Origin of the sequence: Lysinibacillus sp. NPDC096382, assembly GCF_044762845.1 — a bacterium.
GTDB lineage: Bacteria > Bacillota > Bacilli > Bacillales_A > Planococcaceae > Lysinibacillus.
The window spans coordinates 1-57671 of the sequence record NZ_JBIWFC010000004.1 but is presented as its reverse complement, the minus strand read 5'-3'; the positions used below and the strand labels follow the sequence as shown (position 1 = coordinate 57671).

Here is a 57671-nt window from a genome sequence, read left to right as displayed (position 1 = left end):
CTTACGGCAAAGGCTGAAAATAATTCTTGGCAAACTGTGCTTACTCTAGGTGGAAGTGAGAATAAGACATTTTATTTAAATGAATCTACTTATGTTATAAGAAACGACTTCTACAATGCATTAATTGTCAATGAAAGGGAGCATTGTTTGTTGGAGGTGGTTGTATGAAGGAAAAGTTAATGAGACAAGTTCCTGTGACTGCAAAATCGTACACTAAAGCATACCTACGATTATTAACACAAGCTGTTTCAATAGTAGGAAGTTCCTCAAAAAAGTTTGATGCGTTCTTCTTTGGACCGAATGGAGAAGAAGGAGAACTTAGAAAGTGGTATTACGGAACGACAGCATTCTCGATTGCAGTAGTTTTGTTTATATATGGGATGAAAAATTTATAAAAATTTGTTTTCGTCAAAATGTACGGATTAGGAAATCTTTCTATATTAGATAAGTAGAAAGGATAATTATTAATTTGTCACAAAATCGACATAAAAAGGCTTTCTGAAAGTGCGCCAAACGGAAATTTTATGGATATAAGTCAGTAGGAATAAATTTTTTGCCGGAAGTGTTAACAAATTTAGTTTTTGCAGACCAGGATAAAGTAGGAAAAGTTTTTTCTTAAATTTGCTGCAAAATGGACAATTCAAGTCCGCTTTATATAGTAGGCGAAAGTTTTTCTCGTAGCTTGTCGCAAATCACGTTGAAAAATCGGTATTTAAAAGTAAGAGGTGAGTTGTCCCAAAATAGGACGTTTTAGTGTGCAGTATATAGTGTAACGAGAATTTTATAAAAAGTGATATCGAAATGGAGTTTTACATGGGAATAAGAAGTAGGAAGAAATTATTATCGGAAATATGTCCGAAACTGAAATTTCATTCGGGTATATAAAGTAGGAGGCAATTCCGTCGGTCAATCGGCGTTCATATATAACAAAAACAACTAATTATAAAAAGGGAGAGATTTTATTATGACAAACACAACAAACACAATCGAGGTAACTAAAACAGTTGAGCAAAAAGCTTTAGAGGTATTAACGGCAATTAAAGGACTATCCGTATATAAATCAACAGGGTTTGAAAATCAAATTTATGATGAAAAAAGTAATGGGTTATTCGCAGCTAATCTATTAAACTGCTAAAGGAGACGATAATGTGACGGAACAAAAACAAACAATCGAGGCCCAAACTGCTTTACCTTACAAGTACGACGCAGGTTGGACAGGTATTCCCAACGCTATATTTGAAATTTACGCATTTCATCCGAGGTATACACACGCATGTACAAACGTGTATCTATTCCTACTGCATCGCCATAACTCGAAGTATGGTTACGCATTTCCGACGCAGGATCAGATTGCAGATGCATTGTGTACAAGCCGGAGTACTGTTAGCACCGCTATTGGTACGCTAAAGCATCTTGGATTAATTGATGTGGAGCGTCACCCTGACCACGACAACGTTGTGTACTTCTTCAAACGCCCAATCGATAATCGACTATCGTTTGAAATGAGATTTCCCGAAGCGAAAGCGAAGCGATTAAAACACGAAGCATCACGCGAGCAAGATAAACAAAAAAGGCATGATCGACAGTCCCAATTTAGAGAGAAACAGGCAGCCGCAAAAGCGGGTTTATTGTAGCTATGAAACTCAGATGTGTAAATTTTATAAATCTGATGTGTAAAAATTGTACCGTATTAATACTTACTTACCAAGACTTACGTATAAAGACTTAAAACATTTAGCGCTCATTAATGCTTAAAAGAGTGCATTAATAAACGCTATCTATCACTCTCATATATTAGTGATGGTATTTAATAGAGCATGAACAAAAAATACAACGTGTGGTTAAATTTTTACACCACGAAAATGGAGGACAGCCAATGACGAAAGCAGTCGCAGCCAAAATGAAAGCCAGTAAAACAACGTTCGCACTAATTGAATATGCAAAAGCTGACGGAATCACTATAACGTATGAAAACGTCTATCCAGGCTCTATATATACGCATAAAATCACCAAGGCGTACCATTACGTCAAGACTAGCGAAGATATGCCGAAATCTAAAAATCCGTCAATACTTGAGCGGTTTGCAAATGTAGATGACGTACCACTAAAAACAGCGAAGGTTACAACGTTGGAAGGGATGGCCAGGGAGTTCGGCAAATTATCGGAGCACCTAGAGCGTAAGAGTATTCAAGCAAATCCGCCTGTTTTCGATAGGGCTTACGTTGAGAGGTCCGAATTTACAATTACGGATTTATACAACGATTTAATGTCGAAGATTGAATGGTCGCTACTTCGATATACGGCGCTGGTTTACACGTTTGGATTCGACGCGCTGTCGTATTATTCTACCGTACTAGATTACTCGTATTACGTCCACGAGCGTAAGAAGTTTCGTAGATGTAAGTACATGTTTTGTCTGAACATGTTCGCTATAGAAGTTAACTTCCGCGATGCGAAATCAAAGCGAGTAGATAGCCGATTCTGTTGTGATACATGCCGTAAGGCTTCGCATGAATCGAAAAAGCGATTCGATAAAACAGGCTCGTATTTACCGATTGAGTATTATTTGCCTTTATATAGTGAGTCGATAGATGATCGGTTTAGACTTCGTGAGGAAACGCAGCCATCCTATAAGGTTGAAACGGAGATAATGAAGAAGAAGCCTATGTTCAAAGCAAAACTGAAAAATGAAAGTTATGAGCATGGAGAAATGGTCAAATATAAAACGTTGGCCGAAGCTAAACAAGCCCAAATAGTTGCTGAAAAAGTTGATAAAATAGCCGTTTATCGTCAGATTATCCGTCGGACGAACCCCTATATTAGTGAAGGGCAATAGCCCGCATTTATTTTTAAGGTAGTAGCGTCAATATTGAACAATAGAATACAAAGGAGGACAAACGATGAGACCGCACACTATTAAGTCGTTACGTAAGTTTCACGGATTAACGCAAGCTGAGTTTGCATCTCGAATTGGTTACACACGATCAACGATTAGTGAAGTAGAGAATATGCGGAAATATCCGTCTGCTGCATTATTAACTGCTGTCACTCGACAGTTTGAAATTACAGATGAGTTTATTGCTTTTTTGCGTAATTTCGAAAAATTAAATGGAATTATCCATGATTACACGGTAACACATTAAAAGTCAAAAGTAAAGCATTTTGAAAATCAGCCAATAAACAGCAAAGGGGATGACTGATATTACCGCAGAGCTTTGGAGACAGACGGAATCCACGTTCGCACTCTACGTCGATACCTCGCACGATCGTGAAATTCGCAACATTAAAAGGTCGCGTGATTGGAGCATCATAGCAACATATCAAAAGAATGGACGAGTTGTCGGCTTGCAATGGCGAGTTCCCGAATCGGACTATCGAGCAGCGAAGCGCATTGAAAAACGCATTAACAAAAGTGTACATGAAATCGTAGAAACACCGTCGTTAGACACGGGCTAGTGTTCGGATGAACAAACACCTTACCTAGTGTTCTATCGTCGCTTAAATCAAGCGAAACGACGGATTTATGTTCATATATGTAGTCTTTTTAAGGGGGTGATAGTAGTGCCGAATAAGTGGGGTGATTTGCGTGATTATACACGCTTTAAAAGTGAATCTGAAAAGTTAAAACAAAAAATAAATACACCTAAAAAGCCGAGAAAACCTGCGTCTGCAAAATAATTAAATCGCAGTACTGCAGCAATTAAATTTAGGAGGAAAAGGAAAATGACAAATGAAACGACAGTTCAGCCAGAACAAGAGGTAATCGAGAAACAAGCAATCGAACAACCGACAGAGCAAACGGAAATTGACGAGTTACGAGCGCAGGTAGCCGAGTATGAAGCACTGAAAGCGCAATTAGCAGAGCAAGAGGCGACTCAAAAAGCTGAAATATTCGCGCAGAAGGTCGAACAATCGGGCGTTAAAGACTTCGATAAATTACAGCCGTTCTTGGATGCTTCAAAGCTCGAAGGCGATGCACTCGACGAACTACTCGGCATCTTGCAGGGCATGAAGCCAAAGACGACACCAATAGGAAGAGCGACAGTCAGCGGTAGTGGAGATAAAACATCTCAACAGATCGTACTCGATCAAGCGGAGGCAAAAGCCAAACGCACGGGCTCAGTCGAAGATATTGCCGCATTTAGCGGATTAAAACAAAAAATTAAACAATTTGGAGGACGACGATAATGACAAACGCAATCAACACAACAAATTTAGTAGGTAAGAAAGAATCTGTAGTAGACGAGGTACTTTTACTCAATCCAAATCAAACGCCTTTAATTAATTTACTTGGTTTCAGCAATCCAGTAACAAATACAATCCATCAATGGTATGAAGATAAAATGTTTGATACAAAAACGAAGGTAACAGCCGCGGCAACTGCGGCAGCAACGGAATTAACAGTAGCAAGCGTGGAGCCGTTCGTAATTCATTCAGTTGCACAGATTGACGAGGAGTTAGTCCTTGTTACTGCGATTGATAAGGCTGCTAAAAAGCTGACAGTTGAGCGTGGTTATGCAGATACTACTGCGGTAGCAATCGTAAAAGATACTGAAATCGAGTTCCAATACGATATGACTCCGGAGGGAGCAGACGCACCGAAATCACGATACAAGGCGCGTACTCCACAAAATAACGTAACACAAATCTTTATGGAATCTGTAGAAGTAACAGGCTCAGCGCAAGAGGTTGAGCAGTACGGAGTAGACGACCTTTATAACTATGAAAAAGCGAAGAAACAGTTAGAGGTAGCATTACAGCTTGAAAAATCACTAATCAACGGGATCAAGCTAGACAACGGCATTGTGCGACATATGGCTGGTTTACGTCAGTTAATCAAAACGAATGTTATGGACGCAGCCGGCGCATCAGTGACAGTTAAAATGCTAGGAGACTTGGTACAAGCCGTATTTGAAAAAGGCGGTCTGGCTAGTGGTGGTCAGTATGCGTTTATTGTATCGGCTAATCAAAAACGTGCAATCAGCGACCTTCAAAGCGATAAAATCCGTATTGTTCAAGCTGAAACTAGTCGAGGTCAAGTAGTGGATCATATCGTCACGGAGTTTGGCCGTTTCCCTGTAATTATGAACGATAACGTAAAATCGACGGAACTATTCTTCATTGATATTAACCGTACGAAAATTAAGCCGTTAGGTAGTCGTGGATTCCACCACCAGGAAGCTGCAATCACTGGCGACCATCGTCGCGGTTTTATTGTTGGCGAATACACGCTCGAGTTCAAACAAGAATCAGCGCACGGACGTATCAAGAATTTAACTTAATAAAAACATTTGAGGCTTACGATTAATTTCGTTCGCCTCTTTTTTTGTATAAAAACGCAAAGGAGACAAGAGAGATGAACGGAAAGGCAGTTGTGTTTAAAGCCGGAGCAGCAGTAAATCGTATTGATAAAAGTAATTTTAAAGTTAATGACGATTACATCATTTATGCGAATAGCATTAAGCCTCAGTTATTACGAGTTGTATGGACTGACCTCCAATGGTCATTAGCTGCAGCTAAGATTCTAGAGGCACTTACTTTAGCTATAAAAAAAGTAGAGGGACAAGATACCCTCGATGAATTTAAACGTGCATGTAAAGAGTTTGATTCTGTTATTAGCGGTATGAACGGTGGTGGCTCTTGATTGGCGATGAATCTGACAGCCATATTCAAGGTTCGTGACCAAGGTACGGCAAAATTACGGCAATTAACGCAGGTAATGGATAAGATGAATCGCAGTAGTCGTACTGTCAGCGAAGGAATATCGAAAACACAATCATCCGTTAGTCAGCTAGGTAATACTGCGTCCTCAACATCGTCCAAAATGGATGGCTTAAAAAGTAAGCTAGCGGGGCTAGGCGCAGCAGTTGGGGTGGGTTCGCTTGCTAAATCAGTCGTTGGTATTGGCGCTGAATTCGAAGCATCGATGTCAAAAGTTGCGGCCGTTTCTGGTGCGACAGGTAGCGACCTATCATTGTTAGAATTGAAAGCTCGCGAAATGGGAGCGAATACAAATAAAAGCGCGTCAGAGGCTGCCGATGCGTTGGGCTATATGGCTCTTGCCGGATGGGATACTCAGCAAATGCTAGGCGGAATAGAGCCTATCTTGAAGTTATCGACGGCTGGTAATATGGATTTGGCCAGAACTTCGGACCTAGTTACAGATTCAATGGCGGCTATGGGTATTAAGGTACAAGACTTACCTGGATACCTCGACATGGTAGCGCAAGCCTCTCGTAGATCGAATACTGAAATCGAATCACTAATGGATGCGTTCCTAGTATCCGGTGGTCAGTTTGCTTCACTGAATGTTCCGTTAGCGGAATCTACTTCATTACTCGGTATCTTAGCTAACCGCGGTTATAAAGGCGCGGAAGCAGGTACGGCAATGAACGCAATTCTCACTAACCTGACTACAAAAGGTGGAGAATCCGGAAAGGCTATGAAGCAGCTCGGTATATCTATGTGGGACGCGCAAGGTAATTTCGTCGGTCTAGAGGCTGGATTAATGAAGGTTAAAGATAAACTTGCGGGATTAACGCAAGAGCAGCGTAACCAAGCGATATCTATGATAGCCGGGAAGGAACATTTAAAAACTTTCCAAGCTTTATTGTCGGGCCTCGGTGCAGAATACGGTTCGTTAAAAGACGACATCAGTAATTCTAGCGGAGTTCTCGAGAACTTATACAAAATAATGACTGATAACCTCAAGGGGGATTGGGACACATTAAAGTCCGGGCTGTCTGAAGCCGCGATAGCTATATTTCAACAACTTGTTCCGGCTTTACGTGCTGGATTGAAAGGTTTGTCCGGATTGGCGAGTTATATACCTAGCATTACCGATGCGTTTTTTAGTTTCGCAAAATCGCTATCATTCTTAAAGCCGTTATTAGTTCCGCTAGGTACATTCTTAGGCGTATTATTAACGCTAGTTGCCGGATCAGCAGCCTTATCCGCACTAGGCGCAGCTTTCTCGCTGTTAGTAAGCCCTGTCGGATTAGTCGCTGCAGCAATTACAGCGGTCGTTTTAGCCTTCGCAACAGCTTATAAAAAATCTGAAACATTCCGAAATGCCATAAACGGAATTGGCAGCGCCTTTAAAGCCGTATCGGAAATACTTAAAAACGGTCTTAAAGGATACGGAACAGCAAGAAATCTACTTGAAGAAGCCGGATTTAGTGAGTCTCAAATACAGTCAGTTATAAGCTTCTCATATAAGCTAAAGGACGCATTCGATAAAGTAAAGAGCGTATTCAGTGGGATAGGAACGTTGATGACAGGTGGAAGCTCACTAAATCTACTAACTGCGCTAGGTTTCTCTCCGGAGATGGCTACGAAAGTAGATGGCCAAATTAAAGGAATCAAGGCGAAAGTATCTGAATTTATAACTAACGTTAAATCTAAATTCGGTGAAGTAGTAGCATATGTTACTGAAAAAATAACACAATTATCTCCGACATTCGACCGTTTAAAAGAAATCTTCTCTACAGTATGGTCAACCTTAGTCAGTGTTCTAACAAACGCATGGACAATCATTGAGCCGTTCTTGAGCGGTTTTTGGAACATGCTACAGGTCCTTGGCGATATTGCTATGGTCGTATTTAATAACGTCATTATGCCGGCTATTTCGTTCTTAGTGCAATTGTTCTCGACTTTATGGTCTATAGCGCAGCCTATACTAACTGGGTTGGGTCTGTTATTTGAATTAATGTCAACTATAGTTAAGCGCTTATGGGATAAGGTCCTAGTGCCATTCATCGACTTCATCACAACCGCTGCAAAAAATGCGTTCGACAACTTCGCGGGTGCGTTAGAGATTGTACAAGGTTGGTTCGAAACGTTGAGCGGATGGGTGAGTACGGCATACGGGCATGTAAAAGACTTCATCGGCTTTATCGGTAAAGCTAAATTACCGGACTGGGTAACTAACGGTATTAGCGCAGGGGTAAACTTTGTTGGGAATATTTTCGGTGGTGGCAAGGGTGGTAATCCGAAATCGCACTATAGCGGCTTAGATTCTGTACCCTACGATGGGTATACAGCCCGATTGCATAAATCAGAAAAAGTTCTTACTGCGCGAGAGGCTAAGGAATATGACGAAGGACGCTCAGGCGGTGGAATTAATATCGCGAAGTTAGCTGACCAAGTTATTATACGTGAGGATGCTGATATCGACGAGATTGCTTACAAATTAGCAAAGGCGATAGAGAGAGAGGCGACACAAGTTGGCTATAAATACTATTGAGTTTTGGTTGAAAGATCGACATAACGTCTAAACAAACGGCAGGCATCGGCTTTTACAGCGTGCTTGCCTTTTCTAATAAAACGAAAGAAGGCGAGTAGATGACAACGATTGATATTGAGCGGATTAAAGAAGATTCGAAGCGATTACGTGAAGCTAAAGAACGTGAAGATAAGGAGCGTGGCTATTGTGTAATACCAAAAGACAGATATGCACCAGTAGTTAGCGATCAATGGGTGCTAGAGGTGTATCACCGCCATTGGGACGAAATCAAAAAATTTATGGCGGAATATGCGTCGGTACTTTTAGTCGCTAAAGGAATCAGAGCATTAGGAGAAGATGCGAAGCTTACCGAGTGGCTAGACATTCTTTCTGTTGCTAAGTTTTGTAGAGATAAACATCTACGCCTACATTTTAGCATTATTGCTCAAGTGTTTATACCGACAGTCATTAGCGGGCAACGTCATTCGGGAACGAACTACGCAACTCTAGCGCAATTAATAGCTAATGTATTTAGTAGATACCCTCCTAGTATTCAGTACGATAGCAACGATGACTACGACGGAGATTTTGAAGGATACTATGCGACAAAACGCGAGGAGGTATTGGAATGGAAACAGACGTATTGCATCGAGAATTAGACGCTCTCCTAGCTGATTGTGAGCAGAGAGAGCCGTTTCCGCCAGTTAGCGACAAGTGGGCTTATGAGTGCTATAACAAGCATATTCCAGAGATTAAAGCATTCTTGGTAGACTACGCAACTTTACTTTTAACGGCTAAAGAGGTCATAGCAATTGATGAGTCCAAGGAGATACAGCGATGGATTGACGAACTAACGATTGCGGGTGAGTGCTACGAGGACACCTTGCGCTACACATGTTTTTATTTAACCGAGTTCTTACTTAAGCCATGTATTGACGGCAATTCAACGCAAACATATGCAGAACTGGCGGACAGTATTGCCTATGAACTTTCTCAATACAAATATATGCCTGCCGATTTATTCCTCGATGAATACGACGGAAACTACACTGAATACTACGAACGAAAACGAATGGAGATGGCAGAATGGCAAGAAAATTAGACGAAATTCTTAAGGAATTAACGATGGATCAAGCGAAGGCTGCGGAGTTGTTGTATGAAAACGACTTACTACCGCCTGGCAAACGTAAATCATTCACAGACATTGCGAAAGAAGTGGGGGTGTCTGACCGCTCATTACGTAAATGGCGCCAGCTACCAGCGATGCTCGAGTATAAATCAGCAGTCACAGCTACGTATTTAACTGATAATCGTACTCGTATTATGCAAGCGCTAGTACGCGAATGTGAGGCGGGCAATGCTTCGATGATGAAGCTGTATATGCAAACGGAAGGTATGCTTATCGACCGTGCGGAACTAGACGTTAAAACGCATGCGGTAGATGAAGCTGCGGTTGCTGCACAGTTAGCCCGTATCAAACAAGGACTGAATCGTTGACGTATCAACGTTTTAGAGCGGTAAAGTATTAAATTGGCGGTGGTTGGCTTCGGCTGCCTGCCGTCTTTTTTTGCGTTAAAGTAGCGTTGATGCTTCCGACTGATTCCGAAATACGGCGAAAACATCGGGCAGAAGGCGCTGGCGGACGCGCTACCTTGAAAACAAATCGTTATCTGACAATTTACATATGCGTTACCTTTATCAAAACTTAACAGTATTGACAACGTTTTACCGATGCGATAAGATAGCCTTATAAACGTTATCAAAACTTGTTATCAAAAGTTAGGGGCGATATAATGGCTAAATACGGATATGCTCGGGTATCAACGGTAGCACAAGATTTAGAATCGCAAATTCAGTCGCTAGAGTCAGAAAGCTGTACGAAAATCTATAAAGAGAAGTTTACGGGGACTAAGACGGATAGACCGGTATTTAATGAAGTTATGGCGTTGTTAACGGAAGGTGATACGTTAGTAGTAACGAAGCTAGACCGGCTAGCCCGTAACACTAAAGAGGGTATCGATGTAGTCGAGGCGTTATTCGAGCGCGGTGTACGTGTGCATGTACTTAACGTAGGACTATTAGAGAATACAACAATGGGACGTTTCTTTCTAACTACTTTATTGGCTGTCGCTGAAATGGAACGGAATTTAATCATTGAACGAACACAAGAAGGAAAAGCAATCGCAAAGCAGCGTGATGATTTCCGCGAAGGTAGACCGAAGAAGTTTGATAAGAAGCATTTAGATAACGCGATGCAGCTATTGGAATCGAATAGTTATAAAGAAGTCGAAGCAAAGACTGGAATCTCAGTCGCAACTTTAGCGAGAGAGAAAAGAAAACGAAAAGAACAAACGATCAAAAACGATTAATTTCGTTAATGATCGTTCTTTTTTTTTGCGTTAAAGGCGTGACCCCAAAGCCCTCGATTCTGACAGCCGTCATCTGGTGTCCGAGAATTACATGCATCATTTTCAAAACAAGCCGACTTTTACGCTGTCAGACGCATCGACATTCGCAAAGTAGGGTAGTTGTACGTGTGGAATAGTCTGAATGACGTTTATTATTAGTGAATATATGTATTTTATTGAAATATAAGGAACTCTGTTATCCGGAATTAACTTGCGTCAGTTTAGCGTCACTGTTATTTCTCCGTACTATAACAATATCGCAAAGTGCTACCGAATAATATCGGACGACTTTACTTATTTTTGACGTCTCTATTTCAGTTCATTTAGTGGATTTTTAGACCGCTCAATTTTCGTTAGAATGACGAAGAAGAAAGTGAGATGATTAATAATGTGGGAGAAAGATTCGTTTACTATCGGAGAAATTATGGAAGAGTTGAATCTAACGGATGGTCAAATTCGCATAATTCTTAGTAAAATGCAGGATCGTGTAGAATTTAGCGAGAAGTTACGGAATGGGGAACGTAGATTAAATAATCTAGAGGTATCCGTAATTGAATTTGTACATGCACGTACTAATAAAGAGCGAGTGCAAGATGACGCATGTGATTTAGCGGTATCTATATTTTATCGAGATAATAAACCTAAAATAATAAAGGAATATCTAACGTCGGAAATTGAGCGATTGGAAAAAACCGAATAAGTTTAGCTTGCTATTGCGGGGAAATATCGGTAAAATATTCCGTAATATAAGTAGTTACGAAGGCGGTCGGTTATACGTAATCAATGACCGTTCTAACTGCGCAAATTGAACGGTGATTATTAACGAAATGATATTGCGTCGGGGGTTCGAATCCCTCCTGGGACGTCTATTACAAATTAAAGGTTGATTTTCAACCGAAATGAAAAGCGCTTGAAACCTTATGAATACTGGGTTTTGAGCGTTTTTTGTTTTTTAGATATTTTGAGAATCGCATTAAATAACATATAAAATTTAAATTAGGTAAACAAAATGTAAACATGGTGAACAAATAAAATTAAGATGAATAAAAGTTAATTGCAATTTCTTCATGCTGTTCTTCCATTTCTTTCAATACATGTGAATAATGAACAAGCGTTGTCTGAATATCTGAATGTCCTAAGCGTTTGGAAACAGAATGAATGTTAGCACCTTTATAGATTAAGACACTTGCATGGGTATGACGTAAACCATGGAATGAAATTTGCTCGATTTCTAATGCGTCTAATGTTTTTCGCAATAATTTATTAGCACCTTCATTTGTAACTGTCTTAATTGATGACTGTCTATAAAAAACTAAATTATTTTCATTTTCAGGAAGAGCTAATATCAGCTTTTTAAATTCATTCATAACTTTCTTATCTATGGAAATTTTTCTTTCTGATTGTTCATTTTTTAATGGTCCGAAACCAGTTCCTCTTTTATAGTCCCATGCTCTGTAAACCTTAATTTGGTTCTTTTTAAAATCGAAACAATCTATAGTTACTCCAGCTAATTCACCAAACCGAAGACCTGATACTAGTCCTAACAATGATAGGTACTCGTGAAAGGCGACAACCGTTTAAATAATTCATTATATAATTTAACACTATCATTATAATTCAAATGCTTATCTTCACTCTTTTTAGCGTTTAATTCCACTTTACGAGTGAAGTCTATCGTTATATATCCTTCCTCAATAGCATCTCTTACACAAGATCTAATGTGTGTATTGAGCTTCCTAACAGTCTCCCTTGATTTACCTTTACCATATTCATTTAAAAATATTTGGTAATCTGCTCGAGTTATCTTTTGAATAGGTTTATCTTTGAAATATTCCAAATCCATTTACAAAGTATATCGAGATGTTTATGACGGTTGATGGATGCGAAGTAAGTATAATCATGTCTTACGATTTCGAATGGATTCAACAGTATTTAAATAAGGGCTGGATTGAGAGAGGAGTTTGGGATTTAGATGAACGCAAAAATGCTTGAGAAGCATAACAATTAATGTAATTGAGGCTATTGGGAAGAAGCTTTAATGAACAATTTAAGGAAAAAAACAATAAAGGGTCACCAAGCTGGGAAGGCGACCCTTAAATCGGAAATATTAATACCCTGTATTCATCATGAATGTAGCGCCAACAATAATTAAAAGAATAAATAGAACAACAATTAAGGCAAATGCAGATCCATTACCATATCCGCCACCAGAGTTGCCGCAGTTATTAATGCCACCAACATTTCCACCATAGTATCCCATAAGAAACACCTCCTTTCTACAATATATAATATGTTAGCGGTAGAGAAGGAGTATGGTTGAAAAACCATTCAGCTATGGGCATTAAAAAATATATATTTTTGAGAGATAAGACCATAAAAAAAGGGCCACTTGGGATGGAGTGACCCTTAGTAAAATAGATCGGGAGGTGTAAGGCTAAATTAGCTTTACCTTACTATTATTATGATGTGATAGCTATGTTTGTATAGTGAAATGCCTGTGAAATAGATTAAAATTAGAAGTTTAGCTTTAATTAAATAAACAAACAAGGTAGGTGTTGATAAAATGAGAATGAGAAATTTAGAAATATCTAGAAATGGTATGTTGAAGGAATCATGGGTGGTATCGTTAACTGTAATTTAAACAGTCGAGTAGGTTTCACGGCATCATTAGAAAAATTTATTATTTAATGCTAGTCGGCTCAGTGTATTTACTGTCGCTAGTTATTCGAGGTATCACAGTACGCAGGTGATGGGGCAGCCATTGCATTCTGTGTACTCGAATTTATTTCTATCTCGGAAAACGGTACAAAGATGGGCTTGCCAATGTAAATTTTATTAAAGAACTTTTAGCAATTGTAAAGGATAAAACAGGGGAAGGTGAAACGAAATGAGTACAAGCGTAACTACTACATGTCGGAATCTTGCCGAACTATTACCAGCTGCACAAAAGGCTTGTAGATTACTATTCCAAGCGTGTTATAAAGCTTACATTAAGAACATCTTCATTACTGAAACATACCGCTCACAAGAACCCCAAAACTACCTATATGCACAAGGACGAACACGACTAGGGCAAATTGTTACATGGACTTTAAACAGTAACACAAGTCGCGTTTAGCGTGGGATAGCGCTGTTGGACCTCCACAATCATTGTATGATGTAACAACTTTAAATCGGATTGGTGTTATCGCTCGTAAGTTAGGAATTACATGGGGCGGTGATTGGGTAGGTAGTATTGACCGACCTCACTTTGAAGATGCCTAAAGGCTATAAATTAGAAGGACAAGTAATCGTACGAAGCAACAGCAAATTGCAAGTTCAATTAATTGTGGAAGACAAAAAGGAGGAAATCAAAATGACAAATTGGAATCAAGGTTCACCAACTATGCAAACAGAAGCTGAAAACGATATCGCAAAGGCTGCAAAGGCTGGTATTATCCAAGTAAAGGATTTGCAAAGTGGAGCAATGACGACGGATCGTTTGATTGGATTGTATATTACGATTCAACAAAGACGTAGTAAATAAGCAATGAGGACCAGCAAAGCTAATTTAGCCGAGCTAGTCTTATTACTTATTGCATAATACTAAAGTGACAATTTAGTGAAAATTATTATATAAGAATCAAACGAAATAAAATATAAATTTCAAGTGTTTTGATGATAAGTTCACTAAAAATGTTACTTTTTTATTAGAAAAAATATTTATAACGCCAAAAAATAGCGGAGAGAACGCCAAATATTGGCGTGTAAATTTAATTGAAATACTATTTCCAGGAATGATAGGATAATAGTTACTCGAGGGTACTAATATGCTATAGCAAAAAATATTTACATAGATTAGGATGAAAAACATGAAAAAATTAAAAAAATTAGTTCTTAGTTCTGCATTAGCGTTATCTACATTAGGGGTAGTTTCAGTTTCGGAAACAGAACAAGCATCTGCAGTAAATAGTTATTGGTCGGATAAATGTAAGAATGACGACTTGTGCATGAATTTGAATTATATGAGTATGAGAGTAGGTACAGAAAATGGCTGGGCTCATACTAAGGTAGAGATAATATCAGGTGCAGCTTCAGGTTTAGCTACTGTAACTTCTGATGGTAAAAAAGTTAAAGCATTGAAACCTGGGGAAGTTGTTGCTAAAATGTACGATAGAACTGGTGTTGAAACTGGCAAATATACTATGTATGTACTGACACTTAAATAAGTTATATAAAATTTTTTAATTAAAAAACCAGGCGCTCATTAAAATGTGAGTACCTGGTCTTTTTATGTTTAGTATTCTCTTACTTCGAATGAAGCAATCTTATCATGTACGATATACTCAGTTACTTTTTTATAAGGAGAAATTGTTTTTGAAAATTTGAATGTTGAAGTACCTTGTGTACTATCAAACCAATTCAAATAATCATTTAATACTTTATTAGTAACGTCATACTCTTTTGTTATGCCGTTTACTAATGTAATGCTTAAAATCGCATTTGAAGATTCAGTGCTTAGTTTTTTAACAATTACTGTACTAGTGGCCGCAATATCGGTGTTTTCAATTTTTGCAGTAATAATTGCTTCACCTTCGTGAATAGCGGTTACATTACCATTTTGATCTACAGTTGCAATTGAATCATCACTAGATGACCAAATTACTTTTGCTGTATCTGGAGTGACTGTGGCAGTTAGCTTTTCTGAGCCACCTTCAAATAATTCTAGATTATTTTTGTCTAATGAAATAGATTCTCCACTAGGAATCTCGTTTTCTGATAATAAAGTTCCGTCAACATCAATGGCGTCTAGTACTAAATAAGTCGTATTCGAGTTTTCTTTTTTCTCAATTTTAACATGATGTAATTTGTTTTCTAAATTCAATTTTTCGTATGTAACTATATGATTGTCTCCTAATGGGTTATTACTATAGTCTGAGTAATTTTCTTTTTCTCCGTCTATAGTAATATAATTTATAGAATCTCTATTATTTGTCATTGTATTAATGATTCTTAAATCTGTGCCGACAAAATAAAACTCTATAGATGAATTAACCACATTTGAATGAGATTCTGTATTATTGTATCTAGGACTTGTAGAGGTAACATGTCTCCATGATCCCTCATATTTAATGGCAGGGTTCGTGTTATCGTACCTTTTCCATCCTTCTTCTGGTTGTGGTAAATGTTCTCCGATAGAAGCTGCATTAACTTCAATTGAATTATTCGTAAACAAAGACAAACTAAACATAGAAATAGCTAAAATTAAAATTGAAAAATATTTCTTCATGATTTATCCTCCTAATCAAAAAATTTCTTTTAATAACCTACAATAACAACTTTAACCATGCCTAAACTTATTTACCATAATAAAAATCGTTTATTTTTAATAATAAAAAGCCACTCATTTGAGTGACTAATATTTTTATTGCTTATGAAAATATATTAAAAACTCCAACCATAAGATTTCACTTCAATTGTAGAAATATTTTTTATAACCTGGTGGTACATCAGGATAACTTAATTCGAAACCAGCTTCACTACCAGGTGCGATTCCTACATCAACACTACCTTTTAACGCTCCTAATAAATTTCCGTTTGCATCAAATAGTGCCGCAGCTAAACGTACATCATCTTGTTGTTCTTTAGTAATATTCTTGACAACACCAGTTACCTTGTATCCGAAATCTCCTGCGATACCTTTTGTACCACTAACTTCTAAAACGTTAGAATCCTGTTCGGTTTTATCGAAACTGAAATTAAATGTTGTTTCTGCATATGCATCAGCAGTTGTACCATCTAATGTTGTTGATTCAGAAATAATGGCAGTTTCACCAGGCAATATGATACTAGGAACAAGAGTCAAGATACTCAAATTAGTGAAGATCAAGTGTTAGATGAAGGTATTTACATTGGGGGTACTTTCTATTCCAAAGAGGAATTTGAATTACTATTGGATTAAGCTGTGTATGTTGAAAAAAGAGTCCAATATCTACATTCGCAATAACTAGCGCTATTGCAGGTACATGAATTTATAATACATAGAAGCTTATTTTGCTGAAAGAGCTTATAATGAACATAAAAAAATGGAACTAAAACAGATGGTCACACAGTAGATAGTAATAAAAATAAATTACCTATGACTGGAACTTCTCTTACTAGTCGTGACAGAACTGCAAATGGGGTTATAATAGAGGCCTGCGTATTAAAAAGGAGGTAAATATATGACAGAAAATGAATACTTAGAATTCATAAGCCACCTCGCAATGAATGATGAATTAAATTTTAGTTATAAAGATGATGATTATTGGATAAGTCATAATCCTGGTAAATCCTATCTAACAAGATCTACAGATCAATATTCTCAAGAATTTAATGGATATGAAGAACTCCTTGAAAAAGGAACAATAGAAGGCATGAAAATCTCAGAAATATATTCAGAAATAAAATGGTGAAATAGACTGTTTTATTGTTCAAAACAGAAAAGCTTTTAACGAATGTCTATTAGGAGCTTTTTGGGAAAGTAGTTAATAAATAGATAACAAAAGACCACTCTGTGATGGATGGTCTTAAAACCAAGGTAAACAAAAGGTAAACATTATAGTTATTAACCATTAATATATAAGCGTTGTAGTATGTCCTCCTAGAACGTCTATAGATCCAGATAGAATAAGTTTGAACCAACTGAAAAGCGTTTCAGATCCTTTGTTATCAAGGATTTGAAGTGCTTTTCCTTTTTTGAGAATAAGTTAGAAAAGGCTGGAGAATGAAAAGTAAGAAAAGTTTTTATGGAGAAAGAAAATATCGCTGCATACTAAAAAAAAGTTATAAAATTATCGTTTAATAGGCGGAGCATAAATCAATGTTTATGCTCTCTTTTTTTGTTTTTGTCTATAAACTCGTCGATTATACTGCTAGTACGACGCTATCAGACGCTTCTCAAAAGCTACAAAAAGAAGAGGTTTTTTAAATCAATTTTAAAAGATTAATAGAATCTTAATATAATTTATGAAAACTCCATATCCAAATTTTTTTAGGGAGTAAAGCATTTTCATTACAAGCAGATAATCTGTATTTATCGTTAATTTTATTAGTAAATATAATATCGTTTTCATAAATCTCAAAAGAAATTGATGTTAAAGGGAAAGAAAGCCCTTCCCCCACAGCTTTAATATAACTTTATTTCAATGTCCATAAGTTGAAAAATAAAGTGTTTCTATCATTTTCACAACTCCGAATAATTCCATTTTACCTCCTACGTTTTATTCCTTATTGTTTTTGTTCAGACATCGACGGATGGCAATCCCAGGGCGACGGATCGAATTAGCGGCGACGGAAAGGCAGGGCTCACCGACGGAAGTAAGTCTTAGAGCAATAATTTTAAAATAATTTACTATAAGACAAGTGTGACAGAGACTAGAAAAATCTTAACATTTATGCTTTGGATTTTTTTAGACTAATATAACTGATTTTTTGCCGTTTCAACGATTATTCAAAATAATACATTTGCATCTTGATTTCAAAGTAAAGAGGTTTAGAATATTTATCCTATTTTTAACACGTATTCGAGATCAATATAGTTCTAAAGGTAACAACTATAAACATAGGTATTTTAACATAAAATTCAGAAAAAATTATTTCCAATAAGATACAAATATGGTAGAGTTAAAAAAGGTTGGATTAATGTTATTATTTGTGATATTACCTTTTGTTTACCAAAAAAGTGTTTTATAGGAGGTCGAAATGTGTGCTAATAAAGAAAAACATGTTGTAGTTGGTACTGGACCCCTTGGGCTTGCAGTAATGAGAGAGCTTCTAATTAGGGAGAAAGAGGTCATAATGGTTAACCAAAAGAGTTTCATCGAACTTCCTAAGGACGTAATTTTAATCCATGCGAATGTTTCAAACTTTGAAGAGTCAGCTAATGCATTTAAGGGAGCAACAGTTGTATATCATTGTGCCAAACCTGATTATACTAAGTGGCCAGAGCAATTTCCGAATTTAAACAAAGGGATTATTTATGGAACAAGTCAAGCAGGGGCTAAGTTGATTTATGCAGATAACCTTTTTATGTATGGTTCTTCTAAACAGCCGTACAATGAATCGTCATTAAATCTTGCGAGTGATCGGAAGGGGTTAGTTAGAGCTCAAATGGCTGAAGAAGTATTAGAAGCTCATTATAGTGGTACGATACGGGCCGCTATTGGAAGAGGACCTGATTTTTATGGTCCAAATGTTTTACATTCAATCCTAGGTGAAAGGGTATTTAAGTCTGCGTTACGAGGAAAAGCAGCTAAAGTAATTGGGTGTATAGATGTTCCCCATACACATATTTATATAAATGATTTCGCTAGAGGACTTGTAACTTTAGCAGAGAATGAAGAATCACTTGGAGAAATATGGCACATCCCGAGTGATACGACAGTCACTACTAAAGAGCTAATTCAACTAGTTTATAAAGAAATACAGAAAACATTGAAAGTACAATGTGCTCCGAAACAAATATTCCGATTAATGGCCTTGTTTAATCCTTATATGCGTGAAATGAAAGAGATTTATTATGTTTATAATCAACCATATATCGTTGATCATAGTAAGTATGAGCGTACATTTGGTCTAGAGGTTACACCGCATGCAAAAGCTATAAAAGAAACGTTGGATTGGTATCGAAATAACCTCTATTAAGAAAGTAATTTACGGAAGACTTATCTAATTCTGTGAAGGTTTGATTTACATTCTTTATACGTAGTTAAGGAAGTACAAAGAAACAATACATTGCTACTTTAAACGCAAGATAAAAAAACTTCTTTTCAAAAACATAAAACTACTATAAGCGAGGGAATATGATGACATTAAAAGATAATTTAACAGAACCAATTGCGGTAATAGGTATTGGATGCCGTTTCCCAGGAGGTGTAAACTCACCAGAATCTTTCTGGGAGTTATTAAGTAATGAAGTGGACGCTATAACTGAAATTCCAAGTGATAGATGGAGCATATCAAACTTCTATAGTTCTAATAAAGTAAATCAAGGAAAATCAAATTCTATGTGGGGTGGATTTTTAGACAATGTAGATCAATTTGATGCCTCTTTCTTTGGCATATCTCCTAGGGAAGCAGCTTTATTAGATCCACAACAACGTTTGCTTCTAGAAGTTTGTTGGGAGGCTATGGAAAATTCAGGTCAAATGCAGGAACGTTTAGCAGGTACAAATGTGGGTGTTTTCATGGGTGCTTTCACTTTAGATTATAAATTATTGCAATTTTCGGAATCTAACAGACATTTAGTAGATGCACACTCAGCTACAGGCGCGATGATGACGTTATTGGCAAACCGAATTTCTTACACATATGATTTCCGTGGGCCAAGTATTACGGTTGATACAGCATGTTCTTCATCCCTTGTTGCGTTACATTTAGCTTGTCAAAGTATAAGGAATGGGGAAAGTACAATGGCACTCGCGGGCGGTGTCAATGTAATGATTAAGCCAGAATATTTTATTGCTGAATCTAAAGCAGGGATGTTATCAGCTGATGGGAGATCTAAAGCATTTGATTCTTCTGCTAATGGTTATGTACGTGGCGAAGGAGCAGGAGTTGTATTATTAAAACCACTTTCTCAAGCAATTAAGGATAATGACCCTATCCATGCAATTATTAGAGGTAGTGGGGTTAATCAAGATGGTAATTCCCAAGGTATTACTGTGCCAAGAGCAGAAGCACAAAAACAATTATTATGTGACGTTTATGAAAAGAGTGGTATTAAACCTAATCAGGTACAGTACGTAGAAGCTCATGGAACAGGAACGCCGGTTGGAGATCCTATAGAAGCTAATTCATTAGGAAGTATTTTGGGGGCTGATAGAATTCCTGAGGACAAATGTTATATCGGATCAGTTAAGACTAACATTGGGCATACGGAAGCTGCAGCTGGTGTAGCGGGATTAATTAAAACAATTCTTTGTTTGAAGAACCGTCAAATACCGGCTCATCTCCACCTTAAGAATGCCAACCCTGATATCGATTTTGAAAAGCTTAATATTAAAGTTCCAACAAAATTAACTGCTTGGCCAGAAACTGACGTAGCAATTGCTAGTGTTAATTCATTTGGATTCGGTGGAACAAATGCCCATGTGGTATTACAAGAATATGTACCTAATGAGACTATTCAGGACATAGACAAAACAGAGGATCTCCAAACAATAGTTTTATCTGCACGGAATACTCAGGCATTAAAAGACTATGCTAAAGATTTCAAAAGAGCTATTTCTAATAATAAATACTCATTACGTGATATTGGGTATAACGCTATTACAAGACGTAGCCATCATAGTCATCGATTAGCTATAACTACAAATTCTGTGGATGAATTAATTGAGAAATTAGATGTATTCCTGGAAGATGGGAAAGAAGCCGGTATTGTCTCAGGAGTCGCTGATAATAAAAAATCACCTTTAAGTTTAGTATTCACTGGAATGGGGCCTCAATGGTGGGCAATGGGTAGAGAACTTCTTCAAAAAGATGATGTGTTCCGTAAAGCTGTAGAGCAATGCGACGAAATATTTAAACGTCTTTCAGGATGGTCAATAATTGAAGCTATGCTAGCTGATGAACTATCATCCAAAATGGAGGAAACTGAAGTTGCGCAGCCAGCTAATTTTATGCTACAAGTTGGTTTGGTTGAATTATGGAAATCTTGGGGAATAACACCTGATGCTATTGTAGGACATAGTGCTGGAGAAGTTGCAGCAGCTTATTGTGCTGGTGTTTACAGTTTAGAAGATGCAGTGAAGGTAATATACCATCGAAGTAATTTACAACAACGTACTACTGGATTAGGTCAGATGGTAGCGGTAGGATTATCTTTTGAAGAAGCTAGAATTGAAATTCTAGATCTTGATCATATATCTATAGCTGCTATTAATAGTCCTAATGCTGTAACGCTTGCTGGGGCTCCTGAATCCCTTGATATACTTATTGAATCACTCGAAAAGAAAAAAATATTTTATAAATACCTAAATGTTAAAGTTCCATATCATAGTCATTATATGGATCCTTTAAAAGAAGATATTTTAAATGCTCTTAAAGATATTAAAGTTCATAAACCACACACGCCAATCTATTCTACTGTAACTGGCAAGTTAATGAGTAATGACGACTTTAACGCCTACTATTGGTGGAAAAACGTAAGAGATTCAGTACTTTTTGCAGCAGCAGCGAATAATATGATTGAAGATGGTTTCTATAATTTTATAGAAGTAGGCCCACATCCTGTTTTAGCTAATTCTATTTCAGAATGCTTGTCACTTCATAACGTTCAAGGGCTAATAATCCCTTCTTTACGTCGCAAAGCCGTAGATAAGGAGGTATTATTCGGATCTCTTGGTGCCTTATATACAAAAGGGTATGCTATTAATTGGGATAACATACACAAAAAGGCGGATAATACGATCTGTTTCCCTACTTACCCTTGGCAGAGAGAACGTTATTGGCAAGAGTCTTTAATATCCGAACAAGAGCGACTGGGAACACATGTCCATTCATTACTAGGAAAAAAATTAAATACACCTGAGCCTACTTGGGAAAATGATTTAGATTTGAATCGCCTTCCTTATTTATGCGACCATCAAATTCAGGGTGCATATGTATATCCTGGGGCGGCATATGTTGAAATGATGTTAGCAGCATCAAAAGAATTATTTGGGGCTACTGGTTTCGTCTGTGGTGAAAGTGTTAAATTTAATAAAGCCTTGTTTTTAACATTAGGAGAGTCTGTAAAATTAAGACTGGTTTATTCAGTGGAAAACTCAACAGTTTCTATTTATAGTCAGCCTACGGGAGTAAGTCAGGACTGGACATTACATGCTGAAGGGCAGATAAGACCGAACGTTAGTCTTAAATCTCAAAACAAAGAACTTCAAGTCTTAAAACAACGTTGTACTTTACAACTTTCCCGGGAACAATGTTATTTGCAATTCCGTAAATTCGGTCTTGAGTATGGGGAAACTTTCCAGGGAATTGAGACACTATGGCAAGGTGAGCAAGAAGCATTGGCGAAGATAAGTTTACACGAAATAATTGAAGCTCAATTGGATAAGTATGAAATACATCCTTCTATCTTGGATTTATGTTTCCAAGTACTTGCTGCTGCATTGCCATTCCAAGAGGACGAAGAGAATACGACAGTTTATATGCCTGTAGGTGTAGCAAAGGGAGCTCTACATCAAAAAGTTCGCTTAAATACAGATTTGTGGATTCATGCTTCTATTTTGAACAAAACAGAAACATCATTAGAGGGAGATATACACCTTTTTGATTCTGAAGGAAATATCATTATGGAAATTTTAGGATGTAATGCAGTGTCATTAAAGGATACTACATCATCTAACAAATCTTTAGGAACACAAGATATATATGAATTGCAATGGCATACTCAAGTAAGAAAAGAAGCTAATGAATATTCTCCTGTAAAAAATGTTTCTGACAAAGGATATTGGATCATTTTCGAAGACGAACGAAAAATAGGACATTCTGTTGCGGAAAAGCTAATTAAGGTAGGAGAGCACTGTTATTCTGTGCACCCAGGAGTTAAATACGAAAAAACAAATAATATATTTACTATAAACCCTTCAAATTCTGAAGATTTCGTTCTATTAATGGATGATATACTTTCTGATTCCACTCAATGTCGAGGAATTATTTATGGTTGGGCACTCGACAATAAAGTAACAGATATTTTAAACACAAATGGCTTGAATAGAGTGGAAGAATTGGGTTGTGTTGGTTTGCTTCACCTTGTTCAATCTATTGTTCACAAGCAGCTTCCAGATAATGTTCGATTATGGGTTGCAACAACTGGAGCACAGCAAGTAGGTACGGAAATTGGTTTGAATAATGTAGCTCAATCAGCTGTATGGGGGCTAGCTAAAGCAATTGGGCATCAGGAACATATGAATTTATGGGGAGGAATTATAGATTTAGATGATTCCTTATCAGTTGAGAAAAATAGTAATCTCTTATTTGAAGAGATTTGGAATACAGATGGAGAAGATCATGTTGCCTTTAGACAAGGGGAACGTTTTGTTGTTCGGTTAGAAGAGGATGTTCAACTTAATAAGCCACTTCCAATTGTATTCAGACCAGATGCAAGTTACTTAATTACTGGTGGTTTTGGTGGTTTAGGATTATTAACGGCTCGCTGGATGATTAAAAAAGGAGCTAGGCATTTAATTTTAATGGGCCGTGGAAAATTCCACAATCGTTTAGATTGGGATAAAGTAGATATAGATAGTGTAGAAGGGAAGCGTATTACAGCTATAAAAGAGCTAGAGTCGATGGGAGCTACTATCCATATAGCTACTGCCGATGTATGTAATAAGAGCGAAATAGAGAAATCTCTGCTTCAATATTCTGAAGCTGGGTGGCCAGAAATCCGTGGAGTAATCCATACAGCCGGGGTAGCTCGACCACAATTATTATATCAAATGAATCAGCAAGAATTTACCGATGTTCTTCGTCCAAAAATGATTGGCGGATGGAACTTACATGAACATTTTGAAAACCAATTACTAGATTTCTTTGTTCTATTTTCATCCATTGCATCTGTTGTAGTTATGAGTGGACAGGCTAATTATTCAGCGGGCAATGCATTTTTAGATGGATTGGCACACTATCGAAGATCTCGAGGAATGCATGGATTAAGTATTAACTGGGGGCCATGGCTAGAATCTGGGATGGCTACACAGCTTGATTTGCTAAATTACTTTGATAATCGCGGTTTATATTCGATGACAAATAATCAAGGGCTTGAGGCACTTAACCAATTATTATGTCAGAATAGAGCGCAATTCAGTGTAGTAGGAGCAGATTGGCCAAAAGTAGCCGATAAAAACTATCCTCTTGGAAATGTACCTCCTATCATTGCCGAACTTGTTAATAAACATAGAGAATTACAAAGTCACACGGATAACTCAGAAGATAATTCGCTAGACTTTTTGAATAGTTTATTACAATTAAAGGATCGTAAAGAACAGCTATCACAACTTGAAGCACACATTATGGAATTGTCTTGTGCCGTGTTGCGTTTAAATCGTACACAGATAGAAGTAAATGTACCACTTAACGCTTTTGGTTTAGATTCCATGATGGCAATGGAGTTGAAAAATACAATTGAAGCAAGTCTTCAGGTTACTATTGCAGTTGTAGATTTATTACGTGGGGTAACTTCACAAGAGTTATCAATGAATATTATGGAAATGCTAGATAAAAAGCACAACTTAATCCAAGATGAAGAAGTAGGACAGATTATTTCGGATTTAGGAGAACTTTCAGAAGACAAAATAAACGATATTATTAGTTTAGTTGCAGCTGGGAGGGATCAAGTTGAATAAGTATCTTGATCAGATTGGAACACTTACAGATGAACAGAAAGCTTTGCTGGTCAATCAACTTAAGTCAAAGTTAATTGGCCGAGAAATCCCTAAAACTGAAAACCATACATTATCTTTTCCTCAGAAAAGATTATGGTTTTTAAGTCAATTAGATCCTGAAAGCTCTGCTTACAATATTCCTTCTGCTTTTCTGTTATTGGGAGAGCTTGATATTGATGTTTTGCAAACTTGTTTCAAAGAAGTAGCTAATAGACACGAAACACTTCGTACAAGTATTGTTGAAGATATAGACGGTGAACCTATAAGAAAAATAACGTCCGAATCTTCAGCGATGATGGAATTTTTAGATTTAAGAGAATTGCCTAAAGACGTACAACGTCAAGAGCGGAATAGAATCGTCAATGAGGAAATTCAAAAACCATTTAATTTAAAAAATGACTCTTCTTTATGGAGAGTCGTTTTACTTCAATTGAATGATGATGAACACTACCTAGTAGTTACAATGCATCATATTATCTTTGATGGGTGGTCTGTTACAGTATTATTACAAGAGCTTAGTGAGTTATATGGAGCTTTTATCAACAACACACCTTCTAAATTAATGAATCTTACAACACAATATTCTGACTACGTGTCATGGCAACAGAAGCATTTGACTGATGAACTTTTTCAAGAACAGCTAACATATTGGAAAACAGCCCTCGAAGGCTCTCCGCCTGTTTTAGAACTACCGACGACATACTTACGTCCGGCAATACAAACTTTTAAGGGATCCTCATATGTTTTTGAGTTATCAAAAGCAACAAGTGATAATTTGAAAAAATTATGTAATTCTGAAGAGTCGACAGCTTTTATGGCAATGCTTACAGTGTTTTATACCTTGTTATATCGTTACACTGGACAAGATGACATTATTGTTGGTGTTCCTATCTCAGGAAGAAACCGAAATGAATTCCAAAAGTTAATAGGTGTATTTGTTAATACTTTGCCTCTTCGTGTAAGGTTGTCTAGAAATGTAAGCTTTAAAAATTTACTTAAGCAGGTGAAGGAAGCTTCTTTAGAAGCTTTCTCTCACCAAGATGTTCCATTTGAGACAATTGTTCAGAATGTAGCTCCTGAAAGAAGCTCAAGTCTTAACCCGCTTTTTCAGGTTTTATTCACATATCAAAATGCGGTTCCAAATTATCGACTTAATAATGTATTGATGAATTATCAACCTATAGATGGTGGTACAGCAAAGTTCGATTTGTCTCTTGATATTTTAGATGGCGGAGATATTTATCCACAGAAGTGCATTTTGGAGTATAATACCGATCTATTTGATAGTACCTTTATTTACAAAATGGCAGAGCACTTCCAGATTCTACTAGAAAAAATTCTGTCTGAACCTGATAAGCCAATTGGTGAAATAAATTATTTGACAACCGAGGAATTGAATCAATTAAAGTTATGGAATGGAAATATAATTGATTTCCCTAAAGATGAAAACGTATGTACATGGTTTGAAAAACAAGTTGAGAGAAATCCAGATGCAATAGCCATCGTTTTCAAATATGATTCCATGACCTATAGGGAGCTTAATGTAAAAGCGAATCAACTTGCATCTTTGATTTTGAAACAAAAGGAAGTGGAGGATTCAATTATTGGGATATGTTTGCCTAAATCAATGGATTTAGTTATATCCGTTTTAGGGGTATTAAAAACAGGCCTAGCTTATCTACCAATGGATTCTTCATATCCAAGCGATCGACTACATTACATGCTCAAAGATTCCAAGGTAGCTACTATTATCACTAATAAAGTGCTTAATAGTTCACTCTTAGCTGAATCGAGCCTAAATACTATTGTTGTTGACGATACACAGATAAAAGAGAAGTTAAATCAAGAAAGTTCTACAAATAAGCCAATTAAGATTACTCCGGATAGTTTGGCTTATATCATCTACACATCCGGTTCTACAGGTCTTCCGAAAGGGACTATGGTTAGCCACAATAATTTGGTGCACACTTTTAATGGCTGGGAACATGAATATCAGTTAATGAATAATACTTCAGCCCATTTACAAATGGCCAGCTTTTCATTTGACGTATGCGTTGGTGACATTGTTCGTGCGCTATGCTCTGGCTCAAAATTAGTGTTATGTCCAGAAGATGTTTTATTAGACCCGGAACAACTATATCAACTTTTATTTCATGAAAAAATTGATTGTGCGGAGTTCGTCCCTGCAATTATTCGCAGTTTGTTACAGTACTTAGAAGATAGTCAACAAAAATTAGATTTTATGAAGTTAGTTATTGTCGGCTCAGATAGTTGGAAAATAGAGGAGTATCAGAAACTTTGTAATTATTGTGGGGCACAAACAAGGGTTATTAACTCTTACGGCCTAACAGAAGCAACAATTGATAGTTCTTACTTCGAGTGTGCTAATAATCAATTACAATCCAACGATTCATTGCCTATCGGTAAACCATTTCCTAATACCCAGCTACTGATCTTAGATGAATACCGTCAGGTAGTTCCAGTTGGCATTCCAGGTGAATTATACATCTCAGGTGATGGAGTTGCTCAAGGCTATCTTTATAAAAAAGAGCTAACTTCTGAAAGATTTATATTATTACCTGATGAATCAGGAACGATGAAAAGGGCATATAAAACAGGTGACTTAGCTAAATATTTACCAGATGGGAATATTGAATTAATTGGACGTTCAGACTTTCAAATAAAGATACGTGGATACCGAATCGAATTAAATGAAATTGAGAACAACATACTCCAGTATCCGGGGATTACTCAAAGTATTGTAGTTGTCAGAACCGGTAATTCCGAATTGCAGAGCTTAGTAGCTTATATCATTTGTCAGAAAAATAGTGCAGTTTCTATTCGGGATTTAAAAAGTTATTTAAATACGAAACTACCCGATTATATGGTTCCATCCTATATTGTTTTGCTAGACGCATTTCCATTAACCAATAATGGCAAGATTGATCGGAAGCAACTACCAGAACCAGATATTACTGAATGGAATATGCTTAATGAATACACACCAGCCAGAACGCTTACAGAAGAAATCTTAGTGGATATATGGAAAGAAGTATTTGGTGTTTCTAGAATTAGTGTGAATGATGATTTTTTCCAAATAGGGGGCTACTCTTTACTTGCCATGAAAATAACGGCTCAAGTAAGGAAGATTTTTAAGATTGAATTCTCGTTGCAAACTTTATTCAACTTTACAACTATTTCAAGATTGGCTATTGAAATTGATAACCTAAAAGGGAAAAATCAAGAGTACTTTGATGATAAGCAGCTACTTCCAGTTATTATACCTAATCTTCAAGACAGATATGAGCCATTCCCACTTACTGATATCCAACAAGCATACTGGATTGGACGTAATGATGTATACGAATTAGGTAATGTGGCTACACATAGTTATGATGAATATGAAGCACAATATTTAGATATTAATAAGTTCGAAGAGGCATGGAACTATTTAATAAAAAGACATGATATGTTAAGAACCGTAATAACACCAGACGGCAAACAACAAGTCTATCGAAAAGTACCTTATTATCCACTTACAATAACGGATTTGCGGGGGAAAAATCCTGATGAAGTAGAAAGTGCAGTTAAAGCTACAAGGGTAGAATTATCCCATCAAGTACTAGATATTTATAAGTGGCCAGTGTTTGATATAAGAATTACTCTACTTGAGGATCAAAAATCACTTATCCATTTTAGTTCAGATGCATTAATGTGGGATGTATGGAGCTTTGTTATTTTAATGAGGGAGCTCGTAACAATTTATCAAGGAAAAGAAAATGAGCTAGCACCATTGGAAATCTCTTTTAGAGACTACGTTATGGCAATTGAAGAATTCAAAAAAACAGATAAGTATAATAATGCTCTTGACTATTGGAAAAAGCGTGTTGATTCTTTACCTATGGCACCAGAGCTTCCTCTATCAAAAAGTCCGAAAGAATTAAGAAATCCACAATTTGTACGTCTTCACGAGAGTTTAGATTTCCAGTCATGGAAAAGATTGAAATCAAAAGCAATGAAAACGGGAATTACTACTACAGGTATTTTGTTAGCTGCATTTACAGAGGTCCTTAGATACTGGAGTAATAGCCCTGATTTTTCACTTAATCTAACATTCTTAAATCGAAATGCTGCACATCCTCAAGTAAATGATATTGTAGGAGAGTTTACATCAGTTAATTTATTGGCAGTATCGAATTCGAATGAATGCTCATTTATTGAGCGCGCAAGGAAGATCCAAGCTGATTTATGGAGTGACCTTGAAAATCATTATATTAGTGGTGTTCAAGTGCTTCGTGAAATGACAACGAAAAAAGGAGGCGCCTTTGAAGCAAAGATGCCTGTTGTCTTTACCAGTGCGTTAGTTGTTCCAATACCGGAGGAAAAAGATGTTCCGTTCCCTATTAAACCTGTGAATGTAAATGGTGTTACACAAACTTCCCAAGTATGGCTAGATTGCGGTGTTTGGGATGATCGTAACGGACTTTATTGTAATTGGGATGTAGTTGAGGAAATTTATCCCCCAAGCTTTATTCGTAGTATGTTTTCAACATTTTGGTCGTTAGTTACTCGACTTGCGAATGAGGAAGAGATTTGGAATCAGCAAGTTATTCCATTAATTCCTCTAGAACAACTTGAACTAAGAAATGACATTATTTTGAATGAAAACATTGAGTCGGCGGATCTTTTACATTCACTATTTAATCAAAAAGCGAAGAGTCAACCTGATTCTCCTGCGATTATCAGCAGACATAAAACAATGACATATGATGAAGTTTATAAATGGTCCAATAAAATAGGTAGATTTTTAAAGTATAAAGGAACTCAACCAAATCAATTAATAGCTATCTTTATGGAAAAAGGGTGGGAACAAGTTGTCAGTGTACTTGGTATTTTACAATCTGGTTCAGCATACTTACCTATTGATCCAGCACTTCCGAATGAACGTATTCTATATCTTCTGCGTTCTACGGGTGTAAAAATTATTCTTACCCAATCAGGAATGAAATCTCAAATAAAATTACCAGAAGAGATATCTATTTACGAAGTAAATGAGCAATTTTTGTCAGATTGGTCTGACGAACCGTTGCCATTTGTTCAAAGTCCCGATGATTTAGCCTATGTAATATTTACTTCTGGTTCCACAGGTGATCCAAAAGGAGTGATGATTACTCATTCTGGTGCAGTAAATACCATTATTGATATAAACAGCAAGTTTAATGTAACGGAGAAAGATCGTGTGATTGCACTATCAGCCTTACATTTTGACCTATCAGTCTACGATATATTCGGAAGTCTTGCCGCAGGTGCTAGTATTGTTATACCTGATGCAGATGAAGGGCTTAATCCAAAGCATTTGGAATGGCTTTTGAGCACTGAGAAAGTTACAGTGTGGAATTCAGTTCCTGCTTTAATGGAGATGTTTATGAATCATTTATCACAGAAAAATGGATATGCTGACAACCTTAGACTAGTTATGCTGAGCGGGGATTGGATAGCAGTTTCGTTGCCAGAACTTATTCGTTCGTATTCATCTACAGAATTAATTATAAGTTTAGGAGGTGCAACTGAGGCTTCTATTTGGTCTATTTTCTACCCTATTGAAAATTTGCAAGCTAGTAGTAAAAGTGTACCCTACGGAAAAGCGCTTTCCAAACAAAAAATGCTTGTCTTAAATGAGTCACTAGAACCTTGCCCTGATTGGGTTACAGGACAAATTTATATAGGTGGTATAGGATTGTCTACTGGATATTGGAAAGACCAAATCCGAACAAATGAGAGTTTTATCTATCATCCTAAGACGAAAGAACGTTTATACCGAACAGGAGATTTGGGTAGGTATTTACCAGATGGCAACATTGAATTTATAGGTAGAGAAGACTTTCAAATAAAAATTAATGGATATCGTATTGAAATAGGTGAAATTGAATATATGTTACTTCAACATCCTGCGATAAAAGATGTAGTTGTTACTGTTGCTGACGAAGGAACAACTAAAAGACTTATGGCTTTTTATATACAGGCTCATGGAGAAACTGTCGAGAGTAGAAATTTACGAACATTTCTAATTCAAAAATTACCCGAATATATGATTCCAAAAAATTATATAAAAGTTGATAAATTCCCTTTAACTTCAAATATGAAAGTAGATCGTCAACTTCTAATAAGAAATGTAGATGTAGAGAGCTTAACAATTAATTGTTACGAAAAACCTCGGACTGTAGTAGAAAAAAAAATAGCTGAAATATGGTCTAGTTTACTTGCATTGGATGAAATAGGCGTACACGATAGCTTTTATGAACTTGGAGGAGATTCTTTGCAATCAATGAAAATGATTGAGGAAATCCGAGATACTTATCAAATCAATTTCCCTTTAAGGGCGTTATTACAAATCAGTACAATTGAAGAGATGGCCACTTATATTGAAGAGCAATTGGAAATAGAAAACAATTCGGTTAAAGCAAGGTCGTCTGAAGGGAATGTTAAAAATGAATCAGTTAACTCTCATTAAGTACAATCCATGGATCGTTACTTTTAAAGCTGTAAAGGCACCACGTCTACGCCTTTTTTGTTTCCCTTTCGCTGGGGGGAATGCCCTAACATATAAAGATTGGGGTGACTATTTACCTGAAGATGTTGAGGTATGCTGTATTCAATTACCTGGTAGAGGGAATCGATTGATCGAGAAGCCAATTTCTAATCTTCCGAATCTTTTAGAAGCACTCGAAGAAGCATTTTTGCCGTTTATAGATGATGTTCCTTTTGTATTTTTTGGACATAGTATGGGCGCATTAATAGCCTTTGAGTTCACCCGTCATTTGGAGAAGCGTCATGGTGTTCGTCCAGATTGTTTATTTGTCTCTGCTCACAGGGCACCACATTTACCACGGAAATCTTCAACTTTTTATCATACTCTACCAGATAATGAACTTTTAGAAAGGGTGAAGAGTCTAAATGGAACACCAGATTGGTTCTTTGAAGAGCAAGAGCTTGTTCAACTCTCTTTACCTATGATAAAAGCTGATTTAGAAATATGTGAGTGCTATGTTTATGAACAAGGGCCGTCTCTGAAAATTCCTATCATTGCGTTTGGCGGAACACGAGATAAAGAAGTGAGTGAAGAGAGTATTTTGCAGTGGGAAAAAATTACAAATTCATCCTTTCAAATGTTTTTGTTACCAGGGAATCATTTCTTTTTAAATAGCTCGCAGGATCGTCTTCTTTCTGAGATATATAAATATATACGTACCATATAAAGTCGTGTATAAATGGATAATCCCTGTTAACAGGATTTTAAAGAGCTTCGAAAATGTGTATACAATAGAGGGAAACATGGATTCTATATGGGTTCTAAACAACTTTTCTATCAAAAAGTGAGGGATATTTTTGAGTGATAATGAAAAATATGAACGTTCGATAAAGAGGGTTCGAGCATTGAAGAGTTTTTATATCCACTTATTTGTATATATAATTGTTAATTTAGGATTGATAATTATTAACTTATTCTCTTCACCGGGAAGCTTATGGTTTATTTATACTTTACTAGGGTGGGGAATCGGAATTGTAGCACATGGTATTTCAGTATTTAGTAGAGGCACGTTTTTGGGGGAAGAATGGGAGAAGAAGCAGTTAGAAAAATATATGAATAAAAAATAAATTTAACTTTAATAATAAATAATTTCGATTTACCTGAGACGTTTCAAAAGCTCAATGTTTTTGAAACGTTTTTTCTTCTATTTAGATGCATGAAAATGATTTGTTGAATAGTTATCTCGGTAATTTGGACTGGAATTCCACCAATTCGAAGTGTTAAGTGCTTGATGTATCTAAGAGGCAAAAACTTAAATATGCAACTTATTAAAGAAAATAAACATCTTGTAGTTAATTTAATACATTTCATTTAGATTTTTAATTTTATGGAAAATTAGGTGGTATTATTATTTATAGTGGCATGGAGGTCTAGATGAAAATAAAGATAAATATCGAAAAGCAATATGATGAAATAGAAGTACACATTTATGCAAATGAATATAACGCTGAAATTGAACAGTTGATGAAACAATTAAAAAAGAATGAAGTTAATGTCATTGATGGGTATAGGGATAATGAAATTCACATGTTAAAAACAAATGATATTCACTGTATCTATGCAGAAGGTATAAAAGTTTTTTTTCAAACTGAAGAAGAAGAATTTGACTCAAAGCGGAGAATTTATGAATTGGAACAATTACTTGGCGACAAATTTGTGCGTGTCAATAAATCAACTCTTGTTAATATTTCCAAAATTACCTCTATACAATTAGGGCCACTTGGATCAACACAACTATTTTTAGAAAATGAGATTTCCGTTGTTGTGAGTCGAAATTATTTAAAGAAACTAAAACAAGCACTCGGTATTGGGAGGAATTAACAATAAAAATTTTACAAAATGGGATAATTGGACTTCTTATTGGATTAAGCACGTCCTATGTAATAATAACACTGGGTAGTGTTGCTAACCCAGGTAGTTTAATTAGTGGTCAAGATCTATTAAGAGAGCTATTGACTGCAGCAATTATGGGTATTTTAATTGGCATTGCAACACTTATATTTGAAACGGGAATTGTGTCTTTCAATGTCCAATTAACACTTCATTTCTGTTTTGTTACTATTTGTGTCTTCGTCGCAGGACTTGTCGGCTCTTGGTTTGAATTATCAAAATGGCATACCATCTGGCCTGTTTTTTTAATTGAAGCCATCGCCTATATCATTATTTGGATTCTATTATGGCTACTAACAAAGCGTGAAGTAGATGAAATTAATAACTTATTACAAAATAGAAAGAGAGGTTAGTTAAATGGAATTAGTAATTGACGTGAAAAATTTAGGTAAGAAATACGGTTCATATGAAGCAGTGAAGGGAATTTCGTTTGAGGTAAAGAAGGGTGCATTATTTGCATTTTTAGGGACAAATGGTGCTGGAAAATCTACATCTATTGAAATGTTGTGTACATTGTTGGAAAAAACTTCAGGAGATGTGAAAATTAATGGTGTGACTCTAGGTAGTCGAACAAATAATTATTTAATTCGAAAAGCAATTGGGGTTGTTTTTCAGCAAAGCATTTTGGACGCACGTCTAACAGTGAAAGAAAATATCTTACATCGAGGTAACATATATAACTTGACAAAAAAAGAATTACAAGAAAACTGGGGATTTGTGAATCGCTATTTACATTTAGAAGATATTGCGAAGAAAAAATATGGGACATTATCTGGCGGTCAAAAGCGACGTGCAGATATTGCAAGAGCAATTATTCATAAACCAACTATTTTATTTTTAGATGAACCCACAACAGGCCTTGATCCACAAACACGCGTCTTTGTTTGGGATGCAATTAAAAAACTACAAGAAGAAACGAATATGACAATTTTTTTGACTACTCATTATATGGAAGAAGCTGCTGTAGCAGATGAAATAGTGGTAATGAAGGAAGGAAAAATCGTGTCTAAAGGTACACCAAATACATTAAAAGAGCAATATACATATGATGAATTATTTGTCTTTTTTAATAACGGTGTAGATGGTTCATTATTACTAACGCAAAACAATCTTAATTTTGAAGAGAAAAATGGCGAGTACCGCGTGCGTGTTCAATCTACCATTCATGCACTTGATATTTTAAAGAAACTTCAGACTTTTATCAGCTCATTTGAAGTAAAGAAAGGTTCGATGGACGATGTATTTATTCGTATCAATGAGGAGGTGCCATTAACATGAACACAATGTTGAATTTGGTTAATAGGCATAATAAAGTATTTCGACGTGATCGTATGCTTGTGTTTTTTTCAATCTTATCAGTGATTATTGTTATCATGCTGTATGCGATTTTTATTCAAAAAACACAAGTAGATGCTATTGAACAATTAGTACCAGCATCGGATCACTTGAAAACTATGGTGAATGAATGGATGGTTGCAGGCTTACTCTCCATTATTGCTGTAACTACGACGCTAGCAGCTCTAGGTATTTATATAAAGGACTTAGAGACAAAAGTAATGGCTGATTTTTTAACAACTCCTAATGCACGTGCAAAAATTCAATTAAGCTATGTTATCAATTCCTTGCTTATTGGCTTTGTTTTATCGCTTATTGGGTTAATTGCATGTCAATTATTTATTGTGTTCATGGGCGGATCCTGGTTTACGTTTGAAAAAATAGTTCAACTCATTGGGATTATTGTACTTGCGGTTACACTAAGTAGTGTTTTTAACCTATTTCTTACTCTGTTAGTCTCAACACAAAATGCTTTTTCAACCTTAAATACAGTTGTAGGTACCGCTATTGGTTTTTTATGCGGAGTGTATGTGCCACTTGGCGCAGTACCTGATTTTGTACAAAAAATAATCATGGTATTCCCGATTAGTCATACAACAGTTTTGTTTAGAGAAGCTTTGATGCGTGATTCCCTTGATAAAGTTTTTGAAGGAGCACCTGAAGCAGGAAATACTTATGAAATTCAATTTGGTGTCCATTATGAATGGAACGATATGATTTTTTCTCCAATGCATAGTGTAATTTATATTATTGCTTCTATTATTGTTTTTACGCTTATCTCATTATGGCTATATGGCAGAAAAAACAAATAAATATTTACTCAACTTTCGTACACTAAAATATCAAGACATTACTTTCCAAACCTTAGTTAGGACGACCAACTAGCAGCAAATTATAATTACTACTTATTGATGGACTAGAGGTATTTATTGGTTAAATACACATTATAACTTCATTTGCACTAGTGGAAGAACCACATACGTACTTACCGTACGTATGTGGTTCTTTTTGTTAATCAGCATGTTTGTTTCCCTTATAGGAAAAGTGTTTAAAACAAAATTGAATATAAATTACCGTACTTGTAGATGCGTCCAAAAAATGTTAAAACGCCTACTACTGTTTATAAAGTTCATCCTTATGTCATAGTTAGAGTCATTGTATACAAGGTTTTGAACAGCTGAGAGCCAGCTCGAAGGACGATACGATTTTTATGCCGTTTTCCCTGTTTTAGAATAATTTATATAAAAAACGGAAAGGAATATGTGTAAAAATGTTGGAGTTGATAGTGATGGAATTTGATAAAGAGCAAGAAGTTTACTGCTACAGCTGTCGTAAAAAAACTGTATTTACTCGTAAAGATATGCATAATAAAAATGGGGTAGACAGTCACTGTAGTGAATGTTTTGGTATTTGGTTTGAATGGCAAAATCGAGCTGTGGAGAGAGAAATGGAAAAGTGGATTGAATATAATAAACGGCTCATAAATTAGCAGAGTTAATGATAGCAGTTGAATTTAAAACCATTTCAAATCACAATACGTCAACAAGAGGAGCTAAAACTTATAAAAAGCATTATAATATAATAGGAAGAAACTCAATAAAGAGAGATGGATTTTAACATGAACGAACAATTAGAAGATTGGATTACACGTTTTCAAAAGGAGAAAGATATAGAGGCTCTCGCAAACTTAAAAGATTATTGCTACTATATGATTGAACCTTTAATTGAGGAATTTACGGAGAAATACGGTGACGATGCTGGGGAGTTATTACGATTAAAATGGGATAAGCGTTTTTATTTTATTTTTACAAAGTATCAATTAAATGCTGGGCTGCCTTTAGATTCTTTCGTTAAAAATACGTACCGTTTTTATTTTATGCAGGTTTTAAAAAAAGCGGGCTATTGAATTACATATAGGGGAGTGTTTCAAATTTGAACATTGCTCCATAAAAAAATCCTTGGCTCGTATAAAAGCGAGACAAGGATTTTTGTGTTTTATCATGCTCTTTGGCAGGAGAATAACTGCCTATAAAAGCCTAATTGGGGAAGACTAATCTTCAGTAGGGGATGAAGAAACCCGCCTACTGATGAAAGTTTCTCTTTATTGATACATCATATCTTCTGCAAGGTTGGTAAATACCTCACCGATAATGGAGTCTTCATCATAAACGGAAGAACCAGTATTTTCCTCAGGTTGCGCAAATGGAATTTGAGCGAGGATACTTGTCTGAAGCTCATCTGCTAATTTTTCTGCGCCACCTTGACCGAATAAATAGTTCTTTTCACCATTTGAGTTTTCGAAGTAAGCCATGTTTTCAACAACACCAAGAATCGTGTGTTTCGTATGTTGAGCCATCAGACCTGCACGAGAAGCAACATGAGAAGCTGCAAGATGTGGTGTTGTTACGATAATTTCCTGTGCTTGTGGAATCATTGCCGCCATATCAATGGCTACATCTCCTGTACCAGGTGGTAAGTCTATAAGGAGATAATCTAATTCATCCCAATGTGTATTGACAAGGAAATTACGAATCCATTTGTTGAGCATTGGGCCACGCCACATGACAGGTTGGTTTTCGTTTGTGAAAAATCCCATCGACATGATCTTCACACCATGACTTATTACTGGAATAGCTGTTTGGTCAATCATTGTTGGCTTTTGTTGAATCTTCATCATGGCAGGAATACTGAATCCATATATATCGGCGTCTAAAATACCTACACGTTTTCCAAGACGGGCAAGAGCTACTGCTAGGTTAATCGTCACGGTAGATTTTCCGACGCCACCTTTACCACTAGTAACTGCTATAAATTTGACACCTGAATCGGGTAGAAGCATTGTAGGCATACCTTTATCCGTAACATTTTGTGATTTTAAAGAAGTTGTTAGACTACGGCGCTCGTCATCTGTCATAGAACCAAATTTGATGGAGACTTTTGATGCACCGATCGTTGTCAACGCTTCTTCAACATCTTGTTGAATTTTTGCTTTTAAAGGACAACCTGGAATAGTCAAGATAATATCAAGTGAGATATGCGTACCATTGACTTGAATATTACGTACCATATTCAAGTCAACGATGCTTTTATGAAGTTCTGGGTCATCAACTTTCTGCAAAGTTTTTAAAATGTGCTCGTTCGTTAGCATATAAGAAATCATCCTCCTATTTTAGGCCTTTGCCAAGCCCTTTTAAGAAGTGAGCGCCAAAATTCACAGCACGATTAACATCAGGATCGTTTAGCATTTTGAACAGCTTAAAGGCACTAACTTTTTCGTCAGATTCAACGGCTTTGTTCGCTTCATCTAAGCCAGTATTTAAGCCTTCAATCAGCTTTGTTGTTGTCTCTGGGTTTAGCTCGGTTAATGCTCCCGCAACACCCATTAAGTTGTTGATGATATTCGTAACAGGCTTACGCGTTAATTGACCAAGAGCGATATGTGCAACATCCTCTTTTGCTTCAAGTAGTTTCGTAGCTGCTTCTAGTGCTCCAATATCATTTAGTTCTGCCATGATCGTAAAGACCTGGTTAACCATTTCTTCATTCTCAGAAAGAAGTTGCTTTAAATTCCCTAACTTTTCTTCCTTTAGTTGTTCTTCTGTTTTTTGCTCTTTTTGAATTGTCGTAATTGGTGCTGCCATGAACTCACTCCCTTTCGTTAGTTGTTAAGTGAACGTAGCCAGGACGATTCCATTTGCGTTGTACCTCAACACCATTTTGTGGATGACGTTTTTTATAACGCGGGTTTGTTCTAGGAAGTGGTGATTTTCCTTTTTGTTTCAATACTTCTACGCGTACTTTTGTTTGTTTGTACGCCGGTGTCGATGTATTGATGTCTCCAGCTGGGCCCGTTAAGAAATTAATCGCTGAATCTTTGCTAACAGAGTTCATAGGTAAGAAAAGTTCATTTCCTTGTACGCGATCTGTTACTAGGGCATTTAATTTTAATGCGCCTTGAGGAGACACTAAACGAAGAAGAGCTCCATCTTCTATGCCGCGTTCTTTTGCTAGTTCTGGTGATACTTCAACAAAAATTTCAGGTACTTTCGATTGAATACCTTTTGATTTATTTGTCATATTACCTTCATGGAAGTGTTCAAGCATACGGCCATTGTTAATATGACAGTCATATTGCGCTTCATATTCAACCGGTCTAATCCAATCATTTAAAGCAAAACGAGCTTTTTTGTCAGGGAAGTTAAAACCATCCTCATATAGTAAAGGTGTGTCTTTACCATCATGGCTACCCCAACAGAAGCTACCCCAATTTTCTAATACATCATAGTTCGCTTGCGAGAAGAATGGAGCAAGACTAGCCATTTCAGCAAAGATTTCACTTGGGTGACTGTAATTCCAGTCAGCACCTAGGCGACGTGCTACTAATTGAAGGATTTCCCAATCGGCTTTTGATTCACCAAGTGTTGGTAATACTTGATATAGTCGTTGTACACGACGCTCTGTATTCGTGAACGTACCTTCTTTTTCAAGAGAAGGTGCTGCTGGTAAAATAACATCCGCATATTGTGCTGTACGTGAAAGGAAGCAATCTTGTACAACAAAGAAGTCTAATTGTGAAAGTACTTTATCTACATGGTTAGCATCGCAATCTACAAGTGCCATATCTTCCCCAACTAAATACATTGCTTTCATTTTACCTTCCATGATAGCATCTAACATTGCCATATTCGTACGACCTGGTTCAGGTTTGATTTTCACACCATATGCTTCTTCAAATTTCTTACGTGCTTCGTCGTCTATTACTTTTTGATTACCTGGTAATAGATTTGGTAGTGTACCCATATCACAAGCACCTTGAACATTGTTGTGACCACGAAGAGGGTAGGCACCTGCACCTGGACGACGATAGTTACCAGTAGCTAGAAGTAGGTTAGAAATTGCAGCTGATGTATATGAGCCACCTGTATTTTGTGTAACACCCATACCCCAAAGTACACATGTACCGTCAGCATCACGAATCATTTCAGCAACATTTATCAACGTTTCTTTTGAAATGCCCGTTTCTTTTTCTGCATATTCTAGTGTGTATGTTTCAAGTACATCTTTAAAATCATCAAAGAAGTGCACGTTCTCTTTAATGAAGGCTTCATCATGCCAACCTTGATCGATCATATATTTTGTAACGGCCATTAACCATACTTGGTCTGTTCCTTGTTTTGGACGCATGAAAATATCAGAACGCTCAGCCATTTCATGTTTACGAACGTCGGCAACAATTAATTTTTGACCGTGTAACTTATGGGCACGTTTTACACGAGTAGCTAAAACAGGGTGACCTTCTGCAGGGTTTGCCCCAACAATAATAACGAGGCCAGCTTTTGCGATATCTTTGATCGTTCCAGCGTCGCCACCTATACCAACTGTGCGTAGTAGGCCATCTGTAGCTGGAGATTGACAATAGCGTGAGCAGTTATCAACGTCGTTTGTTTCGAATAATTGACGTGCCATTTTTTGAATTAAGTAGTTTTCTTCGTTTGTAATTTTTGAAGAAGAAATAAAGCCGACAGAACCAGAACCGTGTTCTTTTTGAATGCCACCTAGTTTAGTAGCAATTAAGTCAAGTGCTTCATCCCATGAGGATTCAACAAATGCATCATTTTTACGAATTAATGGTTTTGTAATTCGTTCTTCAGAGTTGATGAAGTCCCAACCGAATTTTCCTTTTACACAAGTAGAAATAGCATTTACAGGACCGTCAGAAGGTTGCACTTTTAAAATTTTGCGGTCTTTTGTCCAAACTTCGAACGAACAACCTACTCCACAGAAAGTACAAACTGTTTTTGTTTTCTTCGTACGTTTACTACGCATTGCAGCTTCGACTTCAGAAACAGCGAAGATACCGCTATACCCAGGTTCAACTTCCTTAATTAAATTAATCATCGGATCTAATGTATCTTGTTTAAGCCCAGTCATAAAACCAGCTTCACCAAGCATTGATTTTTCCATTAAGGCATTACATGGACAAACTGTAACACATTGTCCACAGCCTACACATGAAGAATCGTTAATGGCAACGCCTTCATCCCAAATTACTTTTGGTCTCTCGGCTTCCCAGTCAAGAGATAATGTTTCATTAACTTGTAAGTTTTGACAAACCTCTACACATTGTCCACATGCGATACATTGGTTTGGATCATATCGATAAAACGGGTGAGACATGTCTACTTCGTGTGGTTCAACTTTTGGTTGATAAGGATATTTTTGATGTTCGATTTCCATTAATTCTGCTGTGTTGTGTAATGAACAATTTCCGTTGTTATTATCGCAAACTGTACAGTACAGCAAATGATTTTCTAGTAAACGGTCCATCGCTTCCGTTTGTGCAGCTTTCGCTTTATCAGAAGTAAGTTGGATATCCATGCCGTTTAGTGCTTTTGTTGAACAAGAGCGAACTAATTGTCCATTCACTTCGACGATACATGTATCACAAGTTTCGATAGGATCAACAGATGGTACATGACAAATTTGTGGATGGGCGATGCCATTTTGATTAATGGTATCAAGTATTGTAGCTCCCTCTGCTACATCATACGGTTGGCCATTAATTTTAATTGTAGTCAAGGTATTTTCCTCCTTTTGCTCTTTGAGACTTATTTGACAACAGGTTAATACTTAGGATAAACGGGAATAGAGTTACGAGTTTTTTTATTTTAATTGTCTTGTTATTTTTTAAAAATTGTCTTGTTAATGTCATTTCCCAATTTGTCCAATCTCTACACCAACATAGATGCAAAAACATGTAGTATTAGTTGTCGATGTTGATATTGCTCAAAAATAAAAAAATCCACCATGAAAAGGCATGTACTAACATGCTATTTATTCATGGTGGATAAAATTCTTAACAGGCCTTGCTAAAAATTCAATCAACTTTTATTTTTTATTCAATATAACTATAGAATTTAAATATTAAAACCACCATGCCTATAGTTCAAACTTATTGTATGAAACCATGACAAAGGAATCAAAATACTTTCATTCCATATGTAATACCAATTATTATAGCCTTTTCAGCCAAAATCGACAATATTTATAATAAAATTTATTAAATGATAATAATTATCATTGGATATTTTCTCTTTAATTTTTATTTAAGTTGCTATATTATTAACAAACTGTAAGGGTGACCCCGTGAACATTGGATAAAAAAGATTAATTACGTTGGGAGAATCGTTAAAATGTCAAAAAAAGTGCATGAGTTCAACGACATTATTCGAAAACTACGCAAAGATATATTTGGAAAAGGACCAGAGCGTATTCATACAGTTTTCGTAGAGAACATGGCTGTCTCAACTTTATATGGTAATATCACACCGACAGAAAAATTTATTGCGAGTACGCCTGAAGGGTTAAAAATGGTTCATGCTGCACGTACAAGAATGATTCAAGATTTGTATACTAAATCACCTCCAGACGGCATGGAAGAATTGATGGGCACTAAGTTACTCCATTTATTTTCAGATATCAAAATTGAAGAGGATTTTGCTATTTCTGTCTTTGTTTTTGAAGATAATATTAGTGAATAAAGGGGATGCCATATGGAACGCGCAGTAACTAGAGAAATAATACGTGTTGAAGGTAATCAAATCAAAGAAATAGAAGATACTGTTGTCACAGAATATGCGGTCACAGTGAAGATTAATGAGCAAGAATTCGTGACGATGGTTTGCACACCAGAGTATGTAGAAGATATGGTTATTGGCTATTTGGCTTCTGAACGAATTATTCGCGATTACGAAGATATTGAAGCCATTTGGCACCAAGAAAAAGAAGGTTTTGTGCACGTTAAAACAAAGCGTGTGAATCCTTACTTTCAACAAATTCAAAATAAACGTTACATTACTTCTTGCTGTGGCATGAGCCGCCAAGGGTTTGTTTTTGCTAATGATGCATTAGTAGCTAAAAAAATGGAAGGCATTCATGTGCGTATTACTACAGATGATTGTTTTCGTTTAATGCGCGATATGCAAGATTTGGCCGAAACATTCAAACAAACTGGTGGTGTTCATAATGCAGCGCTATGTGATGCGAATGGAGTTTTATTAAGCCGAATGGATATTGGGCGTCATAATGCCTTAGATAAAATTTATGGTTATTGCCTAAAAAATAAAATTAGCATTCAGGACAAAATTATCGTATTTAGCGGAAGGATTTCATCTGAAATTTTACTTAAAGTATCGAAAATTGGCTGTGAAATTGTGCTGTCTAAATCGGCTCCAACAGAATTAGCATTGCAATTGGCAGAGCAACTCGGTATTACGACGGTAGGCTTTATTCGCCAAAATACACTTAATATTTATACACACAAAGAACGTATTCAATTACCTACAAATAAAATGAAAGGAAGAGATTAACATTACTAGTCTACAAGACCAACTACACAGACCATTAAGAGATTTAAGGATATCCGTAACAGACCGTTGTAATTTTCGTTGTCAATATTGCATGCCTGCAGAAGTATTTGGTCCAGATTACGCTTTTTTACCGTCCGATAAAATATTGAGTTTTGAAGAAATCGAAAGATTAGTAAAGATTTTCGTTTCATTAGGTGTGAAAAAAGTACGCATTACTGGTGGTGAGCCTTTACTACGTCGCGATCTGCCGACATTAATTGAACGTCTACATCGCATAGCTGGAGTGGAAGATATTGCCTTAACGACCAATGGCACATTGTTGAAAAAATATGCCAATGAATTGGCGAGAGCAGGTTTATCACGAGTAGCTATTAGTCTAGATTCTCTAAATGAGGAACGTTTTTTCGAGATGAATGGCCATCGAGGAAAGGTGAAAACGGTATTAGAAGGTATAGAAAAAGCGGCAGAAGCGGGCTTACAAGTGAAGATCAATATGGTCGTTCAAAAAGGAAAAAATGAGCAAGATATCATTTCGATGGCAGAATATTTTAAAGAGAAACAGCATATTCTTCGCTTTATTGAATATATGGATGTCGGTAATTCGAATGGTTGGCGGCTAGATGAAGTTGTGTCAAAGAAAGAAATCATTGACCAAGTCCATCAACTTTCCCCTCTGCATCCTGTTGACCCTAATTATAAAGGGGAAGTGGCTACACGTTATCAATATGAGGATGCTCAAGGTGAAATTGGCGTAATATCATCTGTAACAGATTCGTTTTGCGACAGTTGTTCACGTGCCCGTATTTCGGCAGAGGGAACATTATATACGTGCTTATTTGCAACAGAAGGGACGAATCTACGAGAATTGTTAAGGTCAGGGGAAGATGATGAAACTATTACCCAATGCATTTCGGATGTTTGGGAAAATAGAAAAGATCGCTATTCCGATGAACGAAATGAACAGACAATGGAAAAAAGGAAACACTCAAAAATTGAAATGTCACATATCGGTGGTTAGACGAAATAGAGTGGTATTAGTTAGTGCTGTTAGTATGGGTGTGAAAAACAGAAAAAAATCGGCAAAATAATGCCGATTTTTTATCTTCATTCAGCAGAAAACTACTGCCCTAGAAGGTGTGATATGGATGCGTATGAGGTTTCTTTTCAGTAGGTGTCCAAGTACCTGCTGAATGAAGATAAAGCCTCCGGCGGATGTCACGGATTTTCAAAGGAATGAATATAAGGATGTTAGCCTAAAACCTTCGCATCCTGCGAAAACGGCTAACTGACCTGCATCCTGCAGGCCTTAGCACAATTCAAAATCCGGACGCAATTACGCCAAGGCGAAATTGATTTGATGTTTATTTATGCACAAAGTCGCCACTTTTTCCGCCCGTTTTTTGAACGAGGTATGTTTCTTTAATCACCATAGATTTGTCGACGGCTTTACACATATCATAAAAAGTCAGAGCAGCAATGGATACAGCAGTTAATGCTTCCATTTCGACACCTGTTTTACCATTACATTTAACTGTAGCTTGAATGTGAAGTTCGTAACCTACTTCTGCTTTTGTATAGTCAAATTGAAGATCTGTTCCTTGTAACATAATCGGATGGCACATTGGGATAATATCAGCAGTTTTTTTAGCACCCATAATCCCAGCAATTTGTGCCACTTGCGTAGGGTCGCCTTTTTTAATGCCTCCCTGTTGGATAGCTTGATAGACTTCATCGGATATCGTGATTGTACTACGAGCGATCGCTGTACGGTTTGTGATAGTTTTATCTGAAATGTCGACCATTTTCGGACGACCTTCTTCGTTCCAGTGTGTAAAATTACTCATTATTAGACTTCCTTTCAAATGTTTGTAGCCAATCTTGTTGAGAATTGATATTGATAAATGTGGAGCTTTCTTCAAATGGGACATAACATACTTGAAGTTGCTCTAACAAGACTTTCATACTCCGCTTGTTTTGTTGGACTAATTGCTGTGCTTTTGGTAAAGCGCTGCGTCGATATAAAGCAGCAAGAGGTTGTAATCTTGAAGCTTGTTCAGGAACAATCGCATCATAACGATCATCGATAAATGTGAGCATAGTTTGGACAAATTCTGCATTAATAAAAGGCATATCACTAGCTATGACGAAAAACCACTCTACTTCCGGAAAATTTGTCATTATATTATGCAAGGCAAACAGAGGACCTTGATGAGGCTGTTTTTCAATAATCCATTGGACATTTTCTTCTACAAACTTTGATTGCAAGCTAGCATTCGTAGCAATAATTAAAGGCTGTAGTTGATTTTTTTGTAAGGCTATGAGACTGTGCTTATATAAAGGTAGACCAGCAAATAATTCAAACATTTTCGGTTGACCATACCGTGAAGATTGGCCGCCAGCTAAGATAACACCAGCCATTTTCATATGCGATTCAACTCACCGACAAAATGTTGAACAGTAGGAAGAATTAGTTTTGTCATGGCAAGTGTCACGGCATTAGTTGAACCTGGTAGTACATAGATAGCCGTTTTATCGCGACTACCTGCTGTTGCACGACTAAACATGGCTTTTGCGCCAATTTCTGCATAACTTAGTGTTCGAAATAATTCACCAAAGCCCATCATTTCTTTTTCGAAAAGAGGGAGGATCGTGTCGTAAGTTTGATCTCTCGGTGTAAATCCTGTTCCTCCTGTTACGATAATGGTATTAATGCTTTGATCTTCGCACCATTTGAGTACATGATTTGAGATTTCGAGAGGTTCATCTTTTGACATTTGGTAGTCTACTAATTCAAATGAAGCTTCTTGAAGTAATGATTGAATACGCTGACCACCACAATCATCCGCCTTCGTGCGTGTGTCACTCACTGTTAAAATGGCAGCTCGGATAAGAAGTTCGCTATGTGTGGGATGCAAGGTAAAAGACCTCCATTTATAAAGTTGATTTTTGTTTTTGCTGAAAAACATTGCTTTTATTATAAAGCTATATATTAAAAGGTCAAACTAAAATTCATAGAAAGAAAGGCAAAAACGTTTATGCATAATAGATATTCTAGACAACAATTATTCAGCCCAATCGGAGAGAACGGGCAGCTACTACTAAAAGAAAAGCATGTCCTGATGATAGGAGTGGGTGCTTTAGGTAGTGCTAGCGCTGAGGCGCTTGTAAGGGCAGGCGTCGGAAAGTTGACGATTATTGATCGTGATTATGTAGAGTGGAGTAATTTACAAAGACAACAACTATATACCGAACAAGATGCGCAAGAAAAAGTACCGAAAGTAATCGCTGCAAAAAAACGACTACAAAGCATTAACGCAGAGGTAGAAATTAACGAATATATTCTTGATGCGTATACAGAGCAAATAATCCCACTGCTTGCAGATGTAGATATTATGGTGGATGCAACGGACAACTTTGATATTCGCTTTATGATGAACGATCTTGCACAAAAATATCAAATTCCTTGGGTTTATGGTTCTTGTGTTGGCAGTTATGGCGCTACTTATACGATTGTGCCAGGTAAAACACCTTGTTTACATTGTTTGCTAGCAGCGATGCCCAATACAGGGATGACATGCGATACAGTAGGAATTATAAGTCCGACTGTTCAAATTGTAGCAGCTTATCAGGTGGCTGAGGTATTAAAGTTTTTAGTAGGTGATGAAGAAGCATTACGAAAAAGTTATTTAACTTTTGATGTTTGGCAAAATCAACACTATGAAATCAACGTTGAAAAAATTCGCAATCATGATTGTCCATCCTGTGGCAAAAATCCGACCTATCCATATTTATCATACGAAAATCAAACAAAGTTAAACGTATTATGTGGTCGCGATGCTATTCAAATACGTCCAGTAAAAACGATTCATTATAATTTTGATCAGCTCGCAGTTCAACTTAGTCCCTATGGTGATATTCAACAAAATCCTTATTTACTATCTTGCCAAGCAGAAGATTATCGACTAGTGATTTTCCAAGATGGACGAGTTGTCATTCACGGTGTACAAGATATCCAAAAAGCTAAAACCATTTATTATCGTTTATTCGGATAAAGGAGTGTTATAAAATGTTGAAAAAAAGAAAACCGATTGCTGTTGGAGAAGCTGTTCAACGTGTCATGGAGTTTGCCTTCCAAGAAAAAATAGAAGTCGTTTCACTACAGCAAGCACACGGACGTTTTTTAGCAGAAGATGTTGCTGCTGACCAAGATGTACCAGCTTTTGATCGTTCACCTTATGATGGTTATGCTATTCGCTCGGTCGATAGTCAAAGGGCAAGTTCTGACAATCCAGTAACCTTTAAAGTAGTAGGGGAAATTGGCGCGGGCTATGTATTTGAGGGAGAAGTCGGTGATCGAGAAGCGGTGCGCATCATGACAGGAGCGCCTATTCCGAACGGATGTGATGCAGTCGTTATGCTAGAATTAACGCACACATTTGAAGAAGACAATCAACCTTATATGTCGATTAAACGCTCTTATGAAACAGGAACAAATATTTCCTATAAGGGAGAGGACGTGCAAAAAGGCGCAATTCTTATGGAAAAAGGACAATACATCAATCCAGGTGTTATCGCATTACTTGCTACTTTTGGTTATGATCAAGTACCTGTTTTTCGAAAACCAATCGTTGGCGTAATTGCAACAGGAAGTGAATTACTAGAACCAAGTGATGCTTTACAGCCAGGAAAAATTCGTAATAGTAATGCCTATATGATAATGGCTCAAATTGAACGTGCTGGAGCAACCGTCAAATATTTTGGTAAGTTTAGCGATGATCTAAATTTATGTATTCAAGCTGTTGAAAAAGCTCTTCAGGAAGTAGATATATTGATTACAACAGGAGGAGTATCAGTAGGTGATTACGATTACTTACCTGCCATTTATGAAGCCATTGACGCACAAGTACTTTTTAATAAAGTAGCAATGCGACCAGGTAGTGTAACAACTGTTGCGGCTCGAAATGGTCAATTATTATTTGGACTTTCAGGTAACCCATCAGCGTGCTATGTTGGTTTTGAATTATTTACACGACCTATTATTCGTACGGCTTTTGGCAATAAGCAACCACATTTACGTAGAGAGCACGCTATTTTAAATGCGGACTTTAAAAAACCGAATCCGTTTACTCGTTTTGTGCGTGCTACTACTTCTTACGAAAACGGTCAAATAGTTGCAGTTCCCTCTGGTTTTGATAAATCTAGTGCAGTTTCTTCCTTAGCAGAGGCCAATGCTTTTATTGTATTACCAGGTGGATCACGTGGATACGAAAAAGGCATGCAAGTTGTCGTCTTATTGTTAGAAGATTTTCAGGGAAGTGAGTGGCCATGGGACATCATCGAGAAATCTTACAAATCGTAGGCTATCAAAATAGTGGCAAGACAACGTTAATGGAACAGCTCATTACACAAGCCACCACAGAAGGTTTTCGTGTAGGAACAATCAAGCACCATGGACACGGTGGTATCCCTATGATCGAAAGTTCAAAAGATAGTGTTCGTCATGAGAAGGCTGGCGCAAGTGTCACAGCAGTTGAAGGAGAAGGTACTTTGCGCATGAGTATTCACCAAAGTAACTGGCAGCTTGCTGATATACTAGCTATTTATGAAACATTTAATATGGATATCATTTTCATTGAAGGCTATAAAAATGAAGACTATCCGAAGGTTGTTATTTTGCGCAAGGCGGAAGATAAATCTTTGCTAGAAAAAGTAAGCAATATCATCTGTGTTCTTTATTGGCCTACATATCCACTAAATAAACCGTTAGATTATCCAATTTTTTCGATTCAAGAAGAAGCACAATATATAGAGTTTTTAATGCAGGAAATGAGGAAAAAATCATGACTACAGCATTGTTTGAAATCATTGATAAACCAATTGATGTTGAAGAAGTTAGACAAAAAGTATCAGATCGAAATGCTGGTGCGATCACTGTTTTCATCGGAACAGTACGTGAAATGACGAAAGGCAAGAAAACACTACATTTGGAATATCAGGCCTATCCAGCTATGGCTATTAAAATGTTTGAACAAATATCTAAAGAAATACAAGAACGATGGTCAGAAGCGAAAGTAGCCATTACACATCGTGTTGGCCATTTAGAAATCTCGGATATTGCCGTAGTAATTGCGGTGTCATCACCACATCGTAAAATAGCCTATGAAGCCAATGAATATGCTATTGATCGTATTAAACAAATTGTGCCTATTTGGAAAAAAGAGTATTGGGAAGATGGGACCGAATGGATTGGTGATCAATTAGAAAATGTTCCTTATCCAAAAGGAAATCCATCCATCAGTGAGGAGGAATCTTGTGATTAACATATTACTATTTGCTCACTTACAAGAAAGTATCGGTGAGTCAAAATTATGTGTAGACCTGGCAGACAGAACAATTGGAGAAATTAAAGAATGGATGGAAAAACAATATCCACACATTCATTTACAACATGTTATGACAGCAGTAAATGAGGAATTTGCAACAGATACAACGATTGTAACAAAAGGGGATACAGTCGCGTTTATTCCGCCCATTAGTGGAGGGTAAAAAGAAAAGATGTAGTTGGTACAGTTTAGGTACCGACTACATCTTTTATTCTATTTATCTTGAAAAATCCGTTAGTAGGAGAAGAAACCCCACTAAGTTCACTTTATGCCTTTATGAGATGAACGCTCAGAAGCATAAGGAAGGAAATACCTATCATACAAATCACCCATGACCAAGCGAGTGACATGTTACCCGAGCCAATCGCCATGTAAATAGCAAGCGGCGTCGTTTGCGTTTTGCCTGGAAGGTTTCCTGCAAACATTAAGGTTGCACCAAATTCACCTAAAGCTCGTGTGAAACTTAAAATTCCACCTGAGACAATTGACTTTAATGCAAGAGGGATAGAAATAAAGAAAAAAACTTGCCATTTGTTAGCACCATCAACAAGTGCAGCGTTCTCAATGTCCCCATCAACAGATTCAAAGCCAGTTTTTGCTGATTGATACATTAAAGGAAATGCCACAACAGTAGAGGCAATGACCGCCGCCCACCATGTGAACATAATGGGTTGATTAAAAAGCCATGTAATCAAGTTACCTAGTACACTGTTTTTACCAAAAATAATAATTAGAAGAAAACCTATTACAGTAGGAGGTAATACTAATGGTAAAAGTAACACTGTTTCTAGAAATAATTTTCCTTTGAAATTACGTTTTGCCATCCATTTACCAAATAGAATACCAGTTACTATCACAATTGCTCCTGACACAAGCGCTATTTCGATAGAAAGTTTAAGAGGTGACCAGAAATCCGTACTCATTTATTAATGAGTTTCTTGAAAGCCGTATTTTTTAAATACTTTCATCGCTTGCTCACTTTGTAAATAGTGATAAAAATCTTCCGCTTCTTTCGCATGCTTACTATCTTTGATAACACCTACAGGATAAATAATAGGTGTATGTGTATCTTCTTTAGCTGTAGCAACGACATCGACTTTTTCTGACACAAGGGCATCTGTTTTATAAACCAACCCTGCTTCAACATTTTCAGTTTCTGTATAAGTAAGAACTTGTCGTACGTCTTTTGTATACACTACTTTTGATTCTAAATTTTCCCATAGGTTCATGTTTTTCAATGTCTCTATACCGTACTTGCCAGCAGGAACCGTTTCAGGTGTACCAACAGCAATCTTATCAACTTTTGTTAAGTCTCCAAATGATTGAATATGTTTTTCATTTTTCTTAGGAACGATTAACACTAATTGGTTCGCTAAAAGATCCGTTCCTTGCTTTTTGTCTATTAAATCTTTTTGAACTAGCTCATCAAACTTATCTTCTGCTGCTGAAAAGAACAGATCAACAGGAGCACCTTCTAAAATTTGTTGTTGTAAAGCACCAGAACCACCAAAGTTAAATGTGATTTTAATATTATCGTGCTCATTTTCATAGGCTTTTTGAAGCTCTTCTAATGATTCTTGTAAACTAGCTGCCGCAGAAATGGTTAATTCAATTGGTTCGTTTGTTTTGTTGTTGCTCTCTTGGCTACTACAACCTGCTAAAATGCCTACCAGTAGTAACAATGAAGCTATTAAACTATAATACTTTTTCATTTTGATTATACTCCTTTTATAACTCGTTATAACAAGACATAACTAATTATAATTAGTTATGTCTAAAAAAGAAATACCAAATTGCTAGAAATGTTCAAGATGTTAAAAATATGGTTCATCACCAAAAGTTGTGGATGACTTTTGTAAAACGTATACTAGTAAATAAGTTGATCCTCGTTCCGTCTGGGCGACTCCTTGGGGATTGGCGATACAGGAACGAAGCTAAAACCATCACCTTCTGTGATAACGCCTTCGTGAACGCCCAGTCGGAACGGAAATCAACCACACGTTTTGGTGATGATCCAAAAATATTATAATTACGTTACTATTGTAATCAATAGAAGTATAAGGGGAGATTTTTTACATGTCACATGAACATTCCTATACGATTGAAGAGGTTGCTCAATTATTAAAGGTTTCGAAATTAACGATCTACGATTTAGTGAAAAAGGGGGATTTACCTATTTTTCGTGTAGGTCGTCAAATGCGTGTGGATAGAACCGATTTACAATTATATATCCAAAAGAGCAAGACAGGGGCAACTCCTGCTGCTTCTACAGCCTCGACTACTCCTTCGACAAAAAATAAAAAAATTATTATTAGCGGACAAGATTTAGCTTTAGATTTATTAGGGAAATATATCGAGAAAAAACAATCCAATAAAGTATTGCGCTCACATGAAGGTAGCTTTAATGGTGTCATGGCGCTGTATAACGGGGAAAGTGATATTGCTAGTTTACATTTGTACGATGGTGATACAGGAGATTATAATACACCTTATTTGAAAAAGATTTTTGTAAGTCACTCTTATATACTTCTCAATCTGATTTCTCGCCGAGCAGGCTTTTATGTAAAAAAAGGAAATCCATTGCAAATTCAATCAATAGATGATTTTAAGACCAAATCATTAAAATTGATGAACCGTGAAAAAGGGTCAGGTGCTCGTACTTTCCTAGATGAACAATTACGTATTCATCACATATCTCCATCCTCAATAGATGGGTATAACGAAGAAGAAATGAGCCATATAGATGTAGCCTCTGCTGTCGCAAATGGGTATGCAGACATTGGCATAGGCATTGAAAAAATATCAAAACTCATAGAGGTTGACTTTATACCACTTATTAGAGAACGTTATGATATTGTCTTATTAAAAACACCTGAAAACCAACTGCTGGTTGAATCGGTAAAAGAGATTTTAAATTCACCAGAATTCCAATCAGAAGTAGTCGCACTAGGAGATTATGACGTCACTCAAATGGGACAAGTTATATATGAAACGCTTTAAATTCTTTCAGTACTATAAATTAGGGTGTCATTCAGAAGATACAATACATGCAACGTGAAGTAGTTGATGGGAGCGACTCGTTAGGGATTAGCGTGACAGATGAGACCTTAGAGCGAGCAAGTAAAGGAACGAAGGCTAAGACCATCACGTGCTGTGAAAACGCCTGCGTGACCAATCTCGTGTCGCTGACCGCTTCGCTTTCGCCCCAAGCCGCAAATCGTATGCCCTAAACCAGACGGACCTACTAATACAAAGAATGTGCATTTTTCAATATGTGTTAGCTTAATAAAGCTCATTTGTTAAACTTCATTTCAAAGGATAACTAAAATAAAAGTCATTGTAATATATTATATTGAAGATTAATAAGGAGTGAATAAGAAAGGAATTTGTGGTTCGTTTTGCTTCAAATGGGTTTTCTTTTTTATCTTCTTGCTTAAAATATTAAGTAAACGCAAGGTTCAACTAACGAGTGTATTGATCTAAAAAGGATGAAATATACCTCGTAGTTGAACTTATTTTTGTAACGAAGCGGGTAAGTAAAGAAACTAAATTTTAGAAAATCTACATTTGCACTAGACAAATATGATTTTTTCTTATATATTAAGTATAATAAAATCGTTTTCAAGAGAACAATAAATTCACATATTACAAAGAGTAATCGTGTTTTGTTTGATGCTTTTTGTAATATGTGGATTTTTTCTTTTGAACTAAAATGATTTTACTTAAATACAATTAATGGAGGTCATGCAAAATGGCACAAGGTACAGTAAAATGGTTTAACTCAGAAAAAGGTTTTGGATTCATCGAAGTAGAAGGTGGAAATGACGTTTTCGCTCATTTCTCAGCTATCCAAGGTGACGGCTTCAAAACTCTTGAAGAAGGTCAAAAAGTAGAATTCTCAGTAGAAGAAGGCCAACGCGGACCTCAAGCTACAAACATCGTAAAACTTTAATTTTAATGATGTAACCATAAAAAAGGCATCCTTTCAGTAGGATGCCTTTTTTTTATGCGATGATTTGTCAAATTAAGTGCAACAATTGCTCATTAAAAGCCTCGTTTGCAGTTTTCCAACCAAGAAATTTTCTTGGTCGGTTGTTGATATGGTTTGATGATTCTGTTAGTTCTTCTGGTGATATTTCATCGAAATTTGTTTGCTTAGGGAAGAACTCGCGAAGTAATCCATTTCCATTTTCGTTACTTCTGCGTTGCCAAGAAGAATAGGTCTAACACTTATAGCAGCTAAATTCTTTACCTTGGTCTGTTGTGGCTGTTTTTATAGCGCCTTTGGGTAATTTAGTATGAAGTAGACGTACTGCTCTTTCCATTGATTAAGCTGAGCGATCCGGTATCAAAAAGCCAACATACCACTGTGTCATTCGCTCAATAAATGTTGCTACACAGCCTTTTGCTTTCCCACGTCCAGATACAACTGTATCTAACTCCCAATGTCCAAAGGTTTCACGTTTACGTACTTCTTTTGGGCGTTTAGAAATTGGTGTGCCAATGTTAAATCTTCCTCTTGTTTCGCGGGGTTTTTGGCGCTTTCCTTTTTGACGGAGAACGGTTATAGGCACTTCTAAAAGACCATCGTAAATCCAGCGATAGATGGTTTTAAAACTCAGCTGTCCTTAATATAAACGGCCGACAATTTGTTCAGGCGACCAAGTATCCCGCAACTTTTCTTGAACGGCTTCTTTTACTTCTGGCGTACATTTTGACTTAGCACCACAGTTGGATTTATTTTGGTGGTAACGTACTTGTGCTTCGTCAGCCGTTACTTAGACTTCACATTTGAAAGAAGTGGTACCATGACCAGCAAAGCTAATTTAGCAGAGCTGGTTTTTTTAATTCCGAGAACAATCAGCATCCTTTAATACTACTTGCTTTTTTCGTAATTTTGCTGAAATTGTAACGTTGATGTCACAATACAGGCCTATAGTGGGAGCAGAAGGAGGAAGATAAAAAGAACCATTTCCATATACTAAAAGCTCAATAAGTTAACACAAAAATTACGATGTCACATATAGAAAAGGAGTAAAACAAGTAGAAGGATTGGAGCTCCTCATTTTTTTAATAGAAAAAGAAAATAACCCTTTGTTATATAGTTATGACAAATGGTTGATATTATCCAAATGAAAGAAGGATACGATGGTTTTTTCAAGTCTTTTGTTTATTTATTTGTTTCTACCTATCTGCATAATACTGTATTACTCAGTGAAAAATAGAAAGTTTAAAAACTTCATTTTGTTAATAAGCTCACTATGTTTTTATGCTTGGGGTGAGCCAGTGTGGATTGTCGTATTACTTATTAGTGGTTGTATTGATTATTATCATGGGTTGTATATCGGAAGATTTCATGGAACGAAATGGGCTAAATATGGTATCGTTTCTTCCATTATATTAAATCTTTCTTTGTTAATTGCATTTAAATATAGTGCTTTCATCTATGAAAATATCAATCTTATTTTTAATACCTCATTCCAAATACCAGATGTTTCATTACCAATTGGTATATCTTTTTATACCTTCCAAACAATCTCTTATACAGTAGATGTCTATCGAGGAAAGGTACAGGCACAAAGAAAGTTTTCAACTTTTCTTTTGTATGTATCAATGTTTCCACAGTTAGTAGCAGGACCGATCGTTAGATATTCGGATATTGCTGAACAAATAGAGAATCGAACTACAAATATCAGCCAAATTAGCGATGGTGTGAATCGATTTGTAATTGGATTAGGAAAAAAAGTATTGCTGGCTAATACTGCGGGTAGTTTTGCCACGATGTTTATGGAGCGTTCATCAGGAAGCTTAACCGTAACAGAAGCATGGTTTGGTATTTTGATGTTTACGCTGCAAATCTACTTTGATTTTTCTGGATACTCAGATATGGCTATAGGATTAGGGAAAATATTTGGCTTCGAATATAAAGAGAATTTCAACTATCCATATATTTCACGATCTGCTACAGAATTTTGGAGACGTTGGCATATATCTTTGGGAAGCTTCTTTAGAGACTATGTGTATATTCCACTTGGCGGAAACCGAAAGAATGAATTTTTCAATTTAATGACTGTATGGTTTCTAACTGGAATTTGGCATGGTGCTAGTTGGAATTTTGTTATTTGGGGATTATATTTTGGGATTTTAATTTACTTAGAAAAAAAAATGATAGGAAGAATTTTAGAAAAACTGCCGAGAATTATTTCACACTGCTATTTACTAGTGGTTGTAATTATAGGTTGGACCTTCTTCTACTTTACGAATATGAATGAAGCTTTCTCTTATTTAAAAGTTCTCTTTGGTTTTGCAAATCAAAGCTTCGCTAGTACTGAGTTAAATATTATTATATCTAACAATATTTTCTTGATAGTAATTGCTACTTTATTATGTACACCACTAGTTAAAGTCCTTGGAAAAAAAGTTTGTAAAGGTGCTATGTACAAAGGTTGCTTGATTATTGGAAATGTTATGATTCTAATCCTATGTACAGCTGTTCTGGTTAACGAAAGTTATAATCCATTTCTTTATTTTAGATTTTGAGGAGAGTAATGAATGAAAAACAGTACTATATCTGAGATGATTCATATCGGCATTATGGTTGGAATTATAATAGTGGGCTTTACATTATTCTTTCTGTTACCAAAAGAAAACATTTCTGAAAACGAAAAACGTCAATTAACATCTTTTCCTACCTTCTCAGCTGAAAGTTTTCTAAATAAAAGTTATGCCCAAAAAATAGACTTATATGTGAATGATGCATTTCCGTTTCGGGAGGAGCTCATTGAGTTGAGTGCCTTCTATAGTGATGTTAAAGGAATACGATCAGGAACAGATGAGATACAAATATACAATATACAGAAATAAATATAAGGAGATTTAAATACAATGAAAAAATATATGATAGTTTCAGCACTTGCTACCCTATTAATTGCAGGGTGTTCTTCTAAAGATATAGACAAGGAAAGTGAAAGACCTGCTGTTAAAGAAGAAAATAAGGAAACTAAAGAGAGTGTTGTTGAAGATAGTAAGCAAGAAGTTTCAGAAAATACTGTTGCTGAAAAATCCGGTTCCATTATTACACTGGGTGATAGAGCAGTAGAAATATTTTACGGAAATCCAGAAAATGCATTGCGATATTCCAAAACTATTTCAAGTTTGAAACAAGCTCTAGGAGAGAATGTAACAGTATATAATATGGTAGTTCCAACAAGTGTAGAGTTTGCATTGCCGAAAAAGTATCAACATATGTCAACACCGCAAAAATCCGTTATTGATGAAATTTATGGAAATCTTGATAGTGAAATTAAGACTATTAACGCGTATGAAGCATTAGAAAAGCATAAAAATGAGTATCTATATTTTAATACGGATCACCATTGGACTTCACTAGGTGCATATTATGCTTACGAACAATTTGCGAAAGAAGCTGGATTTAAAGCAAAATCATTAGAAGCATACGAAAAATATTCTAAGGAAGATTTTTTAGGTACTCTATTTACACAAACGCAAGATACCAAACTAAAAGAGAAAAAAGATATAGTTGAGTATTACAAAATCCCAGTTGATTACGAAGTATATCGATATGAAAAAGGGAATGAAAATACAGCAGTTTCTTCAACATTATATGCTGATTATGCAGAGGGCGTAAATGCTTACTCCGTATTTTTACATGGAGACTTCCCAATGATTAAAATTAAGAATAATGATAGTAATAACGGGAAGAAACTAGTCGTTGTAAAAGAGTCATATGGAAATGCTTTTGTGCCATTTTTAATCCCTCATTATGACGAATTATATGTAGTAGATTCTAGATATTACAATAGCGGTTTTAAGAAACTAATAGATGAACAAGAAATAAAAGAAGTATTATTTATCAATAATATATTTGCTACTAATACGGCGAAAATAGTGAAAACACTTGAAAGATTTCAGTAAAAAACGAAGCCTAATCGAAATGTGAACTGCACCCAGTCAAGTAGACAGTGGAAATAATAAAAAATGTATTAAGCGGCTTGAGTCCTGAATTCTAACGGACTCAAGCCGTTTAATCGTTTCTGATAACGAT

General features: G+C 36.4%; 55 protein-coding genes and 2 pseudogenes (1 of these 57 running past the window's edge). 43 read left to right on the top strand and 14 right to left on the bottom strand.

Features of this window, described 5'->3' with window-relative positions; all coding sequences use genetic code 11:
* From ACIQZA_RS08180 to ACIQZA_RS08110, 15 genes are all read left to right on the top strand, one after another.
* On the top strand, positions 1-168 hold the end of the coding sequence (locus ACIQZA_RS08180; protein ID WP_402883032.1) for a hypothetical protein. 252 nt of this gene lie to the left of the window's left edge; 168 of the gene's 420 nt are visible here — the last part of the coding sequence; its start codon lies beyond the left edge, outside the window; it ends in the stop codon at positions 166-168.
* The gene (locus ACIQZA_RS08175; protein ID WP_402883030.1) at positions 165-395 is read left to right on the top strand and encodes a hypothetical protein; all 231 of its coding nucleotides are present in this window, start codon (positions 165-167) and stop codon (positions 393-395) included. The genes ACIQZA_RS08180 and ACIQZA_RS08175 overlap by 4 nt, the downstream gene beginning before the upstream one ends.
* A 569-nt stretch (positions 396-964) precedes the next feature.
* Complete coding sequence (locus ACIQZA_RS08170; RefSeq protein ID WP_402883029.1) at positions 965-1135, top strand: hypothetical protein; 171 nt, start codon at positions 965-967, stop codon at positions 1133-1135.
* Positions 1136-1148: 13 nt separating this feature from the next.
* Positions 1149-1634 (top strand): helix-turn-helix domain-containing protein, encoded by a 486-nt coding sequence (locus ACIQZA_RS08165; RefSeq protein ID WP_402883027.1) that lies wholly within the window; start codon positions 1149-1151, stop codon positions 1632-1634.
* 242 nt (positions 1635-1876) lie between these two features.
* Complete coding sequence (locus ACIQZA_RS08160; RefSeq protein ID WP_402883024.1) at positions 1877-2836, top strand: hypothetical protein; 960 nt, start codon at positions 1877-1879, stop codon at positions 2834-2836.
* A 64-nt stretch (positions 2837-2900) separates the two neighbouring features.
* The gene (locus tag ACIQZA_RS08155) at positions 2901-3143 is read left to right on the top strand and encodes a helix-turn-helix domain-containing protein (RefSeq protein WP_402883022.1); all 243 of its coding nucleotides are present in this window, start codon (positions 2901-2903) and stop codon (positions 3141-3143) included.
* A 580-nt stretch (positions 3144-3723) separates the two neighbouring features.
* The gene (locus ACIQZA_RS08150; protein ID WP_402883019.1) at positions 3724-4188 is read left to right on the top strand and encodes a hypothetical protein; all 465 of its coding nucleotides are present in this window, start codon (positions 3724-3726) and stop codon (positions 4186-4188) included.
* The gene (locus ACIQZA_RS08145) at positions 4188-5282 is read left to right on the top strand and encodes an SU10 major capsid protein (protein WP_402883017.1); all 1095 of its coding nucleotides are present in this window, start codon (positions 4188-4190) and stop codon (positions 5280-5282) included. The genes ACIQZA_RS08150 and ACIQZA_RS08145 overlap by 1 nt, the downstream gene beginning before the upstream one ends.
* A 74-nt stretch (positions 5283-5356) precedes the next feature.
* Positions 5357-5644 carry a hypothetical protein gene (locus tag ACIQZA_RS08140; RefSeq protein ID WP_402883016.1) on the top strand — a complete coding sequence of 96 codons (288 nt, stop codon included), beginning with the start codon at positions 5357-5359 and terminating at the stop codon, positions 5642-5644.
* A 6-nt stretch (positions 5645-5650) separates the two neighbouring features.
* Positions 5651-8245, top strand: coding sequence for a phage tail tape measure protein (locus ACIQZA_RS08135; protein ID WP_402883148.1), 2595 nt, complete (start codon positions 5651-5653; stop codon positions 8243-8245).
* A gap of 98 nt (positions 8246-8343) precedes the next feature.
* Positions 8344-8883 (top strand): hypothetical protein, encoded by a 540-nt coding sequence (locus ACIQZA_RS08130; protein WP_402883013.1) that lies wholly within the window; start codon positions 8344-8346, stop codon positions 8881-8883.
* On the top strand, positions 8853-9326 hold the full coding sequence (locus ACIQZA_RS08125) for a hypothetical protein (protein ID WP_402883011.1): 474 nt from the start codon (positions 8853-8855) through the stop codon (positions 9324-9326). Before ACIQZA_RS08130 ends, ACIQZA_RS08125 begins: the two co-directional genes overlap by 31 nt.
* Positions 9311-9721, top strand: a complete 411-nt coding sequence (locus ACIQZA_RS08120) for a phBC6A51 family helix-turn-helix protein (RefSeq protein WP_150907599.1) — start codon at positions 9311-9313, stop codon at positions 9719-9721. Before ACIQZA_RS08125 ends, ACIQZA_RS08120 begins: the two co-directional genes overlap by 16 nt.
* Positions 9722-10017: 296 nt before the next feature.
* Complete coding sequence (locus ACIQZA_RS08115) at positions 10018-10593, top strand: recombinase family protein (RefSeq protein WP_402883010.1); 576 nt, start codon at positions 10018-10020, stop codon at positions 10591-10593.
* Between the two features lie 427 nt (positions 10594-11020).
* The gene (locus tag ACIQZA_RS08110) at positions 11021-11332 is read left to right on the top strand and encodes a hypothetical protein (protein WP_402883009.1); all 312 of its coding nucleotides are present in this window, start codon (positions 11021-11023) and stop codon (positions 11330-11332) included.
* Positions 11333-11666: 334 nt separating this feature from the next.
* Here the strand turns inward: ACIQZA_RS08110 and ACIQZA_RS08105 are convergent, their stop codons facing one another.
* Both ACIQZA_RS08105 and ACIQZA_RS08095 read right to left on the bottom strand, forming a co-directional pair.
* On the bottom strand, positions 11667-12179 hold the full coding sequence (locus ACIQZA_RS08105) for a site-specific integrase (protein WP_402883006.1): 513 nt from the start codon (positions 12177-12179) through the stop codon (positions 11667-11669).
* A 560-nt stretch (positions 12180-12739) separates the two neighbouring features.
* The gene (locus ACIQZA_RS08095; protein WP_142511102.1) at positions 12740-12892 is read right to left on the bottom strand and encodes a YjcZ family sporulation protein; all 153 of its coding nucleotides are present in this window, start codon (positions 12890-12892) and stop codon (positions 12740-12742) included.
* Between the two features lie 627 nt (positions 12893-13519).
* Between ACIQZA_RS08095 and ACIQZA_RS08090 the strand changes: the two genes are divergently transcribed.
* From ACIQZA_RS08090 to ACIQZA_RS08075, 4 genes are all read left to right on the top strand, one after another.
* Positions 13520-13750 (top strand): M15 family metallopeptidase domain-containing protein, encoded by a 231-nt coding sequence (locus ACIQZA_RS08090; protein ID WP_402883001.1) that lies wholly within the window; start codon positions 13520-13522, stop codon positions 13748-13750.
* A 32-nt stretch (positions 13751-13782) separates the two neighbouring features.
* A complete protein-coding gene (locus ACIQZA_RS08085) occupies positions 13783-13896 on the top strand; it encodes a M15 family metallopeptidase (protein WP_402882999.1) in 114 nt (37 codons plus the stop codon).
* Positions 13897-13987: 91 nt separating this feature from the next.
* On the top strand, positions 13988-14158 hold the full coding sequence (locus ACIQZA_RS08080) for a hypothetical protein (protein WP_402882997.1): 171 nt from the start codon (positions 13988-13990) through the stop codon (positions 14156-14158).
* A 325-nt stretch (positions 14159-14483) separates the two neighbouring features.
* Entirely contained in the window at positions 14484-14840 is a 357-nt protein-coding gene (locus tag ACIQZA_RS08075) for a BLB8/JUQZ-1 family protein (protein ID WP_402882995.1), read from the top strand.
* A 68-nt stretch (positions 14841-14908) separates the two neighbouring features.
* On the opposite strand, the gene ACIQZA_RS08070 is transcribed toward ACIQZA_RS08075, so the two are convergent.
* Both ACIQZA_RS08070 and ACIQZA_RS08065 read right to left on the bottom strand, forming a co-directional pair.
* Positions 14909-15901, bottom strand: coding sequence for an Ig-like domain-containing protein (locus ACIQZA_RS08070; protein ID WP_402882992.1), 993 nt, complete (start codon positions 15899-15901; stop codon positions 14909-14911).
* 183 nt (positions 15902-16084) lie between these two features.
* On the bottom strand, positions 16085-16486 hold the full coding sequence (locus tag ACIQZA_RS08065) for an FxLYD domain-containing protein (RefSeq protein WP_402882990.1): 402 nt from the start codon (positions 16484-16486) through the stop codon (positions 16085-16087).
* Between the two features lie 349 nt (positions 16487-16835).
* Here ACIQZA_RS08065 and ACIQZA_RS08060 point away from each other — a divergent pair, with 349 nt between their 5' ends.
* From ACIQZA_RS08060 to ACIQZA_RS08005, 12 genes are all read left to right on the top strand, one after another.
* The gene (locus tag ACIQZA_RS08060) at positions 16836-17066 is read left to right on the top strand and encodes a hypothetical protein (RefSeq protein ID WP_400932796.1); all 231 of its coding nucleotides are present in this window, start codon (positions 16836-16838) and stop codon (positions 17064-17066) included.
* Positions 17067-18354: 1288 nt separating this feature from the next.
* Positions 18355-19296, top strand: a complete 942-nt coding sequence (locus tag ACIQZA_RS08055) for an NAD-dependent epimerase/dehydratase family protein (RefSeq protein WP_402882988.1) — start codon at positions 18355-18357, stop codon at positions 19294-19296.
* A 158-nt stretch (positions 19297-19454) separates the two neighbouring features.
* Complete coding sequence (locus ACIQZA_RS08050; protein WP_402882986.1) at positions 19455-25001, top strand: type I polyketide synthase; 5547 nt, start codon at positions 19455-19457, stop codon at positions 24999-25001.
* Positions 24994-31551, top strand: a complete 6558-nt coding sequence (locus ACIQZA_RS08045; protein WP_402882983.1) for an amino acid adenylation domain-containing protein — start codon at positions 24994-24996, stop codon at positions 31549-31551. Before ACIQZA_RS08050 ends, ACIQZA_RS08045 begins: the two co-directional genes overlap by 8 nt.
* Entirely contained in the window at positions 31529-32296 is a 768-nt protein-coding gene (locus ACIQZA_RS08040; protein ID WP_402882980.1) for a thioesterase II family protein, read from the top strand. Before ACIQZA_RS08045 ends, ACIQZA_RS08040 begins: the two co-directional genes overlap by 23 nt.
* A gap of 130 nt (positions 32297-32426) precedes the next feature.
* Positions 32427-32696: a 2TM domain-containing protein gene (locus ACIQZA_RS08035; protein ID WP_400932806.1), complete on the top strand. Its 270-nt coding sequence runs from the start codon at positions 32427-32429 to the stop codon at positions 32694-32696.
* 307 nt (positions 32697-33003) lie between these two features.
* Positions 33004-33450: a LytTR family DNA-binding domain-containing protein gene (locus ACIQZA_RS08030; RefSeq protein WP_142509079.1), complete on the top strand. Its 447-nt coding sequence runs from the start codon at positions 33004-33006 to the stop codon at positions 33448-33450.
* Positions 33451-33452: 2 nt separating this feature from the next.
* Positions 33453-33872, top strand: a complete 420-nt coding sequence (locus ACIQZA_RS08025) for a DUF3021 domain-containing protein (RefSeq protein ID WP_142509078.1) — start codon at positions 33453-33455, stop codon at positions 33870-33872.
* 4 nt (positions 33873-33876) lie between these two features.
* Positions 33877-34797, top strand: a complete 921-nt coding sequence (locus ACIQZA_RS08020; protein WP_400932809.1) for an ABC transporter ATP-binding protein — start codon at positions 33877-33879, stop codon at positions 34795-34797.
* Positions 34794-35666: an ABC transporter permease gene (locus ACIQZA_RS08015; RefSeq protein ID WP_400932811.1), complete on the top strand. Its 873-nt coding sequence runs from the start codon at positions 34794-34796 to the stop codon at positions 35664-35666. The genes ACIQZA_RS08020 and ACIQZA_RS08015 overlap by 4 nt, the downstream gene beginning before the upstream one ends.
* A gap of 476 nt (positions 35667-36142) precedes the next feature.
* On the top strand, positions 36143-36343 hold the full coding sequence (locus ACIQZA_RS08010) for a hypothetical protein (RefSeq protein WP_402882978.1): 201 nt from the start codon (positions 36143-36145) through the stop codon (positions 36341-36343).
* 129 nt (positions 36344-36472) lie between these two features.
* Positions 36473-36760 carry a hypothetical protein gene (locus ACIQZA_RS08005; RefSeq protein ID WP_402882975.1) on the top strand — a complete coding sequence of 96 codons (288 nt, stop codon included), beginning with the start codon at positions 36473-36475 and terminating at the stop codon, positions 36758-36760.
* Between the two features lie 195 nt (positions 36761-36955).
* On the opposite strand, the gene ACIQZA_RS08000 is transcribed toward ACIQZA_RS08005, so the two are convergent.
* The 3 genes from ACIQZA_RS08000 to fdhF are packed head-to-tail and all read right to left on the bottom strand — an operon-like array spanning position 36956 to position 41433.
* The gene (locus ACIQZA_RS08000; RefSeq protein WP_400932816.1) at positions 36956-38002 is read right to left on the bottom strand and encodes an Mrp/NBP35 family ATP-binding protein; all 1047 of its coding nucleotides are present in this window, start codon (positions 38000-38002) and stop codon (positions 36956-36958) included.
* Between the two features lie 16 nt (positions 38003-38018).
* Complete coding sequence (locus ACIQZA_RS07995; protein WP_400932818.1) at positions 38019-38495, bottom strand: helical membrane plugin domain-containing protein; 477 nt, start codon at positions 38493-38495, stop codon at positions 38019-38021.
* A gap of 4 nt (positions 38496-38499) precedes the next feature.
* Positions 38500-41433, bottom strand: coding sequence for a formate dehydrogenase subunit alpha (gene fdhF, locus ACIQZA_RS07990; RefSeq protein ID WP_400932820.1), 2934 nt, complete (start codon positions 41431-41433; stop codon positions 38500-38502).
* Positions 41434-42047: 614 nt separating this feature from the next.
* Here fdhF and ACIQZA_RS07985 point away from each other — a divergent pair.
* Genes ACIQZA_RS07985 through moaA form a run of 3 tightly spaced genes read left to right on the top strand, consistent with a single transcriptional unit; the run spans position 42048 to position 44241 of the window.
* Positions 42048-42395 carry a Na-translocating system protein MpsC family protein gene (locus tag ACIQZA_RS07985; RefSeq protein ID WP_132357045.1) on the top strand — a complete coding sequence of 116 codons (348 nt, stop codon included), beginning with the start codon at positions 42048-42050 and terminating at the stop codon, positions 42393-42395.
* Positions 42396-42407: 12 nt separating this feature from the next.
* Positions 42408-43223, top strand: a complete 816-nt coding sequence (gene fdhD, locus ACIQZA_RS07980) for a formate dehydrogenase accessory sulfurtransferase FdhD (RefSeq protein ID WP_400932822.1) — start codon at positions 42408-42410, stop codon at positions 43221-43223.
* A 1-nt stretch (position 43224) separates the two neighbouring features.
* Positions 43225-44241, top strand: a complete 1017-nt coding sequence (gene moaA, locus ACIQZA_RS07975) for a GTP 3',8-cyclase MoaA (protein WP_402883145.1) — start codon at positions 43225-43227, stop codon at positions 44239-44241.
* 343 nt (positions 44242-44584) lie between these two features.
* Here the strand turns inward: moaA and moaC are convergent, their stop codons facing one another.
* From moaC to ACIQZA_RS07960, 3 genes are read right to left on the bottom strand one after another with little or no spacing between them, the layout of a single operon-like run.
* A complete protein-coding gene (moaC, locus tag ACIQZA_RS07970; RefSeq protein WP_402882971.1) occupies positions 44585-45067 on the bottom strand; it encodes a cyclic pyranopterin monophosphate synthase MoaC in 483 nt (160 codons plus the stop codon).
* Positions 45060-45647: a molybdenum cofactor guanylyltransferase gene (locus tag ACIQZA_RS07965; protein WP_400932826.1), complete on the bottom strand. Its 588-nt coding sequence runs from the start codon at positions 45645-45647 to the stop codon at positions 45060-45062. Before ACIQZA_RS07965 ends, moaC begins: the two co-directional genes overlap by 8 nt.
* Positions 45644-46138 carry a MogA/MoaB family molybdenum cofactor biosynthesis protein gene (locus tag ACIQZA_RS07960; RefSeq protein WP_402882969.1) on the bottom strand — a complete coding sequence of 165 codons (495 nt, stop codon included), beginning with the start codon at positions 46136-46138 and terminating at the stop codon, positions 45644-45646. Before ACIQZA_RS07960 ends, ACIQZA_RS07965 begins: the two co-directional genes overlap by 4 nt.
* A 120-nt stretch (positions 46139-46258) precedes the next feature.
* Here ACIQZA_RS07960 and ACIQZA_RS07955 point away from each other — a divergent pair, with 120 nt between their 5' ends.
* Genes ACIQZA_RS07955 through moaD form a run of 5 tightly spaced genes read left to right on the top strand, consistent with a single transcriptional unit; the run spans position 46259 to position 49769 of the window.
* Positions 46259-47275: a thiazole biosynthesis adenylyltransferase ThiF gene (locus tag ACIQZA_RS07955; RefSeq protein ID WP_400932830.1), complete on the top strand. Its 1017-nt coding sequence runs from the start codon at positions 46259-46261 to the stop codon at positions 47273-47275.
* A 17-nt stretch (positions 47276-47292) separates the two neighbouring features.
* Positions 47293-48582: a molybdopterin molybdotransferase MoeA gene (locus ACIQZA_RS07950; protein ID WP_402883143.1), complete on the top strand. Its 1290-nt coding sequence runs from the start codon at positions 47293-47295 to the stop codon at positions 48580-48582.
* Positions 48543-49067 carry a molybdopterin-guanine dinucleotide biosynthesis protein B gene (mobB, locus tag ACIQZA_RS07945; RefSeq protein WP_400932832.1) on the top strand — a complete coding sequence of 175 codons (525 nt, stop codon included), beginning with the start codon at positions 48543-48545 and terminating at the stop codon, positions 49065-49067. The genes ACIQZA_RS07950 and mobB overlap by 40 nt, the downstream gene beginning before the upstream one ends.
* A complete protein-coding gene (locus ACIQZA_RS07940) occupies positions 49064-49543 on the top strand; it encodes a molybdenum cofactor biosynthesis protein MoaE (RefSeq protein ID WP_142509061.1) in 480 nt (159 codons plus the stop codon). Before mobB ends, ACIQZA_RS07940 begins: the two co-directional genes overlap by 4 nt.
* Complete coding sequence (gene moaD, locus ACIQZA_RS07935) at positions 49536-49769, top strand: molybdopterin converting factor subunit 1 (protein ID WP_400932835.1); 234 nt, start codon at positions 49536-49538, stop codon at positions 49767-49769. The genes ACIQZA_RS07940 and moaD overlap by 8 nt, the downstream gene beginning before the upstream one ends.
* 103 nt (positions 49770-49872) lie before the next feature.
* On the opposite strand, the gene modB is transcribed toward moaD, so the two are convergent.
* Both modB and modA read right to left on the bottom strand, forming a co-directional pair.
* Entirely contained in the window at positions 49873-50529 is a 657-nt protein-coding gene (gene modB / locus ACIQZA_RS07930; RefSeq protein WP_400932837.1) for a molybdate ABC transporter permease subunit, read from the bottom strand.
* 3 nt (positions 50530-50532) lie between these two features.
* The gene (gene modA, locus ACIQZA_RS07925) at positions 50533-51318 is read right to left on the bottom strand and encodes a molybdate ABC transporter substrate-binding protein (RefSeq protein WP_400932839.1); all 786 of its coding nucleotides are present in this window, start codon (positions 51316-51318) and stop codon (positions 50533-50535) included.
* 364 nt (positions 51319-51682) lie between these two features.
* Here modA and ACIQZA_RS07920 point away from each other — a divergent pair, with 364 nt between their 5' ends.
* Complete coding sequence (locus tag ACIQZA_RS07920) at positions 51683-52606, top strand: substrate-binding domain-containing protein (protein WP_400932841.1); 924 nt, start codon at positions 51683-51685, stop codon at positions 52604-52606.
* 107 nt (positions 52607-52713) lie between these two features.
* Here ACIQZA_RS07920 and ACIQZA_RS07915 read toward each other — a convergent pair whose 3' ends face one another.
* Positions 52714-52902, bottom strand: a complete 189-nt coding sequence (locus ACIQZA_RS07915; protein ID WP_400932843.1) for a hypothetical protein — start codon at positions 52900-52902, stop codon at positions 52714-52716.
* Positions 52903-53357: 455 nt separating this feature from the next.
* Between ACIQZA_RS07915 and ACIQZA_RS07910 the strand changes: the two genes are divergently transcribed.
* On the top strand, positions 53358-53558 hold the full coding sequence (locus ACIQZA_RS07910) for a cold-shock protein (protein ID WP_049667605.1): 201 nt from the start codon (positions 53358-53360) through the stop codon (positions 53556-53558).
* A 67-nt stretch (positions 53559-53625) separates the two neighbouring features.
* Here the strand turns inward: ACIQZA_RS07910 and ACIQZA_RS25540 are convergent.
* Positions 53626-54378, bottom strand: a pseudogene (locus ACIQZA_RS25540) (IS30 family transposase); the annotation flags it as partial.
* 514 nt (positions 54379-54892) lie between these two features.
* Between ACIQZA_RS25540 and ACIQZA_RS07900 the strand changes: the two are divergent.
* Complete coding sequence (locus tag ACIQZA_RS07900; RefSeq protein WP_402882963.1) at positions 54893-56146, top strand: MBOAT family O-acyltransferase; 1254 nt, start codon at positions 54893-54895, stop codon at positions 56144-56146.
* Between the two features lie 12 nt (positions 56147-56158).
* Positions 56159-57541 (top strand): annotated as a pseudogene (locus tag ACIQZA_RS07895) (DHHW family protein).
* The last annotated feature ends 130 nt before the right edge of the window (positions 57542-57671 follow it).

Coding starts and splice junctions, on each gene's coding strand:
- ACIQZA_RS07915 (WP_400932843.1), bottom strand. CDS start 52,902: ATGAGCTTTATTAAGCTAACACATATTGAAAAATGCACATTCTTTGTA.
- ACIQZA_RS08005 (WP_402882975.1), top strand. CDS start 36,473: ATGAACGAACAATTAGAAGATTGGATTACACGTTTTCAAAAGGAGAAA.
- moaC (WP_402882971.1), bottom strand. CDS start 45,067: ATGAGTAATTTTACACACTGGAACGAAGAAGGTCGTCCGAAAATGGTC.
- ACIQZA_RS08000 (WP_400932816.1), bottom strand. CDS start 38,002: ATGCTAACGAACGAGCACATTTTAAAAACTTTGCAGAAAGTTGATGAC.
- ACIQZA_RS08015 (WP_400932811.1), top strand. CDS start 34,794: ATGAACACAATGTTGAATTTGGTTAATAGGCATAATAAAGTATTTCGA.
- ACIQZA_RS08040 (WP_402882980.1), top strand. CDS start 31,529: ATGAATCAGTTAACTCTCATTAAGTACAATCCATGGATCGTTACTTTT.
- ACIQZA_RS07940 (WP_142509061.1), top strand. CDS start 49,064: ATGACTACAGCATTGTTTGAAATCATTGATAAACCAATTGATGTTGAA.
- fdhD (WP_400932822.1), top strand. CDS start 42,408: ATGGAACGCGCAGTAACTAGAGAAATAATACGTGTTGAAGGTAATCAA.
- ACIQZA_RS07955 (WP_400932830.1), top strand. CDS start 46,259: ATGCATAATAGATATTCTAGACAACAATTATTCAGCCCAATCGGAGAG.
- ACIQZA_RS08140 (WP_402883016.1), top strand. CDS start 5,357: ATGAACGGAAAGGCAGTTGTGTTTAAAGCCGGAGCAGCAGTAAATCGT.
- ACIQZA_RS08135 (WP_402883148.1), top strand. CDS start 5,651: ATGAATCTGACAGCCATATTCAAGGTTCGTGACCAAGGTACGGCAAAA.
- ACIQZA_RS08080 (WP_402882997.1), top strand. CDS start 13,988: ATGACAAATTGGAATCAAGGTTCACCAACTATGCAAACAGAAGCTGAA.
- ACIQZA_RS08110 (WP_402883009.1), top strand. CDS start 11,021: ATGTGGGAGAAAGATTCGTTTACTATCGGAGAAATTATGGAAGAGTTG.
- ACIQZA_RS08075 (WP_402882995.1), top strand. CDS start 14,484: ATGAAAAAATTAAAAAAATTAGTTCTTAGTTCTGCATTAGCGTTATCT.
- ACIQZA_RS08160 (WP_402883024.1), top strand. CDS start 1,877: ATGACGAAAGCAGTCGCAGCCAAAATGAAAGCCAGTAAAACAACGTTC.
- ACIQZA_RS08010 (WP_402882978.1), top strand. CDS start 36,143: ATGGAATTTGATAAAGAGCAAGAAGTTTACTGCTACAGCTGTCGTAAA.
- ACIQZA_RS08115 (WP_402883010.1), top strand. CDS start 10,018: ATGGCTAAATACGGATATGCTCGGGTATCAACGGTAGCACAAGATTTA.
- ACIQZA_RS08125 (WP_402883011.1), top strand. CDS start 8,853: ATGGAAACAGACGTATTGCATCGAGAATTAGACGCTCTCCTAGCTGAT.
- ACIQZA_RS08175 (WP_402883030.1), top strand. CDS start 165: ATGAAGGAAAAGTTAATGAGACAAGTTCCTGTGACTGCAAAATCGTAC.
- modB (WP_400932837.1), bottom strand. CDS start 50,529: ATGAGTACGGATTTCTGGTCACCTCTTAAACTTTCTATCGAAATAGCG.
- ACIQZA_RS08095 (WP_142511102.1), bottom strand. CDS start 12,892: ATGGGATACTATGGTGGAAATGTTGGTGGCATTAATAACTGCGGCAAC.
- ACIQZA_RS08090 (WP_402883001.1), top strand. CDS start 13,520: ATGAGTACAAGCGTAACTACTACATGTCGGAATCTTGCCGAACTATTA.
- ACIQZA_RS08120 (WP_150907599.1), top strand. CDS start 9,311: ATGGCAAGAAAATTAGACGAAATTCTTAAGGAATTAACGATGGATCAA.
- ACIQZA_RS08145 (WP_402883017.1), top strand. CDS start 4,188: ATGACAAACGCAATCAACACAACAAATTTAGTAGGTAAGAAAGAATCT.
- ACIQZA_RS08020 (WP_400932809.1), top strand. CDS start 33,877: ATGGAATTAGTAATTGACGTGAAAAATTTAGGTAAGAAATACGGTTCA.
- ACIQZA_RS08170 (WP_402883029.1), top strand. CDS start 965: ATGACAAACACAACAAACACAATCGAGGTAACTAAAACAGTTGAGCAA.
- ACIQZA_RS07910 (WP_049667605.1), top strand. CDS start 53,358: ATGGCACAAGGTACAGTAAAATGGTTTAACTCAGAAAAAGGTTTTGGA.
- modA (WP_400932839.1), bottom strand. CDS start 51,318: ATGAAAAAGTATTATAGTTTAATAGCTTCATTGTTACTACTGGTAGGC.
- ACIQZA_RS07965 (WP_400932826.1), bottom strand. CDS start 45,647: ATGAAAATGGCTGGTGTTATCTTAGCTGGCGGCCAATCTTCACGGTAT.
- ACIQZA_RS08050 (WP_402882986.1), top strand. CDS start 19,455: ATGATGACATTAAAAGATAATTTAACAGAACCAATTGCGGTAATAGGT.
- ACIQZA_RS08130 (WP_402883013.1), top strand. CDS start 8,344: ATGACAACGATTGATATTGAGCGGATTAAAGAAGATTCGAAGCGATTA.
- ACIQZA_RS08030 (WP_142509079.1), top strand. CDS start 33,004: ATGAAAATAAAGATAAATATCGAAAAGCAATATGATGAAATAGAAGTA.
- ACIQZA_RS08155 (WP_402883022.1), top strand. CDS start 2,901: ATGAGACCGCACACTATTAAGTCGTTACGTAAGTTTCACGGATTAACG.
- ACIQZA_RS08060 (WP_400932796.1), top strand. CDS start 16,836: ATGACAGAAAATGAATACTTAGAATTCATAAGCCACCTCGCAATGAAT.
- ACIQZA_RS08150 (WP_402883019.1), top strand. CDS start 3,724: ATGACAAATGAAACGACAGTTCAGCCAGAACAAGAGGTAATCGAGAAA.
- ACIQZA_RS07995 (WP_400932818.1), bottom strand. CDS start 38,495: ATGGCAGCACCAATTACGACAATTCAAAAAGAGCAAAAAACAGAAGAA.
- ACIQZA_RS07920 (WP_400932841.1), top strand. CDS start 51,683: ATGTCACATGAACATTCCTATACGATTGAAGAGGTTGCTCAATTATTA.
- ACIQZA_RS08070 (WP_402882992.1), bottom strand. CDS start 15,901: ATGAAGAAATATTTTTCAATTTTAATTTTAGCTATTTCTATGTTTAGT.
- ACIQZA_RS08055 (WP_402882988.1), top strand. CDS start 18,355: ATGTGTGCTAATAAAGAAAAACATGTTGTAGTTGGTACTGGACCCCTT.
- ACIQZA_RS07985 (WP_132357045.1), top strand. CDS start 42,048: ATGTCAAAAAAAGTGCATGAGTTCAACGACATTATTCGAAAACTACGC.